The 41,695-nt window shown below is 61.4% G+C and carries 36 protein-coding genes; 20 read left to right on the top strand and 16 right to left on the bottom strand.

Going from position 1 to position 41,695, the window contains the following annotated elements:
• Positions 1-235: 235 nt before the first annotated feature.
• The 8 genes from I2G43_RS07560 to trxA form a co-directional block, all read right to left on the bottom strand.
• A complete protein-coding gene (locus tag I2G43_RS07560) occupies positions 236-904 on the bottom strand; it encodes an HAD family hydrolase (protein ID WP_195535688.1) in 669 nt (222 codons plus the stop codon).
• Positions 905-1,030: 126 nt separating this feature from the next.
• Positions 1,031-2,065 (bottom strand): hydrogenase expression/formation protein HypE, encoded by a 1,035-nt coding sequence (hypE, locus tag I2G43_RS07555; protein ID WP_195535687.1) that lies wholly within the window; start codon positions 2,063-2,065, stop codon positions 1,031-1,033.
• 29 nt (positions 2,066-2,094) lie between these two features.
• A complete protein-coding gene (gene hypD / locus I2G43_RS07550; RefSeq protein ID WP_195535686.1) occupies positions 2,095-3,207 on the bottom strand; it encodes a hydrogenase formation protein HypD in 1,113 nt (370 codons plus the stop codon).
• Entirely contained in the window at positions 3,207-3,467 is a 261-nt protein-coding gene (locus I2G43_RS07545; RefSeq protein ID WP_195535685.1) for a HypC/HybG/HupF family hydrogenase formation chaperone, read from the bottom strand. Before I2G43_RS07545 ends, hypD begins: the two co-directional genes overlap by 1 nt.
• A gap of 131 nt (positions 3,468-3,598) precedes the next feature.
• Complete coding sequence (hypF, locus tag I2G43_RS07540; protein ID WP_195535684.1) at positions 3,599-6,280, bottom strand: carbamoyltransferase HypF; 2,682 nt, start codon at positions 6,278-6,280, stop codon at positions 3,599-3,601.
• A gap of 42 nt (positions 6,281-6,322) precedes the next feature.
• Complete coding sequence (gene nikR, locus I2G43_RS07535; RefSeq protein ID WP_118205863.1) at positions 6,323-6,835, bottom strand: nickel-responsive transcriptional regulator NikR; 513 nt, start codon at positions 6,833-6,835, stop codon at positions 6,323-6,325.
• Position 6,836: 1 nt separating this feature from the next.
• On the bottom strand, positions 6,837-7,085 hold the full coding sequence (locus I2G43_RS07530; RefSeq protein WP_006235225.1) for a hypothetical protein: 249 nt from the start codon (positions 7,083-7,085) through the stop codon (positions 6,837-6,839).
• Between the two features lie 221 nt (positions 7,086-7,306).
• Positions 7,307-7,627, bottom strand: coding sequence for a thioredoxin (gene trxA, locus I2G43_RS07525; protein ID WP_195535683.1), 321 nt, complete (start codon positions 7,625-7,627; stop codon positions 7,307-7,309).
• 136 nt (positions 7,628-7,763) lie between these two features.
• Between trxA and I2G43_RS07520 the strand changes: the two genes are divergently transcribed.
• Positions 7,764-8,339: a hypothetical protein gene (locus tag I2G43_RS07520; RefSeq protein WP_195535682.1), complete on the top strand. Its 576-nt coding sequence runs from the start codon at positions 7,764-7,766 to the stop codon at positions 8,337-8,339.
• Between the two features lie 74 nt (positions 8,340-8,413).
• Here the strand turns inward: I2G43_RS07520 and I2G43_RS07515 are convergent, their stop codons facing one another.
• On the bottom strand, positions 8,414-9,691 hold the full coding sequence (locus I2G43_RS07515; protein WP_195535681.1) for a GHKL domain-containing protein: 1,278 nt from the start codon (positions 9,689-9,691) through the stop codon (positions 8,414-8,416).
• Positions 9,691-10,413, bottom strand: a complete 723-nt coding sequence (locus tag I2G43_RS07510; RefSeq protein ID WP_117736749.1) for a LytR/AlgR family response regulator transcription factor — start codon at positions 10,411-10,413, stop codon at positions 9,691-9,693. Before I2G43_RS07510 ends, I2G43_RS07515 begins: the two co-directional genes overlap by 1 nt.
• 292 nt (positions 10,414-10,705) lie before the next feature.
• On the opposite strand from I2G43_RS07510, the gene nadA reads away from it, so the two are divergent.
• The 4 genes from nadA (at position 10,706) to I2G43_RS07490 (ending at position 14,572) form a co-directional block, all read left to right on the top strand.
• The gene (gene nadA / locus I2G43_RS07505) at positions 10,706-11,731 is read left to right on the top strand and encodes a quinolinate synthase NadA (protein WP_195535680.1); all 1,026 of its coding nucleotides are present in this window, start codon (positions 10,706-10,708) and stop codon (positions 11,729-11,731) included.
• 79 nt (positions 11,732-11,810) lie between these two features.
• Positions 11,811-13,163 carry an FAD-binding protein gene (locus I2G43_RS07500; protein WP_229071695.1) on the top strand — a complete coding sequence of 451 codons (1,353 nt, stop codon included), beginning with the start codon at positions 11,811-11,813 and terminating at the stop codon, positions 13,161-13,163.
• A 3-nt stretch (positions 13,164-13,166) separates the two neighbouring features.
• A complete protein-coding gene (gene nadC / locus I2G43_RS07495; protein WP_195535679.1) occupies positions 13,167-14,027 on the top strand; it encodes a carboxylating nicotinate-nucleotide diphosphorylase in 861 nt (286 codons plus the stop codon).
• Entirely contained in the window at positions 14,027-14,572 is a 546-nt protein-coding gene (locus I2G43_RS07490) for a transcription repressor NadR (RefSeq protein WP_117767179.1), read from the top strand. Before nadC ends, I2G43_RS07490 begins: the two co-directional genes overlap by 1 nt.
• 235 nt (positions 14,573-14,807) lie before the next feature.
• On the opposite strand, the gene I2G43_RS07485 is transcribed toward I2G43_RS07490, so the two are convergent.
• Complete coding sequence (locus I2G43_RS07485; protein ID WP_006235216.1) at positions 14,808-14,993, bottom strand: DUF362 domain-containing protein; 186 nt, start codon at positions 14,991-14,993, stop codon at positions 14,808-14,810.
• Between the two features lie 728 nt (positions 14,994-15,721).
• Between I2G43_RS07485 and dnaK the strand changes: the two genes are divergently transcribed.
• The 6 genes from dnaK to I2G43_RS07455 all read left to right on the top strand — a co-directional run bounded on the left by dnaK (position 15,722) and on the right by I2G43_RS07455 (position 23,631).
• Entirely contained in the window at positions 15,722-17,614 is a 1,893-nt protein-coding gene (gene dnaK, locus I2G43_RS07480) for a molecular chaperone DnaK (RefSeq protein WP_195535678.1), read from the top strand.
• A gap of 2 nt (positions 17,615-17,616) precedes the next feature.
• Positions 17,617-18,459: a nucleotide exchange factor GrpE gene (locus I2G43_RS07475; protein WP_195535677.1), complete on the top strand. Its 843-nt coding sequence runs from the start codon at positions 17,617-17,619 to the stop codon at positions 18,457-18,459.
• A gap of 108 nt (positions 18,460-18,567) precedes the next feature.
• Positions 18,568-19,533: a DnaJ C-terminal domain-containing protein gene (locus I2G43_RS07470; protein ID WP_195535676.1), complete on the top strand. Its 966-nt coding sequence runs from the start codon at positions 18,568-18,570 to the stop codon at positions 19,531-19,533.
• A gap of 154 nt (positions 19,534-19,687) precedes the next feature.
• Positions 19,688-20,104 (top strand): heat shock protein transcriptional repressor HspR, encoded by a 417-nt coding sequence (locus I2G43_RS07465; RefSeq protein WP_195535675.1) that lies wholly within the window; start codon positions 19,688-19,690, stop codon positions 20,102-20,104.
• Positions 20,105-20,390: 286 nt separating this feature from the next.
• Complete coding sequence (locus I2G43_RS07460; RefSeq protein WP_195535674.1) at positions 20,391-22,691, top strand: hydratase; 2,301 nt, start codon at positions 20,391-20,393, stop codon at positions 22,689-22,691.
• A 250-nt stretch (positions 22,692-22,941) separates the two neighbouring features.
• Positions 22,942-23,631, top strand: a complete 690-nt coding sequence (locus I2G43_RS07455) for a hypothetical protein (RefSeq protein ID WP_195535673.1) — start codon at positions 22,942-22,944, stop codon at positions 23,629-23,631.
• 368 nt (positions 23,632-23,999) lie between these two features.
• Here I2G43_RS07455 and I2G43_RS07450 read toward each other — a convergent pair whose 3' ends face one another.
• Positions 24,000-24,668: a hypothetical protein gene (locus tag I2G43_RS07450; RefSeq protein WP_195535672.1), complete on the bottom strand. Its 669-nt coding sequence runs from the start codon at positions 24,666-24,668 to the stop codon at positions 24,000-24,002.
• A gap of 580 nt (positions 24,669-25,248) precedes the next feature.
• Between I2G43_RS07450 and clpB the strand changes: the two genes are divergently transcribed.
• Together clpB and I2G43_RS07440 are read left to right on the top strand one after the other, a co-directional pair.
• Positions 25,249-27,876: an ATP-dependent chaperone ClpB gene (clpB, locus tag I2G43_RS07445; RefSeq protein ID WP_195535671.1), complete on the top strand. Its 2,628-nt coding sequence runs from the start codon at positions 25,249-25,251 to the stop codon at positions 27,874-27,876.
• Positions 27,877-28,009: 133 nt separating this feature from the next.
• Positions 28,010-28,183, top strand: a complete 174-nt coding sequence (locus tag I2G43_RS07440; protein ID WP_195535670.1) for a hypothetical protein — start codon at positions 28,010-28,012, stop codon at positions 28,181-28,183.
• Between the two features lie 141 nt (positions 28,184-28,324).
• Here I2G43_RS07440 and I2G43_RS07435 read toward each other — a convergent pair whose 3' ends face one another.
• Complete coding sequence (locus I2G43_RS07435; protein ID WP_195535669.1) at positions 28,325-28,957, bottom strand: transposase; 633 nt, start codon at positions 28,955-28,957, stop codon at positions 28,325-28,327.
• Between the two features lie 518 nt (positions 28,958-29,475).
• Here I2G43_RS07435 and I2G43_RS07430 point away from each other — a divergent pair.
• Positions 29,476-30,828: an ATP-binding protein gene (locus I2G43_RS07430; RefSeq protein WP_195535668.1), complete on the top strand. Its 1,353-nt coding sequence runs from the start codon at positions 29,476-29,478 to the stop codon at positions 30,826-30,828.
• Between the two features lie 73 nt (positions 30,829-30,901).
• Here I2G43_RS07430 and I2G43_RS07425 read toward each other — a convergent pair whose 3' ends face one another.
• The 3 genes from I2G43_RS07425 to I2G43_RS07415 all read right to left on the bottom strand — a co-directional run bounded on the left by I2G43_RS07425 (position 30,902) and on the right by I2G43_RS07415 (position 34,354).
• Positions 30,902-32,392, bottom strand: coding sequence for a hypothetical protein (locus tag I2G43_RS07425; protein WP_195535667.1), 1,491 nt, complete (start codon positions 32,390-32,392; stop codon positions 30,902-30,904).
• A 228-nt stretch (positions 32,393-32,620) separates the two neighbouring features.
• Positions 32,621-33,628, bottom strand: coding sequence for a DUF5692 family protein (locus I2G43_RS07420; RefSeq protein ID WP_117757725.1), 1,008 nt, complete (start codon positions 33,626-33,628; stop codon positions 32,621-32,623).
• 63 nt (positions 33,629-33,691) lie between these two features.
• Positions 33,692-34,354: a TetR/AcrR family transcriptional regulator gene (locus I2G43_RS07415; RefSeq protein ID WP_195535666.1), complete on the bottom strand. Its 663-nt coding sequence runs from the start codon at positions 34,352-34,354 to the stop codon at positions 33,692-33,694.
• A 189-nt stretch (positions 34,355-34,543) separates the two neighbouring features.
• Here I2G43_RS07415 and I2G43_RS07410 point away from each other — a divergent pair, with 189 nt between their 5' ends.
• The 6 genes from I2G43_RS07410 to I2G43_RS07385 all read left to right on the top strand — a co-directional run bounded on the left by I2G43_RS07410 (position 34,544) and on the right by I2G43_RS07385 (position 41,477).
• The gene (locus I2G43_RS07410; RefSeq protein ID WP_195535665.1) at positions 34,544-37,321 is read left to right on the top strand and encodes an FAD-dependent oxidoreductase; all 2,778 of its coding nucleotides are present in this window, start codon (positions 34,544-34,546) and stop codon (positions 37,319-37,321) included.
• Between the two features lie 13 nt (positions 37,322-37,334).
• Positions 37,335-37,772 carry a hydrogenase maturation nickel metallochaperone HypA gene (locus I2G43_RS07405; RefSeq protein ID WP_195535664.1) on the top strand — a complete coding sequence of 146 codons (438 nt, stop codon included), beginning with the start codon at positions 37,335-37,337 and terminating at the stop codon, positions 37,770-37,772.
• 422 nt (positions 37,773-38,194) lie between these two features.
• On the top strand, positions 38,195-39,184 hold the full coding sequence (locus tag I2G43_RS07400) for a PTS sugar transporter subunit IIB (protein ID WP_195535663.1): 990 nt from the start codon (positions 38,195-38,197) through the stop codon (positions 39,182-39,184).
• 18 nt (positions 39,185-39,202) lie between these two features.
• Complete coding sequence (locus I2G43_RS07395; protein WP_022094171.1) at positions 39,203-40,021, top strand: PTS mannose/fructose/sorbose transporter subunit IIC; 819 nt, start codon at positions 39,203-39,205, stop codon at positions 40,019-40,021.
• Between the two features lie 16 nt (positions 40,022-40,037).
• The gene (locus I2G43_RS07390) at positions 40,038-40,958 is read left to right on the top strand and encodes a PTS system mannose/fructose/sorbose family transporter subunit IID (RefSeq protein WP_022094170.1); all 921 of its coding nucleotides are present in this window, start codon (positions 40,038-40,040) and stop codon (positions 40,956-40,958) included.
• A gap of 120 nt (positions 40,959-41,078) precedes the next feature.
• A complete protein-coding gene (locus tag I2G43_RS07385; RefSeq protein ID WP_195535662.1) occupies positions 41,079-41,477 on the top strand; it encodes a DUF956 family protein in 399 nt (132 codons plus the stop codon).
• The last annotated feature ends 218 nt before the right edge of the window (positions 41,478-41,695 follow it).

Genomic DNA, 41,695 nt, shown 5'->3' with positions numbered 1-41,695 from the left:
GGCATGACCAGAAGGTCTATGCCGTCCTCTTTTCATGCCAATTTGTTCGCTCTGGTGCCCGCTCGCTGTCCGTCCTCTACCTGTGGTGTCGCCATTGTTGAGGGGTAGCTAATTTGGGACGGGGCTCTTTTAGCTACCCCGTGCCCATCTAAGTTGCGGTGAAATAGGGACTGTTTGGGGCCAGTAGGCCGGCAACCAGTCCCTATTTCACCGCAACTTCTTTGTGGGCGGCTCGCTACTCGCCCAGGATCAGCGCGGCGAGCTCGTCCTGGGTGTCCACCACGTAGTCGGCGCCGGCGGCTTCGAGTTCTGCACGACCGCGGAAGCCCCAGGTGACGCCGGCGCTCTTAAGGCCGGCATTGTGACCGGTCAGAACATCGACATTGGAATCGCCCACGTAGAGTGTGGTTGCCGGGTCGGCCCCCAGCTCTTCCATCACATGCAGCGTGACGGGCGCCTCGGGCTTGGGCGGAAACGCGTCCACGCGGCCCTGTACCAGCGCAAAGCGCTCGGAGCCAAAGTACTTCTCGATAAGCGGAGCTGCAGAAATGTGATCCTTGTTGGTGAGCACGGCAAGCTGAACGCCCACGGCGCGCAGGCGGTCGAGCATTTCGATCGTACCGGCGTAGGGGGCAGTGTGGTCCTCCTTGTGCTCACCGTAATAAGCCCTAAACTCGGCAAGCGTTTGCTCAAACATGCGACCGTCGCCCGCATACTCGGCGGGCATAAAGCGCTCGACTAGTTTGAGCATACCGTTGCCCACCTTGTAGCGGTACTCGTCCACGGCAAACGTGGGCCAGCCGTGCACCTCGCAGGTATGGTTGCCGGCGGCCGCCAGGTCCTCGAGCGTGTTGAGGATGGTACCGTCCAAATCAAAGATCACATGGGAATATGCTGCTGCCATGGGTGCTCCCGCCGTTTGGGTTCTAGAACGCACCCCATGATACTTGGCTGGCGTGTCGGGCATGCTTGGAATCTGAACAACTTTGACTGCTGTGTATCGGGTCGCGCCGCCCGACCGCCTTTGCCGTTAGCAAATTCTCGGCAGTTGCTCGCCCACGAGCATGTCGAGAATGCGGGTCGAGCCCCAGCCGGTGCGTACGCGCACGGCGGGTCGGGCGCCTTCGGCAAGCGGCAACACGCGACCGATGATGGCGGCATTCTCGCCGTAACGTGCGGCGCGCATGGCCGCCAGCGCGGCATCGGCCTGCTCGGCCGGCACCACGGCGACCATCTTGCCCTCGTTCGCTACCTGCAACACGTCGTAGCCGAGCATCTCGCAGGCGGCCTGCACATCGGGGCGCACGGGCACGGTATCCTCGTCGACCTCCATAGCAACGTCGCTCGCCTGCGCAAACTCATTGAGCGTGGATGCCAGGCCGCCACGCGTGGGGTCGCGGAAGCAACGCGTGTCGGGGGCAGCGGCCAGCACGTCGGCAATCAGGTGGTTGAGGGGCGCGGCGTCGCTTTCGATGGTGCTGGAGAACGCCAAACCCTCGCGCTGGCTCATGATGGCGATGCCGTGGTCGCCCAGCGTGCCCGAGACCAGGATGACGTCGCCGGGCTGGCAGCTGGCGCCGCTGAGCGTCACGCCCGCGGGAACCTCGCCCACGCCGGCGGTGTTGATGTAGACGCCGTCGGCCCCGCCGCGCTCGACTACCTTGGTGTCGCCGGTGATGATTTTGACGCCCGCCTCGCGCGCCGTCTCGGCCATGGTCTGCACAATCTGGCGCAGTTTATCCATGGGATAGCCCTCTTCGAGGATAAAACCGCACGAAAGATAACGCACGTTGGCGCCCGAGGTCGCAACGTCGTTGACGGTTCCGCACACGGCGAGCCTGCCGATATTGCCGCCGGGGAAGAACTGCGGCGTCACCACAAAGCTGTCGGTCGACATGGCAATGCGCCCGCTCGCGGGCAGCGTGGCGACACCGGCGTCGTTGCCCTCGAGCAGCTCGGGCGACCCAAAGGCATCCAGAAAGACCTCGTCGATAATGCGCTTCATCATCTGCCCGCCGGAGCCGTGGCCCAGCAGGACAGTGCTATCGGTGACGCTATGGGACATATCGAAAACTCCAATCGAGGGTGTTTGGGCTAGTCATGATAACGATAATGTGCCGCGCAGCTGCCTTCAGAGCTCACCATGCACGGGCCAACAGGATGCTCGGGCGTGCAGGCGTGGCCGAAAAGTGGGCAGTCGCTCGGTGCGATGGCCCCGCGCAGCACGTCGCCGCAACGGCATCCGCGCGGCTCGACCGTCGGTTCAACGGGCACGTCATAGCGGGCGCCGGCGTCAAAACGCGAGAACTCGGGACGGATGGAAAGGCCCGAGGCGGCAATCGGTCCCAGCCCGCGCCACGTGGTATCGCACGGCTCAAACACCTGCTCGACCAGCTGGCGCGCCACGGGGTTGCCGTCCACGTTGACGCCGCGACGGTACGCGTTGTCGATCGCGGGCCGCCCCTCAACGACCATCTGCACCAGCATGCAGATGCCCTGCAGGATATCGACCGGCTCAAATCCGGTAACCACGCCCGGGGTCTTAAACTCGTCGACCAAAAAGCCAAAGGGCGCCAGGCCTGTGATGGTGGCGACATGGCCCGGCAGGATAAAGCCGTCGATGGTGGTCTCGGGGTCGTTGGCAATCGCGCGCAGTGCCGGCGGCGTGGTCTTGTGGGCACAGTAGACCGAGAAGTTCTGGAGCCCGCGCGCGTCTGCCTCCAAAATGGCGGCGGCGATGGTGGGCGTCGTGGTCTCAAAGCCCACGCCCATAAAGATGACCGGGCGGTCGGGGTTGTGCTCGGCAATATCGAGCGCGTCGAGCGGCGAGTAGACGATACGGATGTCGCGCCCGGCTGCCTTTTGCGCGGCAAGCGAGGTGGACGATCCGGGCACGCGCATCATGTCGCCAAAGGTGGTGATGATGGCGCCGTCCATGCTGGAAAGCGCGATTGCATGGTCGATGTCGCGGTTGGCGGTGACGCAGACGGGACAGCCCGGGCCGCTCAGCAATTTGAGCGCCACCGGCATAATGGAGCGAAAGCCATAGCGGCCGATGCTCACGGTGTGCGTGCCGCAGACTTCCATAAGGTTGATGGCGCGGTCGCCGACAAGCTCATGAATACGGTCGATGAGCTCGCGAGCGAGCTTGGGATCGCGAAATGCCGAAAAGTCGATACCGGAGCGAACCGGCTGCGCCGCCGCCACTAGTATGCCTCGGCCGGGTTGGTGGCGAGTTGGTCTTCTTCGACCAGCTCGGTCATGGTATTGACGAGCTCGAGCGTCTCTTGAGCTTCTTGCTCATCGACAATCTGGATGCCAAAGCCGGCGTGTACCAGAACATAGTCGCCTACCTGCGCCGTCGGCACGAGTCGCAGTGACACCGGGCGCTCGATGCCCATCATGTCGACGGTCGCCTTAAGGTCGTCGTCGCGTTTGACCACTTTACCGGGAACGGCAAGGCACATAATGTTTCCCTTTTATACGCTTTGCGCTGGATAGGCGCTTAATAATCCATCAGTTGATGGTAGCGCTCGCGGGGGTTGCGGGCAAACGCGTTACACCTGTGAGACGGCGGTGCATGGGCTGGCCAAACAGCCTACTGCGGTGTGATCTGCGCGAGCCGAGCGCGGGCGACCGCCGCCTGGCCGTAGGCGATGCAGCCATCGTTGACGGGCACGGTGCGGGGAACCAAGACAGTAAGCCCTGTGTCTTCAAGCTTACGGGTGAGGAGCCGAAGCAAAAGCCGGTTCATGAACACGCCGCCCGAGAGCACGACGGTGTCGATGCCTTCGCGGGCGCAGATTTCGCTTGCGATGCGGGCCGATGCACGCGCGATGGCGATATGGAAGCCGAGTGCGAGCTTGTCGGCCGGCGTGCCGGCCTCGATTCCACTCAAAAGCGCCTCGAAAAATGTTCTTTGGTCCAAAACGAGGGAGCTATTCGAGGCCGCCTGGACAGTTAGTTCAGATACGTTTTTTTTAGAGTGGTTCTGGGTGGCAAAAGTCGTCTGCGAGGACTCCAAATGGGTCGATTTTGGGCCTGCACCGGGCATGCTTGCCGCAAACGGGGTGTCTGGAGAGCCTTTTTTGGCCAAATTCGAGTCAAAAATGTCGGATAGGGGGTCTGTAGTTAATACGTATCTGAACAAACTGTCCAGCGATGTTGAGGCGGATGCGGATACACCCGCCTGATTGCCAGCGAAACGGCTGATTTCTCCGTCAAGTGCGCGCCAAGCGGCGGCCTCGAGCTCGATGGCGGGTTCACCCTCGTAGGTTGCAGTGCCGCAGATGCCCAAGATTGCCGCCGCGGCGTCAAACGAGCGGCCCATGCTGCTCGTTCGCGGGCTGTTGATGTTTCGCTTGATCATCGTGGTCGTGATACTGCGCGTCTGCTCATCGAGGCTGCTCAGGATCCCCGCGGCACCCGGGTGCTCGAGCAGACCGAGCTCGCTCAGCAGGGCAAAGGCATTGCGCCGGGCATCGCGCACGGATGCGGCGCCGCCGGGGAGTGCCCAGGTACGCAGATGTGCGGCGCGCTTAAAATCGGCAAGGCCGGCGACAAGAAACTCACCGCCCCAAATGGTTCCATCGGTGCCGGCGCCCGTGCCATCGAAGGCGATACCCAGAACGCGCGCATCGGGTGCAAGCTGCCCTGTAGCGATGGCTTCTGCTATCACGCTTGCGATATGCGCATGATGATGCTGAACCTCGACAAGTGGCAGATTGCGTTCCTGCGCCTGCTCGCGTGCCCACTGGCTCGATAGGTAACTGGGGTGCAGGTCGCAGGCCAGCGCGGCAGGCGCCAGGTCAAAAAGGTCTTCCAGGCGCGCACGCGCGGCGTTCCACGCATCGAAAGTCGCGCCGTTTTCGACATCGCCGATATGCTGCGACATAAAACAGGTCGACGCTCCGCTCGCGTCCTCGCGTGTGAGCGCGATCGTGGCCTTTTGCTGCGGGCCGCAGGCGAGTACACAAGGCGCGGCGCTGGCGAGTGCCGGCAACGGCAACGGCTGCGGGGCGTACCCGCGAGCGCGGCGCACGGGCATAACGGCACCGTCGACCACACGTACTACGGAGTCGTCGTAGCGAGAGAGGATCGCGCGGTCATTGCCGAGCAGTGCGTCGGCGATGCCGGCGGCAACGAGGTGTTTCCAGGCAAGATCGTCGTCGGTCTCGATAGGCTCTTCGCTCAGGTTTCCGCTGGTCATGACGAGCGCGTGCATACCGCGGGCTTCTGCCGCGGCAAGCAACAGATGCTGAAGCGGGGTGTAGGGGAGCATAACACCGAGCTCTGGAAGGTCGTGCGCGACGGACGGCGCGAGCGCGAGGGCGTCGGGGGAGCCGCCGCTCTCGCAAGCAGCACGTCGGCGCAGCAGCACAATGGGGCGAATGCTGCCGGCCAGCAAGCCGCGTGCAACGTCGTTGACATGGCACAGGCGTTCAGCGTCGGCAAGGTCGCGTACCATAACGGCAAGCGGTTTGTTGCTGCGGCGTTTGCGGCGGCGAAGCTCGGCTACCGCCTGCTCGTTGGAGGCGTCGCATGCCAAGTGAAATCCGCCCAGACCCTTGATGGCGACGATACCGCCACCGGCCAGCAGCTCAACACAGCGGTCGATAATGGCGTCGCTGGTCTCGCGCGTGGTGCCGACGGCCGGCAACGCGGCGGCTTCGCCCGGCTCATCGCCCACGCTCGCTTCGCGCCACATGATATGCGGCCCGCAATCAAAGCAGGCATCGGGCTGCGCGTGAAAACGCCGGTCGAGTGGGTCGGCATACTCCGCGGCACACTCAGGACACATAGGAAAACAATTCATCGACGTGGCCGCTCGGTCATAAGGCAGCGACCGGATGATGGTAAAGCGCGGTCCGCAGTTGGTACAGTTGATAAAAGGGTAGTGATAGCGCCGATCGGCGGGGTCGAACAACTCGCGCAGACAATCATCGCAGGTGGCGATATCGGGCGAGACGAGCGTCGTGTGCGCGGTCTGGTCCTGCGATGCTACGATGCGAAAACCCTGTTCATTGGCGGTATCCCAACCGTGGGCTGCCAGGTCCACAACCTCGACATACTCTACGCGGGCTGCCGCAGGCGCATGCTCAGAAAGCGCGGCAACAAAAGCATCGAGCGCATCGGCCGGAGCGTGCGCCTCGATATGCACGCCGTCGCCCGCGTTGAGCACCCATCCGCAAATGCCATGCGCCATGGCCTCGCGATACACAAACGGCCGCATGCCAACGCCCTGCACAATGCCCGTTACATGAATATGCACATGTCGCATGCGACACCCCTCATCAAAACCGACCAAATAGGGACAGGTGCGCTACAGTCCCAGGCTCTGCTTGGTGGCGGCGCACGTGAGCTCGCCGTGCTTAACGCCGCGCAGGCCCAGCAGACGGTCGGCCAGCTCGTAGACGCGCTCGCCGCGACCCTTGAGCGCCAGAATCTCTAAGCAGTTGTGGTGATCCAGATGCACGTGCATGGTCGATACGATTTCGTCGGTGTAGTCGTGCTGCACTTCGTCCAGACGGCGCGTCAGGTCGCCGGTATGGTGGTCGTAGATCATGGTGAGCGACCCGATAACATGCTCATCGGGCGTGCGCATCTGCTCCTTGGCGATCGAGGCGCGAATCAGGTCGCGCACGGCCTCGGAGCGGTTGGCCACGTCGCCGCGGCGCGCGATCTGTTCGTCAAAACGGCGCAGCAGGTCGTCCGGTGCGGTAACCGAAAAGCGGACCAGCTCGGAGCCGGAGCCACTACAGTGGCAGCCTGCGTCACCGTCCGCCCCGTGCGGATGCTCGTGCTCGTACCCGCAGCCGTGCTCGTGTTCGGCCACGTTACACCAGCTTCACGGAGCCGACGGAGTTGTGGTCGGCCTCGATGGCCTCTTCGTAGCCCTCGAGTGCGTCGTGGGCCTCGTGCAGCGCGGCCATGGCTGCCTCGAGCTTGGCGCCGATGCGCTCCATGTCAAAATTCTCGGTCGCATGCAGCAACTGATGGCTCCACTCGTGAGCGAGCTCGATGGTGTCGTCGACCTGCTTGACGCTCATGGCAAGCTGGCTCATGTTCATTCCAACATCATGCATGGGAAATCTCCTTGTGTGGACGGTAATCCAGTGATTCAGATTTTACTACGCCCGCTCTGCGCGCCGCTGCATAAGAAAACGGGTGCGAGTCTGTGCGACTCGCACCCGTTCACTGGGGGCTGTTTGTAACTACCATACTATCCATGGTCGCACGCGCCGCACCCGGCAGTCCGGCGAGCGGTGCAAAACCGCTCATGGACGGCGGGTAAGTAACAAGCGTATTACAGATGCTTCTCCAGCAGCGCCTGCAGCCTCGCCTTGGGCAGAGCGCCAACCGAGCGGTCAATCTCTTCGCCGTTCTTAAACACAATCAGCGTGGGGATGCTCATGACGCCATACTTCATGGCCAGGTCCTGGTTGTCGTCGACGTTGCATTTGGCAACGGCAAGCTTGCCCGCCAGCTCATCGGCAACCTCGTCAACGATGGGCGAGAGCGATCGGCAGGGCCCGCACCACGGTGCCCAAAAATCGACCAGCACGGGCAGGCTGCCGTTAACGATGGAATCGAAGTTCTCGGGGGTAATCTGCTTAATGTCAGCCATGGTGACCTCCATAATGTGACGCGGCTCAGCCGCGTAAAACTCAGTACGACCGTGCTTATACCCAGCCGCCCGCAAAGCAACCACTCGCGGGCAGCTCTTTTATATAATGGTGGGCACGCAAACGATTGGAGAGCGCATGTCCACGTCACAAAGCCAGAAAAAAGAAGCCATCGCCCAGGCGGCCGAGCAGGAGCTCACATCGCTTGCGGTCCGTGGCGTGCGCATCGTGGGCAACGCGTGCTCGCCGATCGTGCTGGTCAAAGGCGATTTGGACGAGGCCGAGCGTTCGGGTGGCGAGCTTGCCGCCGGCCCGGATGGCGCGGCGTTGCGCAAGGCGCTTGGGGCCATCGGCTACGCGCCCGAGGATTTTTGCGTGCTGGCAAGCGTCGCCGGCGCAGGCGACGGAGCGGTCGCGGCGGGCGAGACTCTGCCGTGCGAGCTGTTCCGCGAGGCACTTGAGGCCTTGGACCCCGAGGCGGTGCTACTGCTCGACAACAACGCGGCCGATGCCATGCGCGAGACCTACGCCGATATGCTCGTGGCGATCGATGACTTCGACACCGCCATGCTCAAGCCCGGCCTGGTCGCCCATGTGCAGGGCCGCCGCGTGCTCGCGCTCGACGGCTTTGAGGCGGCACTCACCGACAAGGCCGCTAAGCAGCGCATGTGGGCCTACATTAAGCAGCTGACCCCGGCGGCCGCGCCGCTGTAGCGAGCCCGCGTCGACAAACGACCCCGAGCGGGCGAGCCGTACCCGCGGAACGCAAATCCGTCGCGCCCGCGCCCTTACATCACAGCGCGCAGCTCAAACCGATCGCCGTTAATGCGGAACTGGCAGTTGCCGTTCATGCGCTCCACGGCAAGTTTGATGCTCTTGGTTCCAAAGCCGTGGCCCGCATGCCGGGTCACGGGCATGCCGTCGACCATGCGCGGCGCGCGGTCAAACGTGTTGGAAACTAACAGCAACAGCTGGCCGTCCTCAAGTCGCAGGTCAAGGTCGACGAATCGCTTTCCTTGGGGTGCGGCGCTTGCGGCGGTGATAGCGTTTTCCAAGGCATTTGAGAGCACGCTAAACAGGTCGGCGTCACCTACGTGGACGGTTTCGGGTACGGCGGCGCGCAGGTTGGCGGTAATGCCGTTTCTATTGATATCTGAGTTGAATGACGAAAGCGCGATGTTTACGGTCTCGTTGGCGCAGAAGCGGCGTACGGCGGTGCGGTCGCCGGCTTCGCAGAGCTCATCGATGCGTTTGAGCGCCTCGTCGGTGTGGCCCTCCTCAATTAAAGTGGCCAGGCCGCGTAGGAAGTGGCGCATATCGTGGCGAAGAATCGACAGCTCGCGCCCAGATTGACGCCAAGCCTCGAGCTCTTTGATGGCGGCGCTGTCGCGGGTTTCGAGCATCCAACGCTCTCGCTCGGCGGTTTCCTTTTCTTCGTATTCGCGCAGGTAAACGGCAAGAAACATAAGATAGAAGGCACAGAGCGCAAATGCCAAAAACTCAACTGTCACCACCGAGCCCGAGTGGAACAGCGTGGTGTAGACGTTGGTGGCGTAGTCAAAGATGTAATAGACGAGCGGCAGGATTAAAAGGATGCCCAGCTCGGTGGGGCTTTTAATCGCCAGGCGGGGTCCAATGTCGCCGGCCCAATGCAGCAGGACGGCAAAGACGCCGAGCGTGGTAGCGATGCGTGCCAGATAGTACGCGATCTGCGAATCGGTTGCGGCAAATGCGGCGATGCCCATCCAATTGCTGAACTGGCAGCTCAGATAGGCGCTGGTGACGCCCAACGTCGCGAGTAGCGGACTCAAGTGGTAGCGCGCGCATAGGTAGACGGTAAGCGGCAAGTGCACGACGAGCGGATAGACCTGACGGGCAAAAAGCTCTCCGCCAACGACATTGGCGATCGAAAAGGCAGCGCCGGTTGCGGCTCCGACCCCCACCAACTCGAGTGCATGGCGTCGATTGATTTCGATACCGCACAGCGCCGCCGAGGCAAAGACGCCAAAGAGCAGCGTCGTGGCGTGGTGGATTGCCCAAAGGGCCATTTCGACCGAGGAGATCATCAGCGCCTCCCGCCCTCAAAGCGCACCGCAAAGTAGGCGTCTTGGAACCCCTGCTTGCTGCTGCGCGACAGCGGAATGCACGCGCCGGAGCGCATGACGATGTCCGTGCGATCGAAGTGGTCGATGTTGCGCAAGTTGACCTGGTAGCTACGGTGGCATTTAAAGAAGGTGGCATTTTGCACCAAACGGTCCTCGACGCTGCGGAACGACTCGAGTGCCTCGATATCGCGTCCGTCGCGCAGGTGGAAGACCACGTGCTTGTTGCGCGCCTCGGCATATTCGATGTCGGACAGGCGCAGGGCGTGGTAGCCAAAGGACGTTTTGATCACGAGCTCGTCGGTTGCCGCCGGGCGCATGCTCGAAAGTTCGTCGAGTAACTGCGCCAGGCGTTCGTAAGTCACGGGCTTGAGCAGATAGTCGAAGGCGCGGACCTCGTAGGACTCCAGTGCAAACTCGGGCGACGAGGTAAGGAACACCAGGCGCACGGCGGTGTCGGCCTGGCGCAATTCGCGTGCGGTGTCCATGCCGTTGACGAGCGGCATGATCATGTCGAGCAGGATGATGTCGGCGCGCGACGCGGCATGGCGCGCCAGCAGGTCCTCGCCGCGCGTGACGAGCGCAACATCGACCGCCGTGCCCGTCTCGATCGACCAACGGTCGATCATCCGGTGCAGTCTATCTAGAAAAGCGACGTCATCGTCGCAGGCAATAATCTTGAGCATTCTGAGCCCCCTTAGTAGTTCGATTTTGCCACATTGGGCGCGGACCACTCGCGGGGGAGCGCCCGTTCGTGCCTCACGGTGCGCAACTCGCGCCGAGCGGTATTGCGGTGGCGAAAGATGCCTCCTGCGCTATCGAGAGCTCGGCTATCCTCAGCTTGCCAGTTCGAATATGGACTTGCCGCATGGTCGAATCTTTATTTCAACTTTACACCTAGGTTTACAGCTGTCTTGTCAGCTGTAAACCTAGGTGTCATACTAAAGCCCCAAGATTCGCCAAAAGAGAGGGGCCTTGATGGCACAGAGCGCGAACATGGATGCGTCGGAGCTTGCACGCGATATCGCGGCCGGCCTAGCATCGGCAACGACGGCAACGGAGCGCGCGGCACTGGTGCCCGCAGAGCTCGTCGAGGCCATTCAGCAACTTAAAACCCAACGCGACGCGGTGATCCTGGCGCACTATTACGTGGCGCCCGAGGTTCAGGCTGTTGCCGATTACGTCGGCGACAGCTTCTACCTGGCAAAGCTTGCCAAGAGCCTGCCGCAGCAGACCATCGTGCTGTGCGGCGTGGAGTTTATGGGCGAGAGCGCCAAGCTGCTCAATCCCACCAAGACCGTGCTGCTGCCCGAGCCGGGCGCGGACTGTCCCATGGCGCACATGGTCAAGCGCGAGACGGTCGATGCGGCGCGCGCCGAGTACGGCGACGACCTGGCCGTGGTCTGCTACGTCAACTCCACGGTCGAGATCAAGAGCTGGAGTGACGTGTGCGTTACCAGCTCAAACGCCGTCAAGATCGTCTCCGAGCTGCCGCAGCAGCACATCTTGTTCATTCCCGACCAGAACCTGGGCCGCTTCGTAGCCGAGCAGGTGCCGCAAAAGCACGTCATCCTCAACAACGGTTACTGCCCGCGCCATCACATCATCACCGTCGAGCAGATTGTCGACACGACGGAGGCCCACCCCGACGCGCTCGTGCTGGCGCATCCTGAGTGCAAGGCCGACGTCCTGGCTGAGGCCGACTACATCGGCTCTACCGCCGGCATCATCAAGTATGCCGAGGAGTCCGACGCGAGCGAGTTCATTATCGTGACGGTCCGCGGCGTGCTCTACGAGCTCGAGCGCCGCTGCCAGGGCACCGGCAAGAAGTTCTACTTCCCTGCGGTGCAGCCCACCTGCGTCAACATGGATCTCATCACGCTCGAAAAGCTCGTGCGCTGCCTGGAGACGGGCGAGGGCGAGGTGCAGATCGGCGTGTCGGACGAGGCCGCCGACCAGGCCAAGCTCACGCTCGACCGCATGCTTGAGTACGCGGCGCGCTAAGCCAATGTGACATGAGGGGCATCCCTTATGCCACATTACAAGGGAGAGGATTCCTGTGGAAACCAAACAATACCCCGATATGGAGTGCGACGTCGTCATTGCCGGTTGCGGCGTGGCAGGCCTGTATGCGGCTCTCAATCTGCCGACGAGCACGCGCGTGATCATGCTCTCCAAGGGCGCGGTCGACGAGTGCGACTCGATGCTCGCGCAGGGCGGCATCTGCGTACTGCCCGAGGGTTCTGACTACGATGCCTTCTTTGAGGACACCATGCGCGCCGGCCATTACGAGAACCGCCGCGAGAGCGTCGACATCATGATCCGCTCGAGCCGCTCGGTCATCAACGACCTGCTGGCCATGGGCGTGGACTTTGAGCGCAAGGCCGACGGCAGCCTCGACTTTACCCGCGAGGGCGCGCACAGCCGCCCGCGCATCGCCTTCCATGCCGATATTACGGGTAAGGAGATTACGACCAAGCTGCTCCAAGCTGTCCGCAAGCTGGACAACGTGCAGATTCTCGAACACGTTGCCATGACCGACATCCTGGCCACCGAGCGCGATGGCGCCACGGTGTGCACCGGCGTCGTCGCTGTCGCCGTGGACGAGGACGATTCAGCTCGCCCCGCCGACGAGCTGACAAATGCCGCCGAGGGCGTGCATGCCGGCGAGCCGTTTAAGATCCATGCCCGCCACACGCTGTGGGCGACGGGCGGCATCGGCGGCGTATACGACCATTCGACTAACTACCCCCAGCTCACGGGTGATGCCTGCTACATCGCTCAGGAACATGGCATTAAGATGGAGCACCTGGACTACGTGCAGATTCACCCCACGGGGCTGTTCTCGCCGCAGCCGGGCCGCACCTTCCTGATCAGCGAGAGCTGTCGCGGCGAGGGCGCGATTTTGCTCAACGCCGCCGGCGAGCGCTTTACCGATGAGCTTCAGCCGCGCGATGTGGTCGCCGCCGCTATTCGCGGGCAGATGAAGCAGGACGGTACCGAGCACGAATGGCTGAGCTTTGCCCCCGTCGAGCGCGACGTGGTGACCGGGCACTTCGCCAACATTCGCGCACGCTGCCTGGAGGACGGACGCGACATCTTGGACGAGCCTATCCCCGTTACACCCACGCAGCACTACTTTATGGGCGGCGTGTGGGTCGACAAGGACGGCCGCACCTCGATGCCCGAGCTCTACGCCGCGGGCGAGACAGCCTGTAACGGCGTTCACGGCAAGAACCGCCTTGCATCAAACAGCCTGCTCGAGGCGCTGGTCTGGGGTCGCCGCGCTGCTTGGCGTATGCGCACCGGCGAGTCGCTGGCCGTGGAGCAGGTGGGCGATCCCGCGCTCGATGGCCGTCATCGCGTCCTAAGCGCCGACACCTTGGCAATCGATGATTTGGCCCGTGCCGCCGGCACGCAGGCCGCAGAGGAGTAGACCATGAATCCCATTACCATGAAGCTCGTCGTCGATGATCTGATCCTGCAGGCCCTGCGCGAGGACATTACGTTTGAGGACGTGAGTACGGCGAGCGTGTGCCCCACGGCGCGTCCCGCCACGGTGGAGCTTATCGCCAAGGCCGACGGCATCATCGCCGGTCTGGACGTGTTCGCTCGCACCTTTGAGCTGCTGGATCCGCAGAGCTCGGTGCTCTTTGATGTTGCCGACGGTGACGAGGTGCACGCCGGCGACCACGTGGGCCAAGTGCGCGGCGACGCGCGCGTGCTGCTTTCGGGCGAGCGCGTGGCGCTCAACTACCTGCAGCGCATGAGCGGTATCGCGACCTATACACATCAGATGGCTGCGGCGCTTGAGGGTACCAACACCGTGCTTGTCGACACGCGCAAGACCACGCCGGGCATGCGCGTCTTCGAGAAGGCCGCGGTCGAGATCGGCGGCGGCAGCAACCACCGCTACAACCTGTCGACGGCTGTCATGCTCAAGGACAACCATATCGACGCCGCCGGTGGTGTGACGCGTGCGATTGAGATGGCACGCGCCCACGCATCGTTTACCACGACGGTTGAGATTGAGTGCGAGAACCTGGACATGGTACGCGAGGCCGTGGAGGCCGGTGCCGACATCATCATGTTCGACAACATGACCCACGATGACATGGCTGCCGCGATTGAGCTTATCGCCGGCCGCGCCAAGACCGAGTGCTCGGGCAATGTGGACGCCAGCAATATTCGCGCCCTGGCCGATCTGGGCGTCGACTTTATTAGCTCGGGCGCGCTGACACACTCCGCCCCGATCCTCGACCTCTCGCTTAAGCACCTGCGTCTGCTGGACGGTAAATAATGAACGCCCGCGAGCGCCGTCGTGCCATCATGGGCGTGCTCGAGGGAGCCAGGGAGCCCGTTTCGGGCAGCGCACTTGCCCGCGAGGTTGGCGTGAGCCGCCAGGTCGTGGTTCAGGATATTGCCCTGTTGCGCGCCGATGGGCACGATGTCGTGGCAACCAACCGTGGCTATGTGCTGCAGGAGGCCCCCAGCAGCCCCGCCGTGCCCACGCGCTTGGTCAAGGTTCGCCACAGCGTGGAGCAGGCAGGCGATGAGCTCACGAGTATCGTCGACGCCGGCGGCGCCGTGCTCAACGTGATCGTCAATCACCGCGTGTACGGTAAGATCACGGCCGACCTGGACATCCGCAACCGCCGCGATGTCGAGCGCTACCTAGAGGGCATCGCCAGCGGCAAGAGCTTCCCGCTGCTGACGGTGACCAGCGGCTACCACTTCCATCGCATCGCCGCGGAAGACGAGCAGACCCTCGACGAGATCGAGGCCATACTCAAGGAGAAGGGCTACCTTGCCGATTTAATGCCCTACGAGGACGATCTATCGTAGCCGATGCTGCAAACGTCCCTAAGCGGCAATCTGACGTTCAATTGTCGGTCGCGTACAAAAGTACGCTTCCCTCCTCTTTCACGTCACCTTGCTCGCCTAGGGACGTTTTCGCTGACGTGAGCTCAACCTGCGATGGTGCCTAATTGGTTATCCGCACAAAAAAGGAGGCCTCCGCGGCGATGCGGAGGCCTCTTTTTTGCACGGTGTACTTGTGAGTGTGCAAGTGGGGGAGTTGTTACTCCTCGACGATCTCGGTGATCGCGCCAGCGGGGCAAGCGTCCTGGCAAGCGCCACAGGCGACGCAGGAGTCCTCGTCAGCGACGGTAGCGACGTCCTGGAGCTCCAGAACGCCAGCGGGGCAGGAGTCGACGCAAACGCCACAAGCGATGCACTCGTCGGCATCAATTACGGGATGAGCCATGGTAGTTTCCTCTCTGTTGACCGACGCTACAGGCGATGTGCGTCGGTTTGATTCGGGCAAAAACATACCACGGCAGCGACCGTTTGCAATACCCTCTGACCGGCATCTTCATACCGTTCGCCGAGTATGCCACGGCTTACTAAAAAACACGCAGGTGGGGCCGTTGAGCTGCGCAAATGTTAGCTAAAGGTGACTTGAAATAAAGGGCAATTGAGCACGCTTACGGAAAGCGCGACCCGGAATTGACGCTCAGACTGGGACGCGCTTTCCCGATGGACGTCTAGCGGAAACTATGTCCCAGAATTCGCTCTCAAAACGGGATGCAGTTTCCAGTTGAGCGCTCCGCGGGAAACTGCGTCCCGGAATCTACGCTCAAACTGGGCTGCATTTTCCGGTTGAGCCTTCTGGCGGAAACTACATCCCGGAATCGGCTTCCAAACCGGGTCGCGCTTTCCCCGGGGCCGCCCCAGAGCCTCCTGCGCGACTCCAAGCTCAAACCTCAGTCAACTCTACATAGATCTCAATAGATCTGCCGAGAACTCAATCAGCGCATCTACCTGCACATTTAAGAACCTAAACTCTCAGCAATAAGAAATCTTATATGAATTGACTTAGATTTTGTATATTCCGGCCCATAAGGGGATACACTACATCCTGAAAGACAAGCCGAAACACCGCTCGGCAGACCGCCGAGTCGGTGCAAACGCACAAGAGAGAGGGAATTTCTAATGGGCAAGATTCTTGGCATCGACCTTGGTACTACTAACTCCGCTATGGCCGTCCTCGAGGGCGGTTCTCCGACCATCATCGTGAACGCCGAGGGCGACCGCACCACCCCGTCCGTCGTTGGCTTCCGTGCCGACGGCGACCGCGTCGTGGGCAAGGCTGCTAAGAACCAGGCGGTCACCAACCCCAAGAACACCGTGTTCTCCATCAAGCGCTTCATGGGCCGCAAGTACTCTGAGTGCACCTCCGAGCTCAAGACCGTGCCGTATGAGGTCAAGGAGGGCCAGGGTGGCCGTGCCGTCGTCAACATCGAGGGCAAGGATTACACCGCCGAGCAGGTGAGCGCCATGGTGCTCGCCAAGATGAAGGCCGACGCCGAGAAGTATCTGGGCGAGACCGTCACCGACGCCGTCATCACCGTCCCTGCCTACTTCAACGACGCCCAGCGTCAGGCCACCAAGGACGCCGGTAAGATCGCCGGCCTCAACGTCAAGCGTATCGTCAACGAGCCGACCGCTGCTGCTCTGGCCTATGGCCTGGACAAGCAGGGCTCCGACCAGCGCATCCTGGTCTTCGACCTGGGCGGCGGCACCTTCGACGTCTCTATCCTCGACCTCGCCGACGGCGTGTTTGAGGTTCTGTCCACCTCGGGCGACAACCACCTGGGTGGCGACGACTGGGACCAGCGCGTCATCGACTGGATGGCCGACAAGTTCCAGCAGGAGAACGGCGTCGACCTGCGTCAGGACCCCATGGCCCTGCAGCGTCTGAAGGAGGCCGCCGAGAACGCCAAGAAGGAGCTCTCCGCAGCCCAGCAGTCCACCATCAACCTGCCGTTCATCACCATGAACCAGTCCGGCCCGCTGCACCTCAACTACACGCTGACCCGCGCTGAGTTCGAGAAGATCACCCGCGACCTGCTCGAGCGCTGCAAGCAGCCTGTCACCAACGCCCTGCGCGACGCTAAGCTCAAGCTCTCTGATCTGACCGAGGTCATCCTCGTCGGCGGCTCCACCCGTATGCCCGCCGTTCAGGACCTGGTCAAGACCATGACCGGCAAGCAGCCCAACATGTCCGTGAACCCCGACGAGGTCGTTGCCGACGGCGCTGCCGTCCAGGGCGGCGTGCTCACCGGTGATGTTGAGGGCATCCTGCTGCTCGACGTGACCCCGCTGTCGCTGGGCGTCGAGACCATGGGCGGCATCATGACCAAGATGATCGACCGCAACACCACGATCCCGACCTCCAAGACCGAGGTCTACTCCACCGCTGCCGACAACCAGACCAGCGTCGAGATCAACGTGCTCCAGGGCGAGCGCGAGCTTGCCCGCGACAACAAGTCGCTCGGTAAGTTCCAGCTGACCGGCATCCCGGCTGCCCGCCGCGGCGTGCCGCAGATCGAGGTCACCTTCGACATCGACGCCAACGGTATCGTCAAGGTCTCCGCTAAGGACAAGGGCACCGGCAAGGAGCAGCAGATCACCATCTCCGGCTCCACCGCGCTTTCCGACGACGAAGTCGATCGCATGGTCAAGGACGCCGAGGCTCATGCTGAGGAGGACAAGAAGCAGAAGGAGGAGGTCGAGGTCCGCAACCAGACCGACAGCCTGTGCTACTCCACCGAGCAGACCCTCAACGAGCTGGGCGACAAGGTTTCCGCCGACGTGAAGTCCAAGGCCGAGGCCGCTATCGCCGACGCCAAGAAGGCGCTCGAGGGCTCTGACGTCGAGGCCATCAAGGCCGCCGGCGAGTCCCTGCAGTCTGTCGCCTACGAGCTGGCTCAGGTTGTCTATGCCGACGCTCAGCAGCAGACCGACGGCGCCGCCGGCGCCCAGCCTGCCGACGATGACGTCGTCGACGCCGACTACGAGGTTGTGGACGACGAGGACAAGTAATCATGTCCGCCCGTAAAGCTCGCACGGAGGCGGCCGCCGCTGGCGCCGCCCCCGTTGACTCCAAGGAGAAGGACGTGAAGATTCCCGTAGAGGCCGTCGACGATACCGAGGCCAACGAGGCCGCGGCCGCCGAGGCTGTCGAGAACCAGGTAGAGGATTCCAACAAGGAGGCGACGATGACCGAGGACGAGATGGTGGAAGCCGCTATCCGCGCCGGTGAGGAAGCCGCCGACAACGACTTTAAGCTCAAGTTCGAGCAGGCCCAAAAGGAGCTCGCCGACGTGCGCAGCGAGCTCGATGCTGCGGCAGAGGCTCAGAAGGCCGCCGAGGACAAGGCAAAGGACGCCACGGAGCGTACCGCCCGTCTGCAGGCTGACTGGGAGAACTTCCGTCGCCGCACCGCCAACGAGCGCATCGCCGAGCGCGAGCGCGCGACCGAGAAGCTCGTCACCGCGCTGCTGCCGGTGGTTGACGATATCGAGCGTGCAATCGACCATGCCCGCAGCCAGGAGCTTTCCGACGACTTTAAGCAGTTCGTCGATGGCGTTGACGCGGTGCATGCCAAGCTGCTCGACGTGTTTGCGCACGAGGGCGTTGAACCCATCGACCCCAAGGGCGAGGCGTTCGATCCGCTCGAGCACCAGGCCGTGGGACGTGTCGAGGACGCGGCGCAGTACGACGAGACCGTCAACGACGTGTACCAGAAGGGCTACCGCATGGCGGACCGCATCCTGCGCTCCGCGATGGTGACGGTGACGTACGGTGGCGAGAAGCGCCCCGCGCCGGAGCCCGAAGCGGCGCCCGAGGATGCTGCGGCCGATACGGCCGAGAGCACCGAGGAGTAATTGAGAAGGGCCCCGGGGCAACACCCGGGGCCCTTTCTGGCCTAGTGCCATATGAAAGCATGAGCCGTCGTCCACAAGGGCGGCGGACGTAACAGGAGAGGAGCTACGATGGCTGCAGGCAAAACCTTCTATGACATCCTGGGCGTATCCAAGAGCGCCTCCGACAAAGAGATCAAGAGCGCGTTTCGCAAGCTCGCGCAAAAATATCACCCCGATGCCGGCGGAGACGAGGCCAAGTTTAAGGAGATTAGCGAGGCCTACGAGACGCTTTCGGACGAGAAGAAGCGCAAAGAGTACGATCAGATGCTCATGTTCGGCGGCATGCCGGGCGCGGGCGGTGCGTATGGCGGCGGCTATGGTGCCGGTGCTGGCGCAAGCGGCTGGGGCGATATCTTCGACAGTATCTTTAGCGGCAACGGTGCCTGGGGCAGCGATTGGGGTTCGGGCTTTGCCGGGACCGCGGGCGCTGCCGGTGCGGGCGCGGGCCGCAACCGCGCGCGCAAGGGCGGCGACCTGTCGCTGACTGTCGATGTGACGGCCGAGGACGCGTTTCGCGGCGTGACGCACAAGGTTACCTACCGCATTCCCTCGACGGGCGAGCAGCAGACCATTACGGTCTCGGTGCCCGCGGGCGCGGTCGACGGCGGCAAGCTGCGCTACAAGCGCCGTGGCGAGTACGGTGTTGCCGGAGGCGAGCGCGGCGACCTGGTCGTGACCACGCATGTGGAGGAGCACCCGCTGTTCAAGCGCAAGGGTGCCGACGTGACCATGGAGGTGCCGATCTCGGTCTACGAGGCGGCGCTCGGCTGCACGGTGGACGTGCCCACGCCCGGCGGCGCGACGGTCCGCCTGAAGGTACCCGCGGGTACCCAGACGGGCAAGAAGTTCCGCTTTAAGGAAATGGGCGCGCCCGATGTTAAGCATCGCGGCCGCACGGGCGCGTTGCTTGTCGAGATCAAGGTGCAAGTTCCCACGAACCTGTCCGACGATGAACGCGAGGCCATGACCAAGTTGCGCGAGGCCGACACGCGCGACTATCGCGAGAAGGTCAACCGTTACAAGGCGACGTATTAAAAATGGAGCCCGAGGCGGGTTTTCCAGGTGCTCGAGATTGGCCTGAAAGAGGAGCGACGCGTACTCGGGTACGCGAGCGACGGTTTGAAGGCCAAGGTCGGGTGCCTGGGAAAGCCGCTTTGGGATGAGGTTGATTAAGAAGGGGTCTGTGAGTATGGCCGAGGACAATAGGAACAAACCGCTGTATATGATCAGCGTGGCGGCCGAGCTGACCGGTATGCACCCGCAGACTCTGCGCGTCTACGAGTCCAAGGGCCTGGTGAACCCCCAGCGCTCGGGCGGTAACACGCGTCTGTATTCGCGTGCCGATATCGAGCGCCTGGAGCTCATCAACCAGCTCACCGACGAGGGCATCAACCTTGCCGGCGTGGTGCGTATCCTCGATATGAAGGAGCGTGCCGAGGAGCGCGAGCGCGAGAACGAGAAACTCCGTGCCCGTGTGCGCCAGCTCGAGGAAGAGCTCCACGAGTACAAGATGCAGAAGAAGATCACCGCCCTTGCCCCGCGCGACGGCTCAGTCAACCCCGAGCAAGTCATGCGCAAGCTGCTGGGCGCCGGAGGGGATTTGTAGTTACGCGGTTTGCACGGCAAGTCTTAACACGAGAGTGGATAATCTCCCACTTTTGGTCCGCTTGAGAGCCAGAAACGGGAGATTATCCACTCTCATTTTCATTCGGCACTTGGGGACGTTCCTTTTGTGCCGGCACTTGGGGACACTCCTTGCACCGATACCGCCCTCTGCTTTACTGAGATAAAGTGAACGACGAGATTCGTAACCCGCTGGCAATCGTTCTATGGCACGATATTGAACGAATGTATGCTATGCGCCCGAGTTTTCGGGCAGAGTGGGAGACAGAATGGTCAAGCTGTACGAGGACGGCATCTACCTGCGTGGTGGCAACGAGGTTGTGCCTGCGGCCGAAGCTGCAGAGCGCGGTATCACCCAGGCGCCCGAGGATGCCAAGCGCGGCACCATCGCTTATTCGATTCTTCAGGCACATAACACGTCGGGCGACCCCGAGGCCCTCAAGATCCGCTTCGACGCCATGGCGAGCCATGACATCACCTTCGTCGGCATTATCCAGACGGCGCGCGCCTCGGGCATGAAGCAGTTCCCGCTGCCCTACGTGCTCACCAACTGCCACAACTCGCTGTGCGCCGTGGGTGGCACCATCAACGAGGACGACCACGTCTTTGGCCTCTCGGCTGCCAAAAAGTACGGCGGCATCTTCGTCCCGCCCCACATCGCCGTTATCCACTCCTTTATGCGTGAGAACTTTGCCGGCTGCGGCAAGATGATCCTGGGCTCCGACTCGCACACCCGCTACGGCGCCCTGGGCACCATGGCCGTGGGCGAGGGCGGCGGCGAGCTGGCCAAGCAGCTGCTGCGCGACACCTACGACGTCGCTTATCCCGGCGTCGTCGCCATCTACCTTACGGGTGCCCCGCGCCCCGGCGTCGGCCCGCATGACGTGGCGCTCGCCATCATCCGCGCTGTCTTTGCCAAGGGTTACGTCAAGAACAAGGTCATGGAGTTCGTGGGCCCCGGCATCGCGAGCATGACGACCGACTACCGCAACGGCGTCGACGTCATGACCACCGAGACCACCTGCCTTTCCTCCATTTGGGCTACCGACGAGGATACGCATGCGTTTTTGACCATGCACGGCCGCGGCGACGACTATCGTGAGCTCAAGCCCGCCGATGTCGCCTACTACGACGGCTGCGTCGAAGTCGATCTGTCGAGTATCAAGCCCATGATCGCGTTGCCGTTCCATCCTTCTAACGGCTTTGAGATCGACGAGCTCAACGAGAACCTCGAGGACATCCTGCATGAGGTGGAGCTCGAGGCCGCCAAGATCGGCGAGGGCAAGACGCACTTTAGCCTGCTCGACAAGATCGTCGACGGCAAGCTGCACGTGCAGCAGGGCGTTATCGCCGGCTGCTCGGGCGGCAACTACGACTCCGTGGTCCAGGCTGCTCGCGTGCTCAAGGGCGCTAACACCGGCTGCGGCGAGTTCTCGCTGTCGGTCTATCCCACGAGCCAGCCCGTGGCACTCGAGCTTACACGCCGCGGCTACATCTACGACCTTATGGAGGCCGGTGCGATTGTGCGCACGGCATTCTGCGGCCCGTGCTTCGGCGCCGGCGACACGCCTGCCAACAACGGCCTTTCGATCCGCCACACCACGCGCAACTTCCCCAATCGCGAGGGTTCCAAGCCGGGCAACGGTCAGCTGAGCGCCGTGGCCCTGATGGACGCCCGCTCCATTGCGGCGACGGCTGCCAACGGCGGCGTCCTGACGCCGGCGACCGACCTGCCCGAGGAGATTTGGGACGAGGCCTGCGAGTACACCTTTGACGACGCGCCGTACAAGAAGCGCGTGTACTGGGGCTTTGGTAAGGCTGAGCCTGCCGACGAGCTGGTCGAGGGCCCCAACATCAAGCCGTGGCCCGCGATGGAGCCGCTCGGCGACGACATCCTGCTCAAGGTGTGCTCCAAGATCATGGACCCGGTCACCACGACCGACGAGCTCATTCCCTCGGGCGAGACGAGCTCCTTCCGCTCCAACCCGCTGGGCCTGGCCGAGTTTACGCTGAGCCGCCGCGACCCGGCTTACGTGGGCCGCTCCAAGGAGGTCGACGCGGTGGAGAAGCGCCGCGTTGCCGGCGAGTCCGCGGGCGATCTGACCGCGCTCGATGCCGAGCTTGCCGGTGTGTTTGAGGCGCTGGCCGGCGCAGGTGTCGCGGCCGATGCCAAGGCTACCGAGTACGGCTCCATGCTCTACGCCAAGAAGCCCGGCGATGGCTCTGCCCGCGAGCAGGCCGCAAGCTGCCAGCGCGTGATCGGCGGCCTGGCCAACATCGTCCACGAGTACGCCACCAAGCGTTATCGCTCCAACGTGATGAACTGGGGCATGGTGCCCTTCCAGATGGAGGCCGAGCCCAACTTTGAGGTGGGCGACTACGTCTTCGTGCCGGGTATCCGCGCCGCGCTCGACGGCGACCTGCAGAACATCGCTGCCTACGTGGTGCGTGCCGACGGTGCGGTTGAGCAGATTGAGCTCTACATTGCCGATATGACGGCCGAGGAGCGCGCCATCGTCAAGGCCGGCTGCCTGATCAACTACAACAAGTTCAAGGCCGCTGCCGAGTAACGCACATACTTGTCCGCCCGGGGCTTACCCTTTCCCGTCCGCTCACGCGCTTCGCGAGGGTCGCGTTCGGGAAAGGGTAAGCCCCGGGCTACATTTCTGCGTTCTCGTTGGGTCTTGAGGGACGCTAAAATCGAGGTTGCAACTCTCCTCTATGGGGGAGTGCGCCTTTGTTCATATGCTATCTAGAATTGACAGTATGAAGTTGGCGCTTTAAAGTGAGCTCAAAACACTCTCGTTTGTGGAGTTGAAGATGAAGCGTTGCACTTCTGTTTTGTTGCTGTTGGTGGCTTGCGTCGTCGCTGCTGCGGGCGTGGTCCTATTTGGCTCGCTTATCTTCTATGGGCCGAGTGGGGTTGAGCAGACGGTCGAGATGGCGTCCCTTGTTGCATCGATGCCCGGGCAAATGATTTCGGACGTTACAAAGCCCGATGAGATAACGCTCGATATCGAGGAAACGCCGGGCATTCTAAGCATAAGCAACTACCCCATGATTGAACTTGGCTCGTCTCGCTATACCAAGGACGAGAAGTTGTCCCGACAGGCGCTGGACTTGCTAAATGGGCGTTCGTTCAAACGCTGGGACGGTTGGGATGCCTATGAGCGTCGACGTGGTTCTGTGAACGGTGGCTACTATACAACGCTGAAGCTGTATTCATCTGATGGCAAACTGATGCGCACCGTTAACTACAATCCGGAATACGCAAAAGCCGGAGGTGGGGACGGCGTCTATATCCAAGATGGCGGCGTGACCTACATTCTTGAAGGCGACCAGCAGCAGGTGATCGATTTTTTGGATCGTTGCGTGATGGACGCGTACGACCAGACCTGCTTGCCCGACCCGCAGACTGCACGCGATAGTGGGTCTGCCCGTTCATGGCTGTTCGAGGATGAGATGCCCTGGACCGCCGAATCGGGAAGCACAGGCTCGGCAAAAGAGTAGAGAACGCGACCACCACAAAGGTGCCCTTTGTGGTGGTTCTCGGCCTGTCTCGATCTGCAACATCTGGGCCGCTAAAAGTGGGTTTGGTGTTACAGATTTAGATTATCGGTTCAGGCATTTTCCGTTTGTCTCGATCTGTAACAGGTGGACCCTTATTTACCGAGTAGTTGTTACAGATTTAGATAAACGGGCGCCGCTGAGCATTTCATCTCAATCTGTAACATCTGGGGTCAAAAATGGCCGCTAGATGTTACAGATCGAGATGTTGGCCGTCATAGCCGAAACCACCACAAAGGTGTCCCCTTTGTGGTGGTTTCGGCTATGACGGCCAACATTGTTGCGCTCATTGAGTACAACAATGAATGTCTCTACAGGATTTCATCTGGGGTGGCGGGTTTGGTTGTTTTGGGGATGCCGAGTTTGGACGACGCGAAATCGTCAACATTGTCCTTAATTCCGTCTTTGGTGTAGACGGTGACCATATAGGTGCTGTGTCCGAATTCGCTCTTGTCGCGTGTTGCCCAGGCCTGCCAGTAGGCGGCCCCACTTCGCCCTTCGATTTTTCCGACACGGCGGAGTTCTGTTCGCTTTAATTTTTGGTCGCTATAGATGGTTCGACCGGCCTCCTCGGTGAGCCCGCACTGTTCAAGCATCTTGTCGAGGACCTGGTTCATGTGGCGTTCATCGGTGTTTGGTGCGTAGTCGTAGGCGAGGGTGATGGAGTCGAGTGGCTGGTCGTCGATCAGATAGTTTAGCGTCTGAGGTTCAAGGCAGAAATAGGGGGAGCATCCGTCGATCTGACCGAGCAGTGGCAACTTTGACTGCCAACTTCCGGTGGGAATTGCATCTTCGTAGAACACGCCACGGCAGACAAAGGAGAGCGAGGTGGCACGCGAGCCGGCGTCGATCATCCCGCAAAGATCGAAGGGCGAGGCGATACCAAAAGAAAAGGGCGTGACGACGATAAGGAAGAGCATCACGATGGGTATGGCGAGAATGGCGATGACGTTGCGACCGGTGGAATGAGACGGCTTCATATGATTTCCCCGAGACAAATGACAGACAAGGCCGATTGCAAATGAATATTCTCACATAACAATTTATTTTAGCCCATAACAAGAAAGGACAACAGACATTGAGAGCAGGGCTGTTTGTCCGGTCGTACATTTTCGTTCTCCATCACCACAAAGGTGCCTGTCCCCTTTGTGGTGGTTTTCGGTCTGTCTCGATCTGTAACATCTGGGCCGTTAAAAGTGGGCTTGGTGTTACAGATTGAGATTTTCGATTCGGGCGTCTTCTGTTTATCTCGATCTGTAACAGGTAGACCCTTATTTGCCGAGTAGTTGTTACAGATTTAGATAATCGGGAGCTACTGAACATTTCATCTCGATCTATAACATCTGGACCCAAAAACGGCTGCTAGATGTTACAGATCGAGACGGTAGCGTGCCGGGGCCACAGCGGGTCGACGTCTCAGTACCCTATCCTTCAATCACTCAGAAAATCTTATATATAGAGACTTAGATTTGTGTATAAGAACGCGTAAAGCTGGCAACAATACTTCTCGAACAACGTGAAGCCGCCCCGTAGGGCGGCCGCCCCAAGAGAGGTGATTCCATGAGAATCGATAAGCTAGCAATGACGTCGCGCGAGGCGCTGCAGACCGCCATGGGCACGGCCGCCGACGCGCAGGCAGGCGCGGTGGAGCCGATTCACCTGCTGTCTGCCCTGCTCGGTGCCGGCGAGCGCAACATTTCCGTGATCATCGAGCGCATTGGCGCCGATCCCGCCCAGCTCGCGCGCTCTACGCAGGATGCCATCGACCATGCGCCCAAGGTTTCGGGCGAGGGCCAGCAGATGGGTCTTTCCAACGAACTCGTTCGCGTCATCGAAAAGGCCGAAAAGAAGGCCACCAAGATGGGCGACAGCTTTGTGGTGACCGAGCATCTGCTCATGGCGCTTGCCGAGGACAAGGGCGAGGCGGGCCGCGTGCTGCGCGACGCCGGCGTTACCAAGGAGCGCATCGAGCAAGTCTACGAGGAGCTGCGCGGCGATGATCGCGTGACGTCTGCCGAGGACAAGACCCAGTTTGAGGCGCTGGAGCAGTACGGCCGCAACATCTGCGACCTTGCCCGCGCCGGCAAGCTCGACCCGGTCATCGGCCGTACCGACGAGATCCGCCGCACCATCCAGGTCCTATCCCGTCGCACCAAGAACAACCCCGTGCTCATCGGTGAGCCGGGCGTCGGTAAGACGGCCATCGTCGAGGGCATCGCCCAGCGTATCGTGGCCGGCGACGTGCCGAGCACCCTGCGCGACCGCGACCTCATCGAGCTCGACATGAGCGCGCTGGTCGCCGGCGCCAAGTACCGCGGCGAGTTCGAGGACCGCTTGAAGGCCGTGCTCAAGGAAGTCCAGAAGTCCGAGGGCAAGGTCATCCTGTTCATCGATGAGCTCCACACCATCGTGGGCGCGGGTGCCACCGAGGGTTCCATGGACGCTGGCAACATCCTGAAGCCGGCGCTTGCCCGTGGCGACCTGCATGCGATTGGCGCGACCACGCTTGACGAATACCGCAAGTACATCGAGAAAGACGCGGCGCTCGCCCGTCGTTTCCAGACCGTTCTGGTGAGCGAGCCCACCGTCGAGGACACCATCTCGATCCTGCGTGGCCTCAAGGAGAAGTACGAGATCTTCCACGGCGTGCATATCACCGACGGCGCGCTCGTGGCCGCCGCCGACCTCTCCGATCGCTACATCGCCGACCGTTTCCTGCCCGACAAGGCCATCGACCTGGTCGACGAGGCCGCAAGCCGCCTGCGCATGGAGCTCGACAGCATGCCGGTCGAGATCGACGCCACCACGCGTCAGCTCACCCAGCTGCAGATCGAGGAGCAGGCGCTCATGAAGGAGACCGACGACGCCTCCAAGGAGCGTCTGGAGGCCCTGCGTCAGGAGATCGCCGAGGTCCAGGAAAAGCTCAACGTGCAAAAGGCCGGTTGGCTCAACCAAAAGAACGCCATCGACCACGTGCAGGAGCTCAAGGGCAAGCTCGACGAGGCCAAGAGCGAGGAGGAGCGCGCAACGCGCAACGGCGATCTGGGCCGTGCGTCCGAGTTGCGCTATGCCGTGATCCCGGGCCTGCAGCAGCAGATTCAGGAGTCCGAGGCCGCGCTCGAGGCGCAGAAGGAGCAGGACGGCGAGGGCCTGAACGAGCAGGTGACCTCTGATGAGATCGCCGAGGTCGTGAGCGCCTGGACCGGTGTGCCCGTGTCCAAGATGATGCAGGGCGAGCTCGATAAGCTCAAGGGCCTGGAAGGCGAGCTGCATAAGCGTGTCATCGGCCAGGACGAGGCCGTCTCCGCCGTCGCCGCGGCCGTGCGCCGCAGCCGCGCGGGTCTCTCCGATCCGGACAAGCCCATCGGAAGCTTCTTCTTCCTGGGTCCCACTGGCGTGGGCAAGACCGAGCTCGCCAAGGCGCTGGCCGAGTGCCTGTTCGACGACGAGCGCGCGCTCGTGCGTATCGACATGTCCGAGTACATGGAGAAATTCAGCGTCCAACGTCTGATCGGTGCGCCTCCGGGATACGTGGGCTACGACGAGGGCGGCCAGCTCACCGAGGCCGTGCGCCGTCGTCCGTACTCCGTGATCTTGCTCGACGAGATGGAGAAGGCTCATCCGGACGTCTTCAACGTGCTGCTGCAGGTGCTTGACGACGGTCGTCTGACCGATGGTCAGGGTCGTCAGGTGTCCTTCAAGAACACGATCATCATCATGACGTCCAACGTGGGCTCCAAGTCCATCGCCGACCTGTCCGGTAAGGACGAGGAGGAGATGCGCCATCAGGTCGACGCGGCCATGGCTCAGACCTTCCGCCCCGAGTTCCTCAACCGTATCGACGACATCGTGGTGTTCCATCCGCTCGGCATGGCGCAGATCGAGAAGATCGTCGACATCCAGCTCGCCGACGTCCGCGCACGTCTTGCCAAGGAGCGCATGACGCTTGCCATCACCCCGGCGGCCAAGCAGATGCTCGCCGTGGGCGGCCTGGACCCGGTCTTTGGCGCCCGTCCGCTCAAGCGTCTGGTGCAGCGCGAGGTCGTGGACGCCATCGCCGCCGCCATCATCGACGGTACGGTGCGCGAGGGCGATCAGGTGACGGTCGACGTCGACAAGGACGGCGGCTTTACCGTCGTGTGCGACAACACGCCGGCGGCCACCTACGAGGTCCCCGACGCCGAGTAGATTTTTGGGACATGCCTTAAAATCCACCAGCCCGTCTCTAAACGCCAAGGGCGGCGGATCCAATTGGGTCCGCCGCCCTTTTTCGTGCGACAATCGATGATGCCGAACGGATGCGATGTAAGGAGCTATGCAGATGAAAGACGAGATCAAGACAAGCGCGCCGGCGCCCAGGCCCACGTCCAAACCGGCGCCCAAGCCGCGCGACCCCTACATCCGTGCCGAGAACGAGGACGATGACGGTTACGACCCCTACAGCGACCGACGCCCCGAGCGTGAGCCGATGTTCGAAGCTGACCCATGGCGCTAATTGCATCAAGTAGCTAATTTGGCGATGATTTTCTGGGACGTGTCTCTATAGTTTTGTCAACCGCGCGCTTCGCGCCATTTCGGCATGACGCATCCGGGCGCCCGGCGCCCCCGCTTCCCCTTCGGTTGATCCCGCCGCCCGCTAGGCCGCGTACGGGACGGCGTCGCGCATGATCGCGTAGATGACCTTGAGCCTCTTCCTCGCGACCGCCTTCAGCGCCTTGCTGTGCCTCATCCCCCTCGCCCTGCACTCCCCGTAGTACCTCCCGAACCTGTTGTCCGTGCCGATGAGGGAGTTGCAGCTGAATATGAGCAGGTTCTTGAGCTGCCTGTTCCCGCCGTGCTGCGGCGATGTCGACCTGATGCTGCTCCCGGAGCGCCTATCGGACGGCGCCACGCCGCAATAGCTCGCGAGCTCGTCGTGCCCCCTGAACGCGGATATGTCGATCGACGTCACCAGCGCCGCGGCGGTCTTGGGGCCGATCCCGGGCACCGTGAGGAGGCACTCGTAGACCTCGTCGCCCGCCAGCGAGTCGGCCACGAGCGGGTCGAGCTCCTCGATGTCGGCGTCGAGGGAGGCTATCTCCCGGGCGAGTATCCGGACCGCGACGTCCTCGCCGGCCGGGAGCCGCCTTCCCGAGCGCGACGAGGCCAGCAGCGCCTCCCAGAGCCTCCTGGCCCCCGCGGCGGGGGCGCCCGCGCGCCTGGCGGCGCTCGAGAACCTGCGCCAGCCGGCGGCCGAGCACCCGGCGGCCCCGCCGAACTCGGCCAGCATCGACACCTGCCAGCGGCTCGACGGGTCGACCTGGCGTCTCTGCTGCAGGCATGGTGTATCCTCTCCCTTGAGCCGGCCGTAAGCCGCGGAAGCGACACCCACATTACCCGGCCGTGGCCCGGTCCGGGCCCGGCACATCTCTATCAGTCGTTCCCCGCGGCCCCTCCCGCCCCGGCGGCAACACGTCCCGGGCCCTCTACGGGGCAGGGGCTGACGGCCGTCCGGGGCGGTCGGCCAGCGACCACCGGTACGGCTCAATCGTATAACCATGCAACGGAAAAGAGCCGCCCTTTCGGACGACTCAAACTGTAATGGGGTAGTCAAAAAAGTCCCGTCCCAAATCGACTGCCCAGGGAGTCGCATTCGAGCTTGGTTGTCCTCTCAGCCACTCGGCATCCTTCGAGCACTAATAGTGAAAAAACTTGCTTAAGTGTTAATCAAGTCATACATAATCTTGCTCTCTAATTAATCAAGAATCGCTATAATTTTGATTAGCTAGAGAGCAAGATTGGAGAATCATGGCATTCAACGACTTGATCGCCCAGAAAATAAAGGACTTTGAACAGCAGGGGGTTCCGCAGGTCTTTGAGCGAGACCTTGATCTAGGAAACCCACAGGAGCCAAAGCGCGACAACATCGTAAATGTGATTGTGGGGGCCCGCCGTTGTGGAAAGACGTATCGCCTGTATCAGGAGATGCGGCGGCTTCAGAGCCGGGGCGTCGAGCTTGACCGGATGCTTTACTTCAATTTTGAGGATGAGCGCTTGCGCCCGTATGAGCCATCGCTGCTGGCGGACGTGCTCGACACGTTCTATGCGCTGTATCCTGTTGCTCGAACCGAGGGCGCTTACATTTTCTTTGACGAGATCCAGGAAATTCCCGAATGGGGTGCGTTTCTGCGGCGTGTAGTCGATACGGAGAAAGCGACCGTCTATGTGACGGGATCTTCTTCTAAGATGCTGTCCTCAGAACTTAAGAGCGAGTTCAGGGGTCGTTCTCTTGTGCGAGAGCTTTTTCCGTTGAGTTTTTCGGAATACGTTCGATATAAGACGGGGAGCGTTCTCGAGCCAGATGCGACCTTTTCCCCGAGCGATGCAGCGCTGCTTCGACATCATCTGATCGGGTATCTTGAACAAGGGGGATTCATCGCGACACTTGAGCAGACGCCCACAGACGCGATTCAGCTGCTACAGGAATATGCTTCGCGAACGGTCGCTATGGACGTCGTTGAGCGTTACGACGTCAAGAACCCTCGCCTGGCATCGCTGTTCTTGACGCGGTGTATGGCATCTTCGGGACGAGAGCTGTCAGTGAACAAAGTGTACAACGAGTTCAAGAGCAGACAGATACCCGTCAGTCGTAATTCGCTCAGCGATTTACTTGAGTATTATGAGGACGCCTACCTGTTATTTTCTGTGCCGGAGTTCACGCGTTCACTGGCAAATAACATGCGGTCTGCGTCTAAGGTCTACGCTGTCGACCCTGCGATGTTTGGAGCATTCTCTCCCGCATCAGCATTGGACCAGGGCCAGAGGCTCGAGACCGCAGTGTTCAATGCGCTAAGAAGAAAGACTCCCGCGGTGAGGACCGGCTCGGTCTGCCGCCTGCTGATCAAAGAGAAGAGCAAAAGCCATGAGGTGGACTTTGTGGCTGGGGACGCGCTTCTCATGCGGGCTTATAGCCTGATTCAGGTGAGTGCGGATATGGCACGTGAGAAAACGCGCGAGCGCGAAATTGCCGCGCTTGATGCCTCGATGGCCCAGTTCGATCTTGGCGAGTCGGCAATCGTTACCATGGATGAACAGACCGATATTTCATGCGAGCACGGTGTGGTCCACGTTGTGCCCGCATGGAAGTGGCTCCTTGCCTAATCATCTATGGACCTGTGGGGTCAGGACCTCCTGGCTCCCTCATCACGGTTGGGGAGCACCTTGCTGCGCCAGGCTAGTCCTGGGCTTTGATACTCGGCATCAGAATCTGGGCGAGGTAGTCGGTCTCGAGTTTGGCGGCGGCGTCGGCCTTGCCGTCTTTGCCGACCAGCACGTTCTTGATCTGGCTATAGGTATAGCGGTTGCCGGTCGTAAGCTCGACAAGCTCAATGGCCGTGTCCATGGGGTAGGTTGACACGGGGTTCTGCGTCTGTCCGTTGATGGTCTGGGGCACCACGTACGGATAGACGGGGCCGCTGGCGTAGACGGTATAACCGTTGCCTAGATTGGCCGCGCCCAAAACCGTATCGCCTTCATCGGGCGTAAAGCTCTCGCCCTCGCGCACCGCGACGAGCGTCACGAGCGGCGTATTGGCGTCGTCGCCCAGATAGATGCATAGCGTGCTTCCGTTTTGCCAAGTTGCGACCTTGCCGTACCACTCGACGGGAATATCGAGCTGGTAGAGGTCGGTTGCCTTGTGGCGAGCGTCAGCATCACGGGACGCCTGTGCCTTTTGCGCGCTCACGGCATTGACGGCGGCGTCGCGCCGCGCGGTTGCTGCCTGCTGGAGCACTTTGGCAGCCGCGGCGGAGCTCGCACCGCCCTCCTCGGCATACTTGGCGGCGGCATCGATCTGGTCGTCAGTCACCGTGTCGGCCGAAGGCACCTTGAGCTTAAAGGTGGCCTGGGCACTTAAATCCTGTCCATCGCTCTTAACGGTGACCTGTGCCTTGGTGGTCGGGACAGTGTAGATAGTGCCGTCCGCCGCGATGGGGGAGGCGGCGATGGAGAGCGTGTAATCGCCGGGCAGCAGCTTGATGCCGCGACCGTGCTCATCAACGTAGAGCGTCTCGCTCACGGACGAGCCGTCAGAATCCTGCCCACTTACCTGCACGGGAATCTTGGAGCCAGTAGAGCAGTCGAGCCCCGCGGCATGTACGCCAATCTGCACCGACATCATCGTGTGCGCATTGGCGGCGACAACGGCTGCCTGTTCGTGCTGATATCCGTTCCAGGCGGCATAGCCCGCGCCTCCGGCAACGAGCGCGACGGCTACAACGCCTGCCACCATCAGATTGCGGCGCTTGGGCGTCATCTTGCGATGGCGAACCTCGGCCTCGCGTGCCGAGGGGACAGACGGCAGGGGAATATCGCCCATGGCGATGGTCTCGTCGACGATAGGCGCAGAGCCCAAGCCAGGGAGCTCGCGGGTCAGCGAATCCTCAGCCGGCAAGCTGTCGAGCAGGACGGTTCCCTCGCCCGCGTCGGATTCGGGCTGGTCGTCGTCCTCGCTTTCGGAGTTCTCGTGTCCCGCCTCATCCCCGGCGGGCGCAGCATCATCGTCGGCATCTTGTTCGCCTTCGGCTTCTGACTCATCCTGCGCATCAACAGTCGAATCGTCAAACGCAATCTCGCCCAGCGCGATCTGGTCTAGGCTCTCCAAGGCCTCGGCACACGCTTCTGCATCTTGAGCCGCATCCTCGCGGCCGCACGTCTCATCGCTCATATATCCCCCAATGCAATATCGGCTCAACAATGTACCCAAAAATGGGGCCATATAGAGCCGGCGTGCAATTTGAAATACGATTTAATCCGAGGGCGACATCCGACCCAAAGGCGCGACAACAAAAAGCCCCCGGAACGCGAGCGAATCGCGTTCCGGGGGCTGCGCGAGGCATTGGATCGAAAGCCGGACAAGTGTTTCTATACCCAGGTTCCGACAACGGTCAACACATTACTCGGCGTGCGCGTAATCAACCTTGGCGCGGCGGGCGGTAGCCTTCTCCCAATCGCTGGTGCCCTCAAAGACATCCTGCTTATAGGGATTGCGGCCGAGCTTCTTGGCACGGTAGGCGATGTAGATGATCGCGGCGACGTTGGCGACCAGTGCGGCGATCGAGACCGCGGTAGCGGCGCCGGGGTCGAGCGTGGAGTGGGTCACAAAGATGGACTCCTCCTGGAAGTAGGGGAATACCTGGGCAAACATGCACCAAATAGCCAGCGTAAAGGCGCGGTTCTGGATCCAGCCGCCCTTGTTCCAGATAAAGGCCGCCACGGTGGGGGCCAGCAGCAGCGCAAAGCCGCAGAACCAGGAGTGGGTGGGCAGGCAGTTGTAGGTGTAGCAGAAGTTCCAGATATCGTAGGCGATGATGTAGACCCAGGTCATGTCGGGCCACAGCATGTCGGTCTTGTCCTCGGAGGCGTAGACGCTCCACCAGCCGGTCATGCAGAAGATGTTGATGATACCGGCGATGCCGTTGAACACGTTGTTCCAGCCGGCGAGCTGCGTGGCGCCCTCGGAGGTGACCCAGGTGGACTCGCCCAGGACAAAGAAGTGATAGGCGCTCTCAAAGTCGGACACGACGGCGATCATGATGTTGATGGCAACGATCACGAACGGCCATGCGCGGAACCAGTGCGCCTTGCCGATCTTGCCCCACTGGTACTTAATGGCGATGAAGCCCCAGCAGCCGGCCAGCGCCGCGTATACCTTGGCGTAGTGGAACCAGCTGTTTTGGTACACGTGGGTGGGGTTGGTGAGCGCCCACTCGGCGCCCTGCGAAACGCCGACGGCGATGGCGACGCAGTAGATGGTCATGGCAAGCGGAGCCACGCCAAAGATGATGGCCGCGCCGAGCTTGGTGCGGCGGCCGACCTCGTTGAGCACGATCAGGCCGATAAAGACCATGGCCCAGCCGGCCCAGTGGATAAGGGTATCGCTACCCCAAACATCGAACAGCATGCTGCTCTCCTTTCACACGCCCGCGGCCCCTCTTCTGATCGCGGGCAGTTTGGCCAAATGTCGTCAGTTCTGGGGCTTGCGCTCCGGATACTTGGCGGTATAGCCCTCGATGTGGAGTGTCGAGGCGATGATTTCCTTGACCGTCTCGTCGGGCACATCGGGATGCGTGCGGATATACATCAACAACCCCATGATGAGGGTGTAGAACGTCTCGTAGACATGGTCGATGCGTAGCTCATGATGGGCGACAAAGTCCACCACGGTGGTGTCGCAGATATACTGCGCCACACGCTGGACCACGTTGTGCAAAAAGCCGCCGTAGAGCGCGCCGCTGCTTGAGGTGAGCGTACTCGGCAGCTCGTGGCCGCTGGCGACCAGGCGCTTAAAGAGCGGGGCGACGGTGTCGAGTGCGCCCTCGATATCACCGACGATGCGGTTGGCATTCCACTGCTCGAGCTCGGAGATAAAACCGTCGATTGCCTCGTCCATGACGGCGGTGACGGCGGCGTCCATATCGGCAAAGTAGTGGTAGAACAATGAACGCGTGCAGCCGGCTCGCTTGGTCACGGCCGATACCGATAGGTGGGACACGCCCAGCTCGGAGCTTACGGTGCGCACGGCATCGAGGATCTCGCGACGGCGTTCGTCGCCCGTCAGGCGCTTTGCCGCGCTATCGGATGCGGGAACGGCATCGACCACAGAGGTATCTGCTGTGTTGTTGCCCATGTTTTGCCGCCTTTCATCCTCTTTTGCCTGACCGTTCGCCTAACAGTCTTGAATATTGTTGACGGTTCGTCAATACTATTTTTGACACAATGTCAACTAATGGCGGGTGAACGGCATGGGGGCATGCCCGGCCTGCAAAAAAGAGGGGTGCCGCGGTCTCGTCGGGCTGTGGCAAGAGAAGGGACAACCATGATTCTCAACGGACCGGGGATTAGCTACACCGAGCCCGACATCGGTTCGGAGTTCGTGCCGCCGCTGCCGGAGCATCCGCGCGAGGCCATCGTCAAGCTGTGCGAGCACTGCACCAACCGTCTGCTGCATCGCGATGAGCTGCTGGGCTACGAGTACTGGTCGTTTGCCGAGGCCGCGACTGACGAGCAGGCCGAAGTGCTCTGCAAGATGAAGATGCGCCGTCCCTATACGCTGCCCGAGATGGTCAAGCTCACCGGCATGCCCGAAGCCGATATCGAGAAGATGCTCGACGATATGAGCTACACGGGCCTGCTCGAGTACAACTGGGAAAACCCCGAGCGTGCCAAGCAGTGGGTGCTGCCCATGCTGGTGCCGGGTTCTGCCGAGTTCCTCAACATGCGCGTGAGCCAGCTCGAGGAGCACCCGGTCTATGCCAAGTTCTTTGAGCAGGCGTCCAAGGGCCCGCTGTCCAAGGCCACGCCGATGGTGCCGCCCGGAGGCGCGGGCATCGGCATGCACGTCATTCCGGTCGAGAAGGCCATTGACGCCACGAGCACCTCGGTGCCCATTGAGCATATCGAGCATTGGCTCGACAAATACGAGGGCAAGTATGCCGCCAGCACCTGCAGCTGCCGCGCGAGCCGTCGTGTGATGGGTGAGGGTTGCGCCGACGATCCGGCCGACTGGTGCATCGCCGTGGGCGATATGGCCGATTACGTGGTCGAGACCGACCGCGGCCATTACGTGACCCGCGACGAGGTCTACGACATCCTGCGCCAGGCCGAGGACAACGGCTTTGTGCACCAGATCACGAACATCGACGGCGAGAACAAAATCTTCGCCATCTGCAACTGCAACGTCAACGTGTGCTACGCCCTGCGTACCTCGCAGCTGTTCAACACGCCCAACCTATCGCGTTCGGCCTATGTCGCCAAGGTCGAGAAGGACAAGTGCGTGGCCTGCGGTCGCTGCGTTGAGGTGTGCCCTGCCGGCGCCGCCAAGCTGGGCCAGAAGCTCTGCAGCAAAAAGGCCGGCGGCCACGTGCCCGAGTATCCGCGCCAGGAGCTGCCCGACGCCACCAAGTGGGACCACACCAAGTGGTCGCCTAACTATCGCAACGACAACCGTATCGAGACGCACGAATCCGGCACCGCACCCTGCAAGACGGCCTGCCCCGCGCATGTCGCCGTTCAGGGCTATTTGAAGCTCGCGGCTCAGGGTCGCTACGACGAGGCCCTGGCGCTCATCAAGCGCGAGAACCCGCTGCCTGCTATCTGCGGCCGCGTGTGCAACCGCCGCTGCGAGGACGCCTGCACTCGCGGTCGCGTGGACGCCGCCGTGGCTATCGACGAGGTCAAGAAGTTTATCGCCCAGCGCGACCTGGATGCCGCGACCCGTTATGTCCCGCCTGTGGTGACGCCGACGCGCGCCGGCGGCTTCGACCAGAAGATCGCAATCATCGGTGCCGGTCCGGCCGGCCTGTCCTGCGCCTTTTATCTGGCCGAGAAGGGCTACAAGCCCGTCGTGTTCGAGAAGAACGAGCGCCCGGGCGGCATGCTCACCTACGGCATCCCCAGCTTTAAGCTGCAGAAGGATGTCATTGAGGCCGAGGTCGAGGTCATCCGCCTGATGGGCGCCGAGTTCCGCTACGGCGTGGAGGTCGGCCGCGATGTGACGCTCGACGAGCTGCGCGCGCAGGGCTTTAAGGCCTTCTACGTGGCTATTGGCTGTCAGGGCGGCCGCCTTGCCGGTATTCCGGGCGAGGATGCCGAGGACGTGACTGTGGCCGTCGACTTTTTGCGCGAGGTCAACAGCGGCAAGATTGACGCGCTGCCCGGTCGCACCATCGTGGTGGGCGGCGGCAACGTGGCTATCGACGTGGCCCGCAACGCCTGCCGCCTGGGTTCCGAGCATGTTGAGATGTTCTGCCTGGAGAGCGAGGCCCAGATGCCCGCCAGCGAGGAGGAGCGTCGCGAGGCCATCGAGGACGGCGCGCACATCAGCTGCGGCTGGGGCCCCAAGGAGGTCCATCTGGATGAGGCCGGTCGTGTGTGCGGCGTTACCTTTAAGCGCTGCACGCGTGTCATGGACGATGAGGGCCGTTTTGCGCCTGAGTACGACGAGAACGACCTGCGTCGTGTGGATGCCGATCGTGTCGTCATGTCGATCGGTCAGTCCATCGTGTGGGGCGACCTGCTGGCTGGCTCCAAGGTGGAGCTTGGCCGCGGTCAGGGCGCTCTTGCCGATCCCCAGACCTACCAGACCACCGAGCCCGATGTTTTTGTGGGCGGCGACGTCTACACCGGTCCGAGCTTTGCTATCGACGCCATCGCCGCTGGTCACGAGGCCGCCGTGTCCATCCATCGCTTTGTGCAGCCGGGCTCCACGCTCACCATCGGCCGCAACCAGCGCCGCTACACCGCGCTCGACCGCGACGATGTCGTGATTGAGAGCTATGACAACGCGAGCCGCGAGGTTGCCCACGTCGACCGTGAGCGCGAGAAGACTGCGCCGTTTAGCGAGTACGTCGAGACCTTTACCGAGGAGCAGGTGCGCACCGAGACCGCCCGCTGCCTGGGCTGCGGCGCCTCGATCGTCGATCCCAACAAGTGTATCGGCTGCGGCCTGTGCACTACCAAGTGCGCCTTCGATGCCATCCACCTCGATCGCGATCGCCCCGAGTGCTCCACCATGGTCAAATACGAGCAAAAGCTCCCCAGCCTGGGCAAGTACGTCCTCAAGCGTGCGATCAAAATTAAATTTGGTCGAAAGTAGTTAGGTGCCCGCCTTGCATGAATTAGGAATCGTCTATCACATCATTCGCGATGTTGAGAATGTGGCGCGCGCCAATGGCGTGGGTCGCGTCTCGAGCGTGACGTTGCTGCTGGGCGAGGTCTCGGGCGTCGTTCCCGACCTGCTGCTCGATGCTTGGCGTTGGGCGGCAGATAAAAAGCCCATCACTGAGGGGGCGGAGCTTATCGTAGAACCTGTCGAGGCCGTGACGCACTGCGAGGCGTGCGGCCGCGACTACGGCACGGTCGAGCACGGCAAGACCTGTCCCCATTGCGGCAGCGGCGAGACCTATCTGCTGCAGGGCCAAGAGGTCATGATCAAGCAGATCGAGACTCCCGACGAGGAGCCCGCGGACGCCGACCCCGACGGCCTCGCTGCATCCGCCGATACCCCCGATGCCGTTGACGCCGCCAACCCCCTCCACATCGCCTAGCCCCTCATCAGTTGCGGTGAAACAGTTCCTAAAATCGGCCCCATGGCCCCCAATCAGGAACTATTCCACCGCAACTTTTTTGTCGCTATTGTTCAGTTTGGCTAGATTTTCAGAGCATATTTGTCATTAGCAGTCAAGTTCAGCCTGTTTAAACAGAATTGCGCCGCATTGAGCACCTTTTCATCTAGTTATAGTCGGTATTAATGAACAGTGCGCCTGTATATGTCAAAATATCGGGTCGCTTAAGCTACGATTTAGCAGGTAATAAGCCAAAAATCAGCAATGTAATCAACTTGTAACAAACCTTGACGTTTAAACAAATAATCCAACCTTTTGCGAATTTAGCTATAAATCCACAAGGCGAACAGGTATACTCCATTATTGTCGTGTAGGAAATACGTAGACAAAAAGGAGGTTATGTGATGGTAAGTATTGTTCTTGCTAGCCATGGGGACTTGGCAGCTGGAATCAAGCAGACGGGCTCGATGGTCTTTGGCGATCAGCCGTCTGTAGCCGTGGTCTCGCTCGAGCCGAGCATGGGCCCCGACGACTTCCGTGCCAAGGTCGAGGAAGCAGTCGCTTCCTTCGAGGACCAGGAGCAGGTGCTCTTCCTCGTTGATCTGTGGGGCGGCACGCCGTTCAACCAGATCAGCGGGCTCATCGAGGGCCACGATTCCTGGGCTATCGTCACCGGTGTCAACCTGCCTATGCTCATCGAGGCATATTCGCAGCGCTTTGACGCAAAGAACACTGCACATGCGATCGCAAAACATCTCGTGACTGAGGCTAAGGCTGGCGTGCGCGTCAAGCCCGAGTCTCTGGAGCCCGAGGAGAAGAAGCCGGCTGCGGCCGCCGCTGCTCCTGCAGGCGCCATCCCTCCGGGAACGGTCATCGGCGACGGGCACATCAAGATCGCCCACGTCCGTATCGACACCCGTCTGCTTCATGGTCAGGTGGCCACCACTTGGACCAAGCAGATCAACCCCAACCGCATCATCGTGGTTTCCGACGGCGTTGCTCACGACGAGCTCCGCAAGACCATGATCGAGCAGGCTGCCCCTCCGGGAGTCCATGCCAACGTCGTGCCCATCAAGAAGATGGCCGAGGTCGTCAAGGACACGCGCTTTGGTGACACCAAGGCCATGCTGCTCTTCGAGAACCCGCAGGATCTGCTCAAGGCCATCGAGGCCGGCGTCGACATCAAGGAAGCCAACATCGGTTCCATGGCTCACTCCAAGGGCAAGGTCGTCGTCACCAACGCCGTCGCCATGAGCGATGACGACGTTAAGACTCTCGAGGCTCTCAAGGCCAAGGGCGTCAAGTTCGAGGTCCGCAAGGTTCCTTCGGATTCCTCCGAGGATCTCGACGCCATGTTGAAGAAAGCTAAGGCCGAACTGGCCGCTCAAGCATAGTAAAGGAGGGTCCGATACATGTCTGCAATCACTATTCTGCTTGTTGCGATTGTCGCGTTGCTTGCCGGTATGGAAGGCATTCTGGATGAGTTCCAGTTCCATCAGCCGCTCGTGGCATGCACGCTTATCGGTCTCGTAACCGGTCACCTTCAGGAGGGCATCCTCCTGGGCGGTTCGCTTCAGATGATGGCCCTTGGCTGGGCTAACGTCGGCGCCGCCGTCGCGCCTGACGCCGCTCTGGCCTCGGTCGCTTCTTCGATCATCATGGTGCTCGCCCTCAACGGTGGCGCCACCGATTCGGCCAAGGCCGTTACCGCCGCTATCGCCGTCGCCGTCCCGCTGTCGGTCGCTGGTCTGTTCCTGACCATGATCTGCCGTACCCTGGCTACCGCTATCGCTCACGCCATGGACGGTTGCGCCGAGAAGGGCGACTTCGCCGGCATCGAGCGCTGGCAGTACGCTGCTATCCTCATGCAGGGCCTTCGTATCGCCATCCCGGCAGTGCTTCTGTGCATCATCCCGGCCGAGGCTGTTACCAACGCGCTTAACGCTATGCCCGACTGGCTGTCCGGCGGCATGGCTGTCGGCGGCGGCATGGTCGCTTCCGTCGGTTACGCCATGGTCATCAACATGATGGCCACCAAGGAGACTTGGCCGTTCTTCATCCTCGGCTTTGTCCTTGCTGCCATCCCTCAGCTCACGCTGATCGCCCTTGGCCTCATCGGCATCTCCCTTGCCCTTATCTACCTTGGCCTTAAGGATCTGGCCAAGCAGGGTGGCGGCATGGGCGGTGGCTCCGGCGACCCGCTCGGCGACATTCTGAACGATTACGAGTAGGAGGGGAGTGATACATATGGCAGAGAACAAGATTCAACTCACCAAGGCTGACCGCAAGAAGGTTTGCTTCCGTCATCAGTTCCTTCAGGGCTCGTGGAACTACGAGCGTATGCAGAACGGCGGCTGGTGCTTCGCAATGATCCCTGCGATCAAGAAGCTCTACACCAGCAAGGATGACCAGATTGCCGCTCTTAAGCGCCACCTGGAGTTCTATAACACCCACCCTTATGTTTCCGCCCCCGTCATTGGCGTTACCCTCGCTCTCGAGGAGGAGCGCGCCAACGGTGCTCCGATTGACGACGTCGCCATTCAGGGCGTCAAGGTCGGTATGATGGGCCCGCTCGCCGGCGTCGGCGACCCCGCCTTCTGGTTCACCCTTCGCCCGATTCTGGGCGCTCTGGGCGCTTCCCTGGCCCTGTCCGGCAGCATCGCCGGTCCGCTGCTGTTCTTCTTCGCGTGGAACATCATCCGTTACGCCTTCCTGTGGTACACGCAGGAGTTTGGCTACAAGGTCGGCTCCTCCATCGCCAAGGACCTCTCCGGCGGTCTGATGGGCAAGGTCACCGAGGGCGCTTCCATCCTGGGTATGTTCATCATCGGCGCCCTGGTCGAGCGCTGGGTGTCCATCTCCTTCACCCCGGTCGTCTCCAAGGTCACGCAGTCTGCTGGCGCCTTTATCGACTGGGCTAATCTGCCCTCCGGTTCTGAGGGTGTCAAGGAAGCACTGACGATGTATAACTCCATCGGTGCTAACGCCCTTGATCAGGTGAAGGTCACCACGCTTCAGGCTAACCTCGATCAGCTCATCCCCGGCCTTGCCGCCGTGTGCCTGACCCTGCTGGTCTGCAAGCTCCTCAAGAAGAAGGTCAGCCCGATCGTCATCATCCTGGCTCTCTTCGCCATCGGCATCATCGGTCGCGTCTGCGGCTTCATGTAAGCGCGCTTCGGCTTAAGACCGAGAATTGCTAGGCAAGGGCTTTTGAGCCATTGAAACGGACCGCACCCGGTGGGTACACTGGATGCGGTCCGATTGTTTTATTTGGAGGGCGAGGCGCGCATGGCGCAATCTCAGAACAGCACGGTCGATCTGGCAACGCCGGCAACCTGCCTTATGGGCCTTACCAGCCACGGTAACGTGATGGTGGGCAATAAGGCGTTCGAGTATTACAACGAGCGTAATCCCGAGGATTATATTCAAATCCCGTGGGACGAGGTCGACTATATTGCCGCCGAGGTTTTGCGCGGCACCAAGAAGATCACGCGTTTTGCCATCTTCACCAAGGACAACGGTCACTTTACGTTTTCGACGCGCGACGACAAAGAGACGTTGCGCGCGGTCCGCAAGTACGTCGACGAGGATAAGCTCGTGCGTTCGCCCGACTTTATCGATGTAACCGCCAAGGGCGCCAAGAGCATCCCCAGCGCCATCAAAAGCCTCTTCCACAAGGACAACTAGTCGTTGGACCCTCAAACTGGGACGTAGTTTCCCGTAGAGCCTTGATTCGGAAACTGCATCCCAGTTTGAGCGCCGATTCCGGGACACAGTTTCCGGAACGGGCCTGTTTTGGAAACTGTGTCCCGTTTTGAGCTCAAATTCTGGGATGCCGTTTCCCTGAGAGGGTCGCGCGCGCAGACGTGGTGTAAGAGTGTCCTGAGGTCCGTCGCTGCAAGTCC

Origin of the sequence: Collinsella aerofaciens, from assembly GCF_015557435.1 — a bacterium.
Classification (GTDB): Bacteria; Actinomycetota; Coriobacteriia; order Coriobacteriales; family Coriobacteriaceae; genus Collinsella; species Collinsella aerofaciens_Z.
Note: the sequence above shows the minus strand (reverse complement) of the source record. Positions and strands in the feature narration are given on the sequence as shown.

Coding starts and splice junctions, on each gene's coding strand:
- I2G43_RS07545 (WP_195535685.1), bottom strand. CDS start 3,467: ATGTGCCTTGCCGTTCCCGGTAAAGTGGTCAAACGCGACGACGACCTT.
- I2G43_RS07510 (WP_117736749.1), bottom strand. CDS start 10,413: ATGCTCAAGATTATTGCCTGCGACGATGACGTCGCTTTTCTAGATAGA.
- nadC (WP_195535679.1), top strand. CDS start 13,167: ATGAATCCCATTACCATGAAGCTCGTCGTCGATGATCTGATCCTGCAG.
- I2G43_RS07515 (WP_195535681.1), bottom strand. CDS start 9,691: ATGATCTCCTCGGTCGAAATGGCCCTTTGGGCAATCCACCACGCCACG.
- I2G43_RS07395 (WP_022094171.1), top strand. CDS start 39,203: ATGTCTGCAATCACTATTCTGCTTGTTGCGATTGTCGCGTTGCTTGCC.
- I2G43_RS07530 (WP_006235225.1), bottom strand. CDS start 7,085: ATGCATGATGTTGGAATGAACATGAGCCAGCTTGCCATGAGCGTCAAG.
- I2G43_RS07485 (WP_006235216.1), bottom strand. CDS start 14,993: ATGGCTCATCCCGTAATTGATGCCGACGAGTGCATCGCTTGTGGCGTT.
- I2G43_RS07440 (WP_195535670.1), top strand. CDS start 28,010: ATGAAAGACGAGATCAAGACAAGCGCGCCGGCGCCCAGGCCCACGTCC.
- hypE (WP_195535687.1), bottom strand. CDS start 2,065: ATGTCCCATAGCGTCACCGATAGCACTGTCCTGCTGGGCCACGGCTCC.
- clpB (WP_195535671.1), top strand. CDS start 25,249: ATGAGAATCGATAAGCTAGCAATGACGTCGCGCGAGGCGCTGCAGACC.
- I2G43_RS07465 (WP_195535675.1), top strand. CDS start 19,688: ATGGCCGAGGACAATAGGAACAAACCGCTGTATATGATCAGCGTGGCG.
- I2G43_RS07520 (WP_195535682.1), top strand. CDS start 7,764: ATGTCCACGTCACAAAGCCAGAAAAAAGAAGCCATCGCCCAGGCGGCC.
- trxA (WP_195535683.1), bottom strand. CDS start 7,627: ATGGCTGACATTAAGCAGATTACCCCCGAGAACTTCGATTCCATCGTT.
- I2G43_RS07400 (WP_195535663.1), top strand. CDS start 38,195: ATGGTAAGTATTGTTCTTGCTAGCCATGGGGACTTGGCAGCTGGAATC.
- I2G43_RS07410 (WP_195535665.1), top strand. CDS start 34,544: ATGATTCTCAACGGACCGGGGATTAGCTACACCGAGCCCGACATCGGT.
- I2G43_RS07475 (WP_195535677.1), top strand. CDS start 17,617: ATGTCCGCCCGTAAAGCTCGCACGGAGGCGGCCGCCGCTGGCGCCGCC.
- I2G43_RS07455 (WP_195535673.1), top strand. CDS start 22,942: ATGAAGCGTTGCACTTCTGTTTTGTTGCTGTTGGTGGCTTGCGTCGTC.
- I2G43_RS07450 (WP_195535672.1), bottom strand. CDS start 24,668: ATGAAGCCGTCTCATTCCACCGGTCGCAACGTCATCGCCATTCTCGCC.
- I2G43_RS07490 (WP_117767179.1), top strand. CDS start 14,027: ATGAACGCCCGCGAGCGCCGTCGTGCCATCATGGGCGTGCTCGAGGGA.
- I2G43_RS07500 (WP_229071695.1), top strand. CDS start 11,811: ATGGAGTGCGACGTCGTCATTGCCGGTTGCGGCGTGGCAGGCCTGTAT.
- I2G43_RS07420 (WP_117757725.1), bottom strand. CDS start 33,628: ATGCTGTTCGATGTTTGGGGTAGCGATACCCTTATCCACTGGGCCGGC.
- I2G43_RS07460 (WP_195535674.1), top strand. CDS start 20,391: ATGGTCAAGCTGTACGAGGACGGCATCTACCTGCGTGGTGGCAACGAG.
- hypF (WP_195535684.1), bottom strand. CDS start 6,280: ATGCGACATGTGCATATTCATGTAACGGGCATTGTGCAGGGCGTTGGC.
- I2G43_RS07435 (WP_195535669.1), bottom strand. CDS start 28,957: ATGCTGGCCGAGTTCGGCGGGGCCGCCGGGTGCTCGGCCGCCGGCTGG.
- nadA (WP_195535680.1), top strand. CDS start 10,706: ATGGCACAGAGCGCGAACATGGATGCGTCGGAGCTTGCACGCGATATC.
- I2G43_RS07430 (WP_195535668.1), top strand. CDS start 29,476: ATGGCATTCAACGACTTGATCGCCCAGAAAATAAAGGACTTTGAACAG.
- I2G43_RS07390 (WP_022094170.1), top strand. CDS start 40,038: ATGGCAGAGAACAAGATTCAACTCACCAAGGCTGACCGCAAGAAGGTT.
- I2G43_RS07560 (WP_195535688.1), bottom strand. CDS start 904: ATGGCAGCAGCATATTCCCATGTGATCTTTGATTTGGACGGTACCATC.
- I2G43_RS07425 (WP_195535667.1), bottom strand. CDS start 32,392: ATGAGCGATGAGACGTGCGGCCGCGAGGATGCGGCTCAAGATGCAGAA.
- dnaK (WP_195535678.1), top strand. CDS start 15,722: ATGGGCAAGATTCTTGGCATCGACCTTGGTACTACTAACTCCGCTATG.
- I2G43_RS07385 (WP_195535662.1), top strand. CDS start 41,079: ATGGCGCAATCTCAGAACAGCACGGTCGATCTGGCAACGCCGGCAACC.
- I2G43_RS07470 (WP_195535676.1), top strand. CDS start 18,568: ATGGCTGCAGGCAAAACCTTCTATGACATCCTGGGCGTATCCAAGAGC.
- I2G43_RS07415 (WP_195535666.1), bottom strand. CDS start 34,354: ATGGGCAACAACACAGCAGATACCTCTGTGGTCGATGCCGTTCCCGCA.